Genomic DNA, 57,671 nt, shown 5'->3' on the forward strand with positions numbered 1-57,671 from the left:
GTTTGATGCAACGCTAGTGCATAATCGCAGTAATTTGAGCGTTCGGGCCGTTAATAGCGGGAAAAAACTGCATTTTTGCAGGATTGGTTGATTTGAAATGAATGAAAAATGCCACGCCATGCCGCCTTCGCCGAGCACGAACTTGAGCCGGGAAACTTCTCGAATATCCCCCTCGCACACCATGCAGTCGAGATAGGCCATAAACATCCGAGATAGGTCACGAACATTCGGTATAAGCCATAAACATCCGAGATAGGTCACGAACATTCGGTATAAGCCATAAACATCCGAGATAGGTCACGAACATTCGGTATAAGCCATAAACATCCGAGATAGGCCGCGAACATCCGAGATAGGCCGCGAACATTCGAGATAAGCCACGTACATCCGGGATAGCCCCTCTTTATTCCGTTACGCGCCGCCCGGCGGCTGGTGAGCGTGAGAAAAACGACGATTTCCGATTTGCTTATGCATACGGTTTTCACTTATCATCGAATTATAACCATATCGTTTTAATCAGATATTGACCATACAAGCGGCGAAAGGAGATTGATCGAAATGAGCGACAACGAGCGCAATACGGAATTGGACGCGGGCCTGGAGCTGGCGACATTCGCCGGCGGCTGCTTCTGGTGCATGGTTTCTCCGTTCGAAGAGATGCCCGGCATTAAAAAGGTCGTATCGGGCTACACCGGCGGACATAAGCCGAACCCGACCTATGAGGAGGTATGCTCGGGGACGACGGGCCATGCGGAAGCGGTGCAAATTACGTTTGACCCGAACGTGTTTCCCTACACGAAGCTGCTCGACATTTTCTGGCAGCAAATCGATCCGACCGATGCGGGCGGCCAGTTTCACGACCGCGGGGATTCGTACAGAACGGCGATTTTTTACCATAATGAGGAGCAACGGCTGGCGGCCGAGGCGTCCAAGCGGGAGCTTGAAGCAAGCGGCCGCTTCGATCGGCCGATCGTGACGGAAATCGTCCCTGCGGGGCCGTTCTATCCCGCCGAGGAATATCATCAGGATTACCATAAAAAGCAGCCGCTCCGCTACAAAATGTACAGAAAAGGCTCGGGACGCGACGCCTTCATCGCGAAGCACTGGAGCTTGCCGAAGGACGAGGCCGAGCTGAAGCGCCGGCTGACGCCGCTCCAGTACGAGGTGACCCAACGGGGAGCCACGGAGCCGCCGTTTCACAACGAGTTTTGGGATCATAAAGAAGAGGGACTGTATGTCGACATCGTCTCCGGCGAGCCGCTGTTCACCTCGCGCGACAAGTATGACTCGGGATGCGGCTGGCCGAGCTTTACAAAGCCGGTGGATCCGTCCAACGTGACGGAACATATCGATTTGAGCCACGGCATGATCCGGACCGAGGTGCGGAGCCGGAAAGGCAACTCGCATTTGGGTCACGTATTCGACGACGGACCGAAGCCGGGCGGCCTCCGCTACTGCATCAATTCGGCCGCTCTCCGGTTTATTCCGAAAGAAGATCTGGAGAAGGAAGGATACGGCGAATACCGGCACCTGTTCGATTGACGGGACGGCCCCGACGGGGCCGAAGCGGCGACGGGCTCATATTTTTCCTCCGCCTTGGGAATATTTAGTTCAGGCAATGTTTGCAGCCGACGGTTGCGAGCATTGACGCGTATTTTCCCAAAACGCATGTTATTCGAAGGGGGAAACTATGATTCTGAACGCCGAGCAACTCGAACAGCAGGCGCGTGAGCTGGCATTGACCCACAATCCGGACGGGGCGCGGCGGCAAGGCAAGGCATTATGGAAATCGTTTCATCGCGATATGGAGAGCTTGCGGAAGTATGCGGCGCTGCTGAAGCAAGAGGGAGCCGTCTGCTCCCAGCCGGCGGAGGAGTGGCTGCTTGATCATGCCGATTTTATGGAGGAACAGGCGTTGTCCGTCCGGCGCGGACTGGGCGGCATCGCCTCCGGCCGGCTGCCGATGCTGCGCGGATCGGACGAATGGCGGGCAACGGCGATATGCCGGGAATATCTGTCGCTTGTCGACGGCGCTTACGACGAAGATACGTTTGCCGCTTTTGTGAACGCCTATCAGGAAGCGGCGGTGCTGACGATCGCCGAGTGCTGGTCGTTCCCTGTGCTGCTGCGCGTGGCGCTGATCCGCCGGTATGCGGCCGTGATGCGGTCGGTGCGCGAACGCAGGAAGATGTGCGAGCAGGCGGATGCGATTCTCGAACCGCTGTTCCGGGAGCGGGAGAAGCCGGACGGAAGCGCGGTCAGGGATGCGCTGGAGAAGGCCGGCATTCCGATGCCGCTGTCCGGCGGGCTGATCGTATATCTGGCATCGCGGCTGAACGAATGGACGGACGACGCCGCCGCGGTGCGCGACTGGCTCGTCTGCAGTCTGGATAACGGCGCGGAAAGCCTGAACCGGCTTATCACCTACGAGCACCGGCTGCAAGCTTCCTACGAATTGGCGGCCGGCAATATCATCCGGAGCCTCAGGTCGCTCGCCAGGGGCGAATGGGAGTCCGTATTCGAACAAATATGCGTCGCCGAGCGGACGCTTCGCGAAGAGCGCGCGGGCACGTATGCGCTCATGACGGCGGAAAGCCGCCACACGCTGCGCACGCGGGTGGAACGGCTGGCGCAGCGGATGCGCGTGCCGGAGAACCTGGTCGCCGAGCGCGCGGTCATGCTCGCCGGGCGGCACGCAGACGATACCGAAGCGGGAGCTTCGGAGTCGGTCGACGGCAAGCCCGGACCGAACGCGCCGCTCCCGCCCCGCAGCGCCTATGTCGCCTACTATTTGCTCGACCCTGCCGGAATGGCCGAACTGCAGCGTTCGCTGCGCGAATGCGCCGATCCGCGCCGCATGCCCGAGACGTTCTTGCTGCCGCGCGGATCGGCGGCTTATTTTACGCTGCTGGCCGGACTGTTCGCCGCGGCGCTGACGCTTTTTGCAATCTGGTCGGATCGCGGCGCGGCTCTCGGCCCCGGCCTGCAGGCGCTGCTTCTGCTCGCGCTGATCATGCCGGCGGGGGAATGGGCGGTCACGATTGCGCACGGCCTCATTCGCCGCACGTTCCGCTCCCGTCCGCTGCTGCGCTACGATTACGCTTCCGGCGTCGCGCCCGACGCCGCGACGATCGTCGTCGTGCCTGTCATCTGGTCGCGGCCCGAAGAAGCGGACGAGCTGGCCGACCGGCTGGAGCTGCATTATTTGGCTAACCGCGATCCGAATATCTATTTCGCGCTGCTCGGCGATTTTGCCGATGCGGATGAAGAGCGGAAAAAGACGGACGAAGCCGTGCTGGCCCGCGCCCGCGAACGGATCGAGGCGCTGAACCGGACCTATTCGGACGGCGAAGGGGGACGGCAACCGTTCCTGCTTCTGCAGCGGCACCGGAAGTGGAACCCGTCGGAAAATGTCTGGATGGGCTGGGAACGAAAACGGGGCAAGCTGGTCGAGTTCGTCGAGCTGCTGCGCGGCGGCAAGGAGACGAGCTTCGGCGTCATTGTCGGAAACCGCGATATATTGTCCCGCATCCGCTACGTCATCACGCTGGATGCGGATACGCAGCTGCCGATCGGCTCCGCCCAGCGGATGATCGGCACGATTCATCTGCCTTACAACCGCCCGCGCCTGAACGCGGCGGGAACGCGCGTCGCGGAAGGATACGGCGTGCTGCAGCCGCGCATCGGAGTGAGCTACGCTTCGGTGCAGGAATCCCGGCTTACGCGGCTGTGGGCCGGAGAACCGGGCATCGACCCGTACGCGTTTGCGGTGTCCGATCCGTATCAGGATGCGCTCGGTCAAGGCATTTTTACCGGAAAAGGGATATTCGACGCGGAGATGTTCGCCCGCGTGCTGAGCGACCGCATTCCCGACAACCGCGTGCTCAGCCACGATCTGCTGGAAGGCGGCTTTCTGCGCGGCGGCTTGCTGGCCGATATCGAGCTGATCGACGGCCATCCCGCTTCGTTCCGGGCTCACCAGCGCCGGCTGCACCGGTGGGTGCGCGGCGATTGGCAGCTGCTCTGCTGGCTGATGCCGCGCGTATGCGACCGCCACGGCCGGCTCAGGCCGGTCGATCTGCCGGCGCTCACCCGCTGGCAAATGATCGACAATTTGCGCCGAAGCTTGCTGCAGCCGGCGTTGTATGCGCTGCTGCTGCTCGGCATGCTGCTGCCGCCGCCCGCCGGCGGCTCCGCCGTCGCCATCGCGCTGGCGACGATCGCGATGCCCGTCGTTCGCGCCATCGTGGCGCCGGCGCGGCTCGTTCGCCGTCCGGGTCTGCTGCTGCCGGCCGCCGGACAGGCGGCGGTGACGCTCGCCGCGCTTCCGCATCAGTCGGCGCTGCTGCTCGATGCGATCGGCCGGACGCTGTTCCGGCTGTTCGTATCGAAGCGCCGCCTGCTGGAATGGACCAGCTCGGCGGAGACGGAGCGGCGCAGCCGCAAGGAGAAGCTGCAGCTGTCCGGCTACCGGGCCGGCGTCGCATTGACCCTGCTGTTTGCCGCGGCAGCGGCATTCGCCCCTGTGCCCTGGCTGCGCTGGACGGGGCTTGCGATCGCCGTCATATGGCTGGCCGCTCCGCTTGTCGCCGGCTGGCTGAGCCGTTCCCCGGCTTCCGCGCCGGAAGCGTTGAAAGATTCCGACAAGGACGAGCTGCGCGCTGTGGCCGAGGAAATATGGAAGTATTACGAGGAATACGCCGGCGAGCGCGACCATTGGCTGCCGCCGGACAACGTGCAGATCGATCCTCCCACAGGGGCGGCGCACCGGACATCGCCGACCAATATCGGGCTGATGCTCGCCAGCACGCTGGCGGCCCGCGATTTCGGGTTTATCGGCACGCCGGAGCTGATCGAGCGGGTGGAGCGGACCGTCGGCACGATCGAGCGGATGGACAAGTGGTGCGGCCATCTGTACAACTGGTACGATACGACGACGCTGCGTCCGCTGCCGCCCGTTTATGTCTCGACGGTCGATTCGGGCAATTTCGTCGCTTATCTGATCGTTGTGAAGGAAGGCGTCACGGAATGGGCGGCCCGCGACAGCGAAGACGAATGGCGGGAAAGGGCGGAGCGGCTCGCGGCCCGGATCGAGCGTCTGATCTCGGATACGGATTTTCGCCCGCTTTACGACGAACGTACCCAACTGTTCGCGCTCGGCTATCATGCCGGGCTGAAGCAGCGGGAGACGATTCTGTACGACCTGCTCGCTTCCGAGGCGCGTCAGGCCAGCTTCCTGGCGATCGCGACGGGGCAGGTGCCGCCTTCCCACTGGTTCAAGCTGGGGCGGGCCATGACCCGGTCGGGCAAGCATCCGACGCTGATGTCATGGTCGGGGACGATGTTCGAATATTTGATGCCGGCCCTCGTCATGCGGACGTACCGCAATACGATATGGGACGCCACGTACCGGGGCGTCGTCCGGCGCCAGATCGATTACGCCCGCCAGCGCGGCGTCCCGTTCGGCATATCCGAATCCGGCTACTATGCGTTCGACTACCGGATGAATTACCAGTACCGGGCGTTCGGCGTGCCGGGGCTCGGCTTCCAGCGCGGGCTTGACGAAGAGCTTGTGGTCGCGCCGTATGCCACGATTATGGCGCTGCCGTACGCTCCGCGGGAGGCGTTGGCCGATTTGCGCCGCATGGCGGCGGCCGGCGCCCGCGGGAAGTACGGTTACTATGAGGCGATCGACTACACGGAGAAGCGGATGCCGGATCAACGCGACCGGATGGTCGTCCGCAGTTTTATGGCCCATCATCTGGGCATGAGCATGCTGACGCTCGGCAATTTGCTGCTTCCTTACAAGATGTACGACCGGTTTCATCGCGACAAGCGGGTGCAGGCGGCCGAGCTGCTTCTGCAGGAACGGGTGCCGGAGAAGCCGGCGATCGTATCCGACGCGTCCGCCCGTTTCAAGACGCGGCAGCCGGCAAACCGCGAGGAGGCGGGGATGCCGCTGCGCGAGTTCGACACGCCGCATACGCCGGTTCCGGAAGTATGCGTGCTGTCGAACGGCTCGTACACGACGGTCGTCACCAACCGGGGAGGCGGCTTCAGCCGGTACGACGGCATCGCGGTATCCCGCTGGCGGGAAGACCCTGCCGTCGATCCGCCGGGGCAATGCATGTACATCCGCGACGTGGAAAGCGGGGATGTATGGTCGCCTGCCTACGGTCCGTGCATGACGTCGTCCTCCGACCAGCGCGCGCAGTTTTCGCTGGAGCAGGCGCGGTTTCTGCGGCGGGACGGCGAAATCGCCACCGAGCTCGACATCTGCGTGTCGCCGGAGTCGGATGCGGAGCTAAGACGGCTGACCTTGACGAACGAAGGGGACCGGACGCGCATCCTCGAGGTGACGACCTATGTGGAGCTGGCGCTCGCGCCTCCGGCCGCGGACGATGCGCATATGGCGTTCAGCAAGCTGTTCGTGCAGACCGAATACGATGAAGCGGCCGGCTGCCTGCTCGCCGTCCGCCGGCCGCGCACCGAAGACGAGCAGCCGCGCTGGGCGGCGCATGCGCTGACCGCGGGCTGCGAGCCGCTCGGGCCGGTCGAATACGAGACGGACCGCTCCAGCTTCATCGGACGGGGCCATACGCTCGCCCGTCCGCAAGGACTCGCTTCTCGGCTGACGGAAACGGTCGGCGCCGTGCTCGATCCCGTCTTCGTCATGCGCAGGCGGGTGTCGGTCGGACCGGGCGAGCGCGTGTCCTTGTTCGCGGCGACCGGCGTGGCGGGCGAGCGCGGCGAAGCGGTGGAGATCGTGCGCGCGCTGTGCGGCGCGCAGCAGGCGGAACGGACGTTCCAGCTCGCCTGGACCCGCAGCCGCATCGATCTCAGACATCAGCGGCTGACCGCCGCCGAAGCGACGCAGTTCCAGACGCTGGCGGGCCGGCTGCTCTATCCGGCGCCGCTGCGCAAGGACCGGGCGAAGGCGATCGCGGCGAACGTCAAAAGCCAGACCGGCCTGTGGCCGCTCGGCATTTCCGGCGATCTGCCGATCGCGCTCGTGCGTATCCGGGACAGCGCCCATCTGTCGTTCGCCGCCAAAATGATCGCCGGTCACGGCTATTTGCGCCGTCTCGGTCTGCCGTTCGATCTGGTGCTGCTGAACGAATCGGACGACGGCTACCAGCAGGACATGCAGGAAGCGCTGCGGCGCGCCATCGAGCAGAGCGCCGACTATCCCCATCCGCAGCCCGGCGGGGTATACCTCGTCGCCGCTTCGCAAATCGCCGATGCCGAGAAGACGCTGCTGCTGGCCGTCGCCCGGGTGACGCTGCGCGCCGACGGGCCGAGCCTCGGCGCGCAGCTGCGGGTCAAGACCGCCGGCAACCGGCCGGCGGAGGCGGAGCAGCGGCCCGTGATGACCGCGGCGGGCTCCGCCCCGCCGCGCGAGGCGCCGGATGCGGCGGAAGATCCGGAGGACTGGGAGCTGTTCAACGGCTGGGGAGGATTCTCTCCCGACGGAAAGGAATACCGGATCGTGCTGCGCGGCGGCAAATATTTGCCCGCCCCGTGGTCGAACGTGCTGGCGAACCGTTCGTTCGGCTGCCTCGTGACGGAGCTTGGCACCGGGTATACGTGGTGGCGCAACAGCCGTGAGTTCAAGCTGACGCCATGGTCGAACGACCCGGTGCTCGACCCTCCGGGCGAGGCTTGTTATATCAAGGATGAGGAAACGGGCGACATCTGGTCGCCCGCGCCTTCCCCTACGCTGGAACCGGCCAATTGCACCGTCGCCCACGGGCGCGGGTATACGCGGTTCAGACGGCTCTGCCGCGGGCTCCGGCAGCAGATGACCGTCTTCGTGCCGCGGGAAGACGCCGTCAAAATCGTCGAACTGCAGCTGGAAAATGTAGCGGACAGCCCGCGCACGCTGTCGGTCGTCTATCGCTGCGACTGGGTGCTGGGCGTCCGCCGGCCGGACAGCGCGCCGCATATCGTGTCGGAATGGGATTCGACAGCGGAATGTTTGCTGGCCCGCAATACGTATCAGGATACGTTCCGGGATGCGGTCGCTTTCCTTCACGTGCACGATAAGGACGGCGCGGTCGCAGCGGACGAACCGGACGAAGCCGGCATGCGGGCGCAGGCGGACGACAGGCTGTCGTACACGGCGGACCGTGCGGAACTGTTCGGTCCCGGCGGGGCGCCGGAACGGCCGGCCGGCTTGGCCGGCGACCGGTTGTCGAATGCAACCGGTCCGCACGCCGACAGCTGCGGCGCGATCCGGCTGCGGCTTGAGCTCGCGCCGCGCAGCGTCCGCAAAGTGTATGTGCTGCTCGGAGCGGCGCCTTCGCGAGAAGAAGCGGTCCGCCTCGTCCGCGAATACGGCAGCGCGGAAGCTTGCGAGACGGCTTTCGCCGATATGCGCGATTATTGGGACGGCATTCTCGACCAAATCGTCGTGAAAACGCCGGACAAAGAGATGGATCTGCTGCTCGGCGGCTGGCTGCTGTACCAGACGCTGTCCTGCCGCATGTGGGCGAGAACCGGCTTTTACCAGGCGGGCGGCGCGTACGGCTTCCGCGACCAGTTGCAGGATTCGCTCGCGCTGCTGCATACGCGTCCCGACCTGACGCGCGCCCAAATATTGCTGCATGCGGCCCATCAATACGAGGAAGGCGATGTGCAGCATTGGTGGCACGACGAGACGGGACGGGGAATCCGGACCCGCTATTCTGACGATTTGCTGTGGCTGCCCTACGCCGTATCGCGGTACATCGCGCATACGGGGGACGAAAGCGTGCTGGACGAAATCGTCCCTTACCTGCACAGCCCGCCGCTTGAGGAGCATGAGCACGAACGGTACGAGGAGACGGTCCGTTCGCCGCAATCCGGCACCGTATACGAACATTGCTGGCGGGCGATCGAGCGGGCGTACCGGCTGGGGGAAAACGGCATGCCGCTAATGGGCATCGGCGACTGGAACGACGGCATGAATTCGATCGGCGACCTCGGCCGGGGCGAAAGCGTCTGGCTCGGCTGGTTTTTATGCGACGTGCTCGAACGGTTCGCGGCAATTTGCGAGCTGCGCGGCGAGGCGGCAAGGGCGCTGACCTGCCGGAACCGCCGGCAAGCCATCGCCGATGCGCTGAACGAACGCGCCTGGGACGGCGAATGGTACAGGCGCGCCCGGGCGGACGAAGGGCACTGGATCGGGTCGAACCGCAACGAAGAGGCGCGGATCGACGCCATCGCCCAGTCCTGGTCCGTCATCTCCGGCGCCGCCCCGCGCGATCGCGCGCTTAAGGCGATGCGGTCGTTCGATCGCGAGCTGGTCGACCGCGGCCTGGCCGTCGCCCGCCTGCTCACGCCGCCGTTCGACCGGACGGACCCGAACCCCGGGTATATTCAAGGCTACCCGCCCGGCATTCGGGAGAACGGCGCGCAATATACGCACGGCGTCATCTGGAGCGTCGTCGCCTGGTGCATGCTCGGCGACGGGAACAAGGCGGCGGAATTGTTCCATATGCTCAATCCGCTGGCTCACGCCCGCAGCCCCGGCGACGTGCGGACATACGCCGGCGAGCCTTACGTGATGGCGGCGGACGTCTATACGAGCGCGCCGCACGAAGGGCGGGCCGGATGGACGTGGTATACCGGCTCGTCGGGATGGATGTACCAGGCCGGCATCGAATGGATACTCGGACTGCGCCGCGAAGGCGGCAAGCTGATCGTCCGGCCCTGCATCCCGGACGATTGGCCGGGATATACCGCCATCTACCGCTTCGGGACGACGAATTACCGGATCGTCGTCCGCAATCTGGCCGGCGGCGCGCTTCCGCCGGACCCGGACGGCCGGGACGATGCGGCAGAGATGCCGGAGATGCCCGAGACTCCGGAGAGCGATGCGCACATCCGGCTTGAAGGAGATCCGGACACCGGCGTTTCGTTCGAGCTGTCCGACGACGGCCGCCAGCATGTCGTCACCGTCATGCTGCGGCCGCGTACCGCGCAGCCGGATGCCGGGCAGCCGTCTGCCGCCGCCGGCAAAGCTTTGCCGCATACGTAACAAGACAGCCCCTCCGCTATTCCTCAAAAAAATAGCGGAGGGGCTGTTTAGCGTAAATTTTGACCCTCGATCGGAAAAATGGAACCTTACTTTTCGCCGTTCCGGCAGATAGACTGTAAATACAACCGATTTTCGAAATCGCTTACAATACGCAAACGACAGACGGAGGATCATTCATGATGAACACCATACGGCCCGATCGGCCGCTTCCCCCGCCGATCCAGCCCGCGTCCCGCGGACTTCGCGCGCGGAGGCTGCTGCGCAGGCTGGCCGCCCAGCGCTACCTGCAGGCGATGGCGCTTCTCGGCGTCGCCTGGATGGTCGTCTTCAACTACATTCCGATGTACGGAATTGTAATCGCCTTCAAAGATTTCAGCATCATCCGGTCCGTCGCGGAAGCGCCGTGGGTCGGCCTGGAGCATTTCAAGGCGTTTCTGGAAGACGAAGAGCTGCCGAACGTCATTCGCAATACGCTCGGCATCAGCGTCATCAAGCTGGTCATCGGCTTTCCGCTGCCCATTCTGTTCGCGCTGTTCCTGAACGAGCTGCGGTCGCTCCGTTTCAAGAAGTCGATCCAGACGATCTCGTATTTGCCCCATTTTCTGTCCTGGGTCATTCTTGGCGGCATTTTGGCGACATGGCTTGCCGATGTCGGCATCGTCAACAAGCTGCTCCTGTCGCTCGGCCTCATATCGGAGCCGGTCAGCTATTTGGCCGAACCGTCCTATTTCTGGACGATCGTCATCGCCTCCGACATCTGGAAGGAGCTCGGCTGGTCGGCCATCATCTATCTGGCGGCGATCGCCGGCGTATCGCCCGAGCTGTACGAGGCGGCTACGATCGACGGCGCCGGACGATTCCAGAAGATGTGGTATGTCACGCTCCCGGGCATTAAAGGAACGGTGACGATTCTGTTCATTCTTGCGGTGAGCGGCGTGCTGAACTCCAACTTCGACCAGATTCTCGTCCTGCGCAATCCGCTCAACGAGAGCGCCAGCAACGTGATCGACATCTACGTCTACCAGACCGGATTGCTGAACGCCCGTTATTCGTATGCGACCGCGGTCGGACTGATCAAATCGGTCATTGCGCTGATGCTGCTGCTGGCCGCCAACACGGTCACGAAGAAGCTGAACCAGTCTTCACTATTCTAGTCAAAAGGTGGTTTCCTCAAGGTGCTGATGCTGAAACGCAAAACAGCCGGGGAAAGCGTCTTCGACGCCGTCAACATCCTCGGCATGCTGCTTATCTGTTTCCTTACGATCTACCCGATCTGGTATGTGCTTGTCAATTCCTTCAACGACGGGCAGGACGCGATGCGGGGAGGAATTTACTGGTGGCCGCGCGTGTTCAGTTTCGACAGCTACCGGGCGGTATTCGCAAGTCCCGGCATTATGACGGCGATGGGCGTAACGGTGGCCAAGACGGTCGTCGGGACGGCCGCCCACGTCTTCTTTACGGCGATGGTCGCCTATGCGGTATCGCGCAAGGAACTGATCGGCCGCAACCTGTACATGACCGTCGGCACGATCACGCTGTTTTTCGGCGGCGGTCTCATTCCGTACTATTTGCTCATTCGCGACCTGCACCTGCTCGACAGCTTTCTCGTTTACATCATACCGGCCATGTTCAGCTTCTTCCATCTTATCATCTTCCTGTCCTTTTTCCGCGATATACCCGAAGGGCTGGAAGAAGCCGCGCGCATCGACGGGGCCAACGACCTGTCGATCTTCTGCCGGATCATCATTCCGGTATCAATGCCCGTCGTCGCCACCATTGCGCTGTTTCACGGCGTATATCAGTGGAACGATTATTTCACGGGCATGATTTATATCAACAACCAGGATTTGCAGCCGATCCAGACCTTTCTGTACCGCGTCGTCGCGCAATCGAGCTCCAACCAGATGGTGGCGGCCATGCCCGGCGGCATATCCAAAAGCGTCACCTCCCAGTCCGTCAAGCTGGCGACGATGGTGGTAACCACCGCGCCGATCGTATTCGTTTATCCGTTCCTGCAAAAATATTTTGTCAGAGGGCTGATGATCGGTTCGATCAAGGGCTAGGGAGTTTCCATAACCTGAAACTTATAAATCGAAAAGGGGTAGGTATAGGATGGCAAACGACAGGGCGAAAAAACTTCTGGCGCTCGCGCTGATCTTCGGTCTCGTATTCGCATTGGCGGCTTGTTCGGGCGGCGGAAGCACGGCCGGGGAAGACCAGGGGACCGCCAAGAAGGAACCGGCCGGCGAAACGCCGAAAGAAGAAAGCCAGCCGCCCAATCCGGATGAGCCGGGCTGGAAGGCGGACACCTCGCCGATTACGTTCGACTGGTATTTGAACTTCTCCTGGTTTCCGAACAAATGGGGGGTGGATCCGACAAGCCAGTATGTAACCAAGAAAACCGGCGTCGATATCAATTTCATCGTCCCGGCCGGAAACGAGAACGAGAAATTGAATACGATGATCGCTTCGGGCAAGCTGCCGGATTTCATTACGCTGGGCTGGTACGAGGACGGCGTCCAGGCGATGATCGACGGCGGGCTGGTGCTGCCGCTTAACGAGCTGGCCGAGCAGTACGACCCGTATTTCTTCAAGGTGGCCGATCCGGCCAAGCTGTCCTGGTACACGAAGGATGACGGCAATGTGTACGCATATCCGAACGCCTCGTCTTCTCCGAAAGACTTCGAGAAATATTCCCGCGAATATACGTCCAACCAGACGTTCGTCGTCCGCAAGGACATGTACGAAGCGCTCGGCAAGCCGGACATGCGGACGCCCGAAGGCTTTCTGAATGCGCTCAAGGCGGCGAAGGAGAAGTTCCCGGACGTGAACGGACAGCCGCTTATTCCGATCGGCCTTCACGAATTCAGCGAGACCGGCAACTATTCGCTGGAAGGCTACCTGCAAAACTTCCTCGCCATTCCGATGGAGAAGGACGGGAAGCTCTACGATCGGGTGACCGATCCCGAATATATCCGGTGGTTGAAGACGTTCCGCAAGGCGGAAGAGGAAGGTCTGCTCGCCAAGGACATCTTCATCGACAAACGTCCGCAGATGGAAGAGAAAATCGCCCAGGGCCGCTATTTCGCGATGCTGTACCAGCGCAGCGACTTTGCCGCTCAGCAAAACGTGCTGTATGCGAACGATCCGAACTCCGTCTATATCGCGGTGGACGGTCCCGCGAACAGCAATATGGACCCGCCGACGCTGGCCGGACCGGGCATCTCCGGCTGGACGGTGACGCTGATCTCCAAGGACGTCAAGGACAAGGAGAGAGCGATCCGGTTTCTCACCTATCTGATCAGCGAGGAAGGAAACAAAGATTTGTACCTGGGCGAGAAGGGCGTCACGTACGATACGATCGACGGCAAGGACCAGTTCAAGCCGGAAGCGCTCGAATTGCTGAACAAGGACCGGTCGGCATTCGACAAGCAATACGGCGCGTCATACACCTTCTGGATGCTGATGGATACGAACATGAATTTGCAGTGGGCGCCGCCGAGCGTCGAGCCCGCCAAGCAGCTTGAGGATTGGACCAAAGGGAAAACGAAAAGCTTTTCCCAATTCGATCAGATCAATCCGACCGGCAATTCCGAAGAGGGCATCGCCAATACGAAGATCGGACAGCTATGGGGGAAAACGCTGCCGAAGCTGCTGCTCGCCAAAACGGACGAGGAATTCGACAAGCTGTTCGACGAATTTTTGAAAAAGCGCGAAGAAGCGGGCTATGAGAAGGTGCGCGCTTATCAGCAGCAAAAATACGAGGAAAATGTAAAACGGCTCGAAGAGTTTTTGAAATAAGCCGTTCGGACCGCCGGATGGCCGTCCGTCCCCGAAAACCCAAATTCGTTTGGGTTTTTCGGCTTTCTTCGTCAAAGTCAAAGGATGTGATGCGCGATATGTTCAGACGACCCGGCTCCGCCTTAGAACGCTGGCTCGTCCGAATCGGCCAGCTGTCGCTGCAGAAGCGGTTGTTCATCATTTATATTTTGATCATTTTGCTGCCTGGCGTGCTCATATCCGTTCCGGTGTTCAACCAGCTGTCGCACAAGTATTTGGAAGACGTGCGGAAAACGAATATAACCGCGCTCGAATTTGAAACGGTCAATATCGCCCGCAGCATCGAAACGATGGAACGGGCGGCGCAGCTGGCCGTCTCCGACAAAGATATTTTGTACTATCTGGAGCAGACGAGCGAACCGAACACAAGCGAATTGATCGATTTTAACCGGAACGCCGTAGCCAATCTTCTCCGGCTCCAGTACAACAATCCGAACGTCGAGCATATCCGGCTCTATGCGGAAAGCCCGTTCGTCATCGAAATATGGCCGGTGTTCATTCAGGCGTCGCGGATTCGCGGCGAGCCGTGGTATGAGAAGGTGCGGGAGCGAAACGGCAAGGAGCTGTGGACGTTCGACCGGCAGGACCGCGATCCGATACTGCGCAACGTGGACGCCGAAAAAGTGAACCGGCCGAAAATTTCGCTGCTGCGCGAAATCGAATACCCGATCGGCCGGGACGTCGGCATTATGCAGATCGACATGCTGCTTGCCAATTTTTTTCCGAACACGTTCCGGGACGCGCATGACGGGCAGTCGCAAATGTTCGTCGTGGACGGAGACGGCCGGTTTTATTATGACGTTTCGAGCCCGTTTCTGAACCGGACAGGGCTTTCGACGCAGCAACTGGCGAGCCGGCTCGAAAGCCGGGAGCCGGGCGTGCACAGCGTTACGTTTACGGCCGGCAACCGGCCGTTTCTGTGCGCGTATGTGTACAACGAACGGATCGGCGCCTATCTGATGCGCGTCGCGTCGCTGGAAAACGCGCTTGCCGCCGTCAACCAGACCCGAAACGGCATGCTGGCGGTCATTCTTGGCCTGTTCGCCGTCTTGTCGGCCGCAACTTATTTTTTGCTCTCCTACATTTTGAAAAAATTGCGCGTGCTTACCGAATCGATGAAAAAGGTCAGACAGGGCGATTTCAACTTCGATCTTTCGATTAAAGGCGGGGGAGAGGTGGGGGAGCTTGCCCATCATTTCCGAAAAATGCTGAAAAAAATCAACGAGCTGATCGCCGAAGCCGTCACGAAAAACGCCGCAACGAAGGAAGCGGAGCTGAAATCGCTGAAAAATCAGATCGATTCCCATTTTCTGTACAATACGCTGGAAAACATCAAGATGCTGGCCGAAATCGAAAATCAGCCGGCCATCTCCGACGCGCTGACTTCGCTCGGCGGCATGATGCGCTACAATTTGCAGTGGACGAGCGAATATGTGCCGCTGCGAGACGAGCTGAACCATATCGCCAATTACGCGGCCATTATGAACATTCGCTTTGCGGAAAAAATCGTCATCGTCAATGAGATACCGGATATGTATCTGGACCGCCAGCTTTTGAAAATGTCGCTGCAGCCGATTATCGAAAATGCGGTTCAGCACGGCGCCGCGCCGTCCCGGAAACGCGATCTGACGGTAACGCTGCGGGCGAGAACGGAAGGAGACGCGATGATCATCGAATTGACCGATGACGGCGCCGGCATGCCGGAGCAGAAGGTCGAGGCGCTCAACCGGATGTTCGCGGAGGACGATCCGGAGCGTTCCGCGTACTGCGGGCAACGAGCCGATCGTCCCGCGCGCGGCGGCATCGGCCTGCGCAACGTCAATCAGCGGATGAAGCTGTTTTACGGCAAAGCGTACGGTTTGCGGGCCGAAAGCAAAGAAGGGGAGTATACGCGCATCTGCATGAGCGTTCCATATATCGACTCGGGAGGCGAGCTATAGTGATGCGGACTTTGCTGATCGTGGATGACGAACCGAATATCCGATTCGGACTGAAGGCGATGATCGAGCGGGAACAACCCGGACGCTACGACTTCTGCTTCGCGTCCGACGGGGAAGAGGCGCTCGTTCATATGCGGAGCCGGACGATCGATCTGGTCATAACCGATATTCGCATGCCGGGAATGGACGGCCTCGCGCTGATCCGCGAAATCCGTTCGTACGCCTCCGCTCCCGAGGTGCTGATTCTGAGCGGCTACGACGATTTTCAATACGCGAAGGAAGCGATCCGTTACGGCGTCAAAGAATATTTGCTCAAGCCGATCGTGCGCGAAGAGTTGTTCAAGGCGCTGGAGCGGGCCGGCAGCGAGCTGGACCGGCAGCGGGAAGTGGCAGGCCGGCTGAACGCGCTCGACCGGGCCCGGGACGAGCTGCTGGCGGCGCAGCTCAATTATATATGGCTTCATCCGGACATCGGGGAGGAAGAAGTGGAGCGCCGCTGTGCCGATATCGGCTTAAGCGCGTTCGAGCCGCTCTATTATGTCGGCATCCTGCGCTGCCCGGCAGGAGAGCGCTGTCTGGCGGCGGCGCGCCGCTGCCTGGCCGCGGCCGTCAAGGAAAGCGGCGACGGCGCTGCGGCATCCGCGAGAACCCGGGCCGTCGCGGCGGAGGACAAGGACGGACAGCTCGTCTTCGTGACGAACGACGCGGCATTGCCGGACGTGCTGATGGCGCATCTTGCGGCGGAGCGGCACGATCGCAGCTGCATCGGCTTCAGCGCCGGACTTCGCCGGATCGGGGAATTGAAGCGCGGTTTCCAGCAGGCTTCCCGCGCGCTGAAATATCGGTTGCTGCTGTCCGGAGCGGCGGGGCGGGTAATCCGGTACGACAGCGTGAAGGAACAAGGCCGCGACTACGTCGTGCCCGTCGAGGCGATTCGCAAGCTGGCGAATATGCTGGGCACCGACCGCGACAGCGAAATGAAGGCGCTGCTTGCCGAACTGCTCGACGCGAACCGGCTGGCGCGGTACGACATCGCCCTGACCGAACGGATCAGCGCGGCGCTGAACGAGCATGTGTTCGATCAGGCATTCAACCGGTACGGGGAGGAATCGGTCGAAATTATCCGGATGTACAAGCAGGCGGGAGATTTGTGCCGATTCGAGACGATTCGGGATTATCACCGCTGCGTCGAAGATTTGCTGCTGCGGCTGAACGATTACATTCGCGGGCTGCGTTCGGTTTACGGCGAGCATCAGGAGCTTCGCAGGGCGGTCGAATATATTCACGACCATTACGATCGGGATCTGAATATGGCCACGGTCTCGAACCATGTCTCGCTAAGCTATACGTATTTCAGCCAGGCGTTCAAGGAATACACCGGCGAGAGCTTTGTCGTTTATTTGAAAAAAGTCCGCATCGGCAAGGCGAAGGAGCTGCTTGTCCGGACAGACGATAAAATTTACGAGATCGCCGCAAAGGTCGGCTTCGACAGCGTCAAGCAATTCAACCGCGTGTTTCGGGAACTGGAGGGCGTTTCGGCGCAGGAGTACCGGACCGTCCGGCGGGAGCTTCGGGAAAGCCGCCAGCATTCCCCGTTTCCGCGGGTCTGAACGGAGCCGTTCCATCGTGCCGGCGGAGAAAGTCGACGCATGCCCGGTCGACGGCGCCGCCTCCCCGGCCAAGCCAGATCAGATGCCCCCAGGCGTCCGCTTCCGCGAATTCGGCATGCGGAATATGCTCGCAGGCGTACCGGGCATTCCGGATGCCGACCGACATGTCCCACGGGCTGTGCACGATAAGCGCGGGAGCCCGCACCGCTTCCAGATCGGCCTTCCGCAGCTGCCCCGCCTGCTTCAGGTCGAGGGCGAATCCGCTGCCCGACCGCTGGCGATTGTTCATCCGGCGTACCGCTTCGATATCGAGCGGCCCCATCCGGCGCTCGATCTCCTTCAGCGGAAGCAGGCTGATGTTCCGCGCGATGAGCCGGAATCCGAAGCGCGGCCATATATTGCTGGCGAGCCGCAGCGCCAGCCAGGTGTAACGTTCGAGCCATGGCCCGAACAGGATTCTCGCCATCTTGTATTCCCGATGGTCCGGCGTCAGCCATTGGCCGGTTACCGCGCTTAGCAGGACGAGGCTGCGGACGCGCTCCGGATAAAGTCCGGCGAAGCGAATGCCGCTCGGCCCTCCGGCAGAGAAGGCGATGACGTGCACGGCGTCAGCGCCGAGATGGTCGAGCAGACCGGCATAGGCTTCGCAAGCCTCGTCAAGCGTGCGCCCGATCGCTTTGGACGAGCGCCCGTATCCCGGACGCGACGGCGTAATAAGCCGGTAGCCTGCCGCTATTAGCTCGCGGTAGCCGAATTCCTCGCGGCAATTGGAATGGCCCCCGTGCATCATCAGCACCGGCTTGCCTTCCCCGACAACGGAATATTCGAACGGCTCGCCTCTCCATGTCCACAGCCGAATGTCCCTGCGCATGCGCTCCTCCTCCTGTCTTCCTTATTTTTCCCAGGTCTTGCCCTCATCATCCCTTCGGAATGCCGCGGTACGCCGTAGGCGAGCAGCCCATCATCTTTTTGAACAGCCGGGAAAAATAATACGGATCGGACAAGCCGACAGCGCTGGCAATCTCCTTGACACTCCAGTCGGTCAAATCGAGCAGTTGACCGGCGCGCTGCATTTTCATCCGCAAAAAATATTCGACAGGGGGGCAGCCGGTTTCGCGGTTGAACAGGTAAATCAAATGCTGCTTCGACAAGCCGGTATGCCGCGCCAGATCCGAGAGCCGGAAGGAATCCGCCAAATGATCGGTCATGTACCGGATGGCCTGTTCCAGATAGCTCTGCGTCGGAAACCCGCCTGATCCGCGCGGAGCTCGTGCCGGAGTTGGGCGGCAAAATCGTCTCGCTGCTCTACAAGCCGGCTGGCAAGGAGTGGCTGGCGGATGCCGGCCGCCGGGAGCTGGCGCGCGTGCCGTACGGCAGCCCGTTTGCGAAGGCGGACATGAGCGGTTGGGACGAATGCTTTCCGACGATCGACGCGTGCGCCTATCCGGACCCGGAGCGGGACATCCGGCTGCCCGATCACGGCGAGCTGTGGTCCGTGCCGTGGACGTGGTCCGCCTCAGGCGACAGGCTGCGGATGACGGCGGAGGGCGCCGCCTGGCCCTATTCGTTCAGCCGGACGTTGATCTGGCTGGACGACGGCGCGCTGCGGCTGGATTATGAAGTGCGCAACCGGGCCGCCGAGCCGCTTCGCTTTCTGTGGGCCGCGCATCCGCAATTCGCGGTGACCGAACCGACGCGGATTGTCGTGCCGCAGGCGGACGGGCCGTGGCTGTGCGTATACGGCGACCGCCGGTACGAGGCGGGCAGGACGTACCGCTGGGACCCGGCGGAAGGGATCGTTGTGCGGCCCGAGACGACAGGGGAAGCCCGCAAGTTCTATTACGCCGGCAAGGCGGAGGGATGGTCGCGTCTGCAAGGGGAGCGGTCGGGGGCGTATGTCGTTTGTTCCGTCGATGCGGCGCAAGTGCCGTACTTGGGCGTCTGGATCGATGAAGGGGCGTTCAACGACCGGACCGTATGCGCGCTTGAGCCGGGGATCGGCTATTATGACCGGCTGGACCGGGCAGCGGAAGGGGGAACCGCGGGCACGGTCGAGCCCGGCGGCACAGCGGGCTGGCACCTGGACCTGACGTTCGGCCGGCGCTGACCGAAGCGGCCGCGCATCCCCGGGCACTGACCGAAGCGGCCGCACCCCTCGGCCCGGCGTTTCGCTTCCCATATCGTTTGCCATGCGGTGCGAATGGCGCGAGCGAATAAGGATCTGGAGGTTCGCAGTCATGCGCCCGGCGGGGGTAGCGCGAGCGAATAGCGAGTCGATCCTAGGCCCGACTAGTAGCGCCGCTCGTAATCGACGATGTTGCGCGCCGGCCGTCCTTCCCGCAAATACGTTTGCAGATTGTATAAGAACAGCTCGGTTATCCGCTCCTTGTAACGGTTCGTCAGGCCGGACGTATGCGGCGTTATGATGACATTGTCCATCTTCCATAGCGGATGGTCGGCCGGCAGCGGTTCGGGGTCGGTGACGTCGAGGCCGGCGCCGGCGATCGTCCCGTCCCGCAGCGCCTCGACGAGCGCGTCCGTATCGACGGTGGCACCGCGCCCGATATTGAGGAAGCGGGCCGTACGCTTCATGCTGCGGAAGGCGTCCGGGCCGAACAGCCCGCGCGTTTCGTCGGTCAGCGGCAGCGCGTTGACGACGTAGTCGCTTGCGGAAAGTACATCGTGCAGTCCGGTTAGATCGGTCATCGCGTCGAAGTCTGCGGCCGGCCTGCCCGAGCGGCGGACGCCGAGCGTGCGCATGCCGAACGCTTTGGCGATCCGGGCCAGCCGTCCGCCGATCGCTCCCGCTCCGACAATGCCGATCGTTTGCCCGTACAATTCGCCGAACGTCCCCGAGCTGTCCCATACGCCTTTCGCCTGATTGCGAATGGCGGTATGCACGTTCCGGGCGAAAGCAAGCATCATCGCAAAAGCCGTCTCGGTCATCTGGATCGGATGGATGCCGCTCGCATCGGTCAGAATGACCCCTTTGGCCGCCAGCGCGTCCAGCGGCAGCTTGTCGACGCCGGCCGACCACGTCTGCACCCACCGCAGCTTCGAATCGGGGCGCAAACCTTCCGTTTCCACCGCGGGACACCAGCCGCAGACGACTTCCGCGTCGCGAAACGATTCGGCGTCAAGCTCGGACGGTCTTCCGAACAGGATCGACCAGCCGGGAGCGGCCGCCCTGATTTTATCCTCTTGTTCCCGCGTCAGGCCGTGCATGCATATCATCTTCCGCATATCCCTCATCCTTCCGTGGCAGCTGTCGGCTGCGCGGCGCTCCGGTACAACGACGCCGCGCATCGTTCTATGGACCAGTATATCATCTCCGTCTCCCGAAAGGACACAAAATGGGACAACGCGCTTGCGCCTGTCGTCCCAGTAACGGTGCGCGGCCTTCATCATTCTCGATCCCGTCGTTCCGGTCGCAAACCGCGTATGTCGGGCAAACATATCGCAGTAGGCGACAACCCTTTGGCTTCCGGAAGTTCGGCAGTCCGAACGTGTCAACCCATATAAAAATCTAACCGAACAGTGATGGATCACCCATTTAAAAGTCTAACCCAAAGTGTAGTTTAAGGTGGTGGGGGGAACCCCTCACGGATGTGGATCATCTTTCTAACCAATCGAGTTATGAGACTGTTGATAAAGGGTTGGTCCGTCTTGTATCAACCTTTCCAGATGTTGATGTAGCAGTAAAGGATCGATGGTGTCCTTGGCGTTACGAATCTTATCCACAGTGGATTGATCTAAGGAGCCCGTTTCTATTAAGCGTTGGAGAGGCGTTCGGGCCACATCGTATTTTTTGCGGACTTTACCGTCTACCCGCGTCTTGGATACCACCTTGCGCATGGGCAGGAACAGATTGGCGTACTCGTCCAGGCAGGCGTGCACCGCATTGAGTCATTCTACGTCCTGAGGCGTGTCGTAGCGTTCGTATCCTACAACTTCGCGGACATACTGACGATTTTTCTGTTCGACGTGAGCGTTGTCATTCTTGCGGTAGGGGCGGCTTCGGGTAAAGGTAAACCCGCGATCTTTGCAATACCGGCGCAAGTGGTTATTCATGAATTCGCTGCCGTTGTCCGAGTGAATGCCCCATGGCTTCATGGGCCACGCATCGAGTATGTATTGAAGCGCTTGGAAAACGACTTGTTGGCCGCGGCCCAGAATGGCCCTTCGCCGACTGTAGCCGGTTACAATATCGACAACGGATAAGGTGTACGCAAATTGTCCGAGAGAGGATCCGCCATTGTGCTCGACCAGATCAATTTCCAAGGCGCCGGGGCGTTGCTCATCCCAGTCGTAGGTTTGCAAGGGGATTTCGGAACGCAGACGAGAGAAGGATTTGGATGAGCGAGTCGTCTTGCCTGCAGGCTTCTCGCTGAGCCATTTGGAAAGTCTGCGTCCCAAGGTGGTTCGGCTGATCTGGGATAATTGAGAGCGAATCAGTGGTGTCAAGGTTACGTAACCGTGCTTGGCGAGCTTGTCGGCAGTTTCCAGAAGGACAGGGTGCAACCGCTCGGCACAGGGATAATCTAACGCTCTCCAAACCGTCTGAATAACGGGAGCGGCCTCGAGATATTGCATCTTACGCTTTCGGGTACGATTGTTGCCACTGGGGCGTACAAGGCCGTTTAGAACCTGTAAAACGTACTTCCGGTTGTAGCCGACCACTTTGACAATTTCGTCAACAATAGACGATTTTTCGGCACGATTTTTTGCTTTCAAGTAACGGCTCTTCATCGCAGAAATATACTCCTTGCGACTTTGTAAAGACATGGTCACTCAACATCCCCTCGGTTATATATTGATGTGAGTGATCCGTATCCCTTTAAGTTAGATTATAACTGAGTTATTGCGGAAAGTGGATGCCGCGCTCGAAAAAAGGTACAATGACCTAAGCGAATGCTGCCTGGGCTGCGGCAGCGAAAGACGTCGCGAGAAACAAAAGGATGGAGGCTCGGAATGATGGAAGCGAGCGGCGAGGCGCGGGACAACGAGACAACCCGCGATTTGTTTGCATTTGTGACAGGCGGCGCGGAAGCGGATCTTGAACGGCTGAGGGGGAACGGGTTCCCGCTTAAAGATGAGGATCGGATCGAATTCGAGCTGTACGGCCTGCGCGTATTTACCGCCGATTATTTGCTTTATATGTACGCGGCTTCGCCGGAACATCGGGCTCGGGTGAGCGGACCGTTGTTCGAGGAATTGAAACGTTGGGCCGACGAGCGGTGGCCGGGAGAGGGGATCGAAGCGATCGCCCAGCGCCTTTCGCTCTATGCGCATGCGGCCAGACAGCATGACGGGCACGCCGATGTCGCCATTATGAACCGGTTCTGCCGGCTATGCGGGCACGAGGAAGAAGCGTTCATGTCCAAAGTGCCGGAAGTGTTCCTCGGTTATTTGCAGACGGTACAGGCGGCGCTGGAAAGGCCGATGTCCTGAACGGCGGCTTGCTCGTTCGCCTGTCATGTTACGGTTGTTGGTCGGACGTATGACCTCGCAGTTGTCGCAATTTGGCCGTCCGAAGGGGGGACGGTGGCCGACTTTTAACGAACCTGGGGCTTCGCTATTCGGTCAAAATCAGGCAGTTGCAGATTGTAATGGAAGCAGGAGCCCTTATTTGGGCCGATGAGCGTCGTTTTCCCGACTCTTGGAGGCAATAATGGCGTTCAAACAGGGTCGATGTACTGAGCGTGGTTGGTCGATCGCAGCCCTCCCGAATTATGAGCTGTGATTCAAAAAAATTCTACTTCGATGAATTAGATCAGAGGTATCGCCTGACATAAAATCAAGAGGATGGAAAAGCTATTCACTTGATGCAACATTTTTCTGCCTCTAGGCGTCAAATAGTTAGAATATTCGAACTTGGCTTGCTAAACAACCTTAGAAACAACCTTGGAAAAGCTTATCGAAAAAAGGTCACAAATAAAGAAAGTAACACCATTAAAATAATAGTGCCCATGAAAAAATATCCGAATATTCGTAATGGTCTTGGCATACTTTTTAAGTCAATTTTTTTCGGTGGTCCGCCACCTTCGATTTGCTGCATTGGAAGTAGGTTTTCGTCAACATAATTCTGTTGCTCATGCCTTTCTGTTTCTGGTTGAGATTCATGAATCTTATATTCATTTTCTTTCTTACCCATACTTATCAAACTCCTTTAATGGTGGTATTAATTATATTATACACAAAATATAAACAAATTACCAAAATAGTTCTATTGAACCATTTACGGTTTGAGATGTGATTAGTAAAATTGGATATAACAAAATTTGGAAAGGAAGGGTATTATGGCTAAGAGAAGTAGTTTTTTGGTTGTTCCGTTGCTGCTTTGTATGTTCTTAGTCTCCTCATTGCCTTCGAGTTCCTTTGCAGAGAGTTCTAAGGAAAGTGAGATCGGAATCCAAGCTGTCAGATACGAGGATACTGACATTATTTCCGTCTGGAGGGTCACACAACAAGGTCATATTTATTCCCCAGTAAGTGTTACTACACTGGTTACAATTAATGCTAATGGCGTAGGATCGAATTATGTTGCAACATACCGTGAGGTTTATAGTCAGACATTTGCGAATTATTGGACTATTTATCCGAATGCTCAATTTGGCCCGGTGGAATTAGTGCTTCGTGGTTCAAGTGTTCCTTTGCCGAATAGAGGCACATACATCCATGATCCGGATTATAGGGTTGTTGGATTATACAATAATACACAACAAACGTATCCCGGTGCAGCCGAAGCAGCACCAGGTCGCGGTGTGTCTGGTTTCTTCGCTGGTTCTGGTGGTTACCAAATCGATAACACAGCTCAAGTCGATTTTACGTGGTAAGGAGGAATTCAAATGAAATTTAAAAAGCACATTATGATTGCATCTGTTGTAATCGCTGGTGCTTTAACTTTTGGGGTTCTATCAACATCTGCAATTGATCCGTTCACCTCAACAACTGATGACATAAAAAAGGAACTTGAGGAGAATAAAGGAATTGAAAAGAAGGCTCTGGTTATGGTCGGAGAAACACCCATTACAACTATCGACTTAGCCAACTATAAGTCCTATAAAAAAGTTGACAATGTCAAATCGTCTGATGAGGAGCTTTTGAAAGAATTAGTAATTGAGGAGTTATTCCTCCAACTGGCAAAAGAAAAAAATGTTTACGCAACATTTGAACAAGGAATGGCGGAAGCAAAAAAGAATCGACAAATTCTTGAAAGCCAGTCTCAACAAGTACAGGATGTACAACAAAAATTTATTGAATTAACTGGACTGACTGAAGAACAATATTGGACAGATTTAGCGCCTAAAGAGTATCAAAAGCTAATCTCAATGCAAAATCTCGTTAAGAAATTAGTTGAAGTTGGCGAATTGAAGCAATCAGAAGACCCTAATGAATTTGGAAAAGAATTGAGGGAGTATAAGGAGAAGCTCTTCAAAGCTCAACTGAACAAGAAGGTTAAAGTTCTCGACAGTAGCTTTACCTTTTAATCAAGTTTCGGATTGAGATTTTTGTATATGTAAAGGCTGGCTTTCGAGAATTTCTCGATAGTCAGCCCTTTTGATTTAATTTAATGCGATACTGCTTAAAGTAAGATCTACCTGCTTACCATATCCCGGGCGGGTCTAATAACGCCGCGAGTAGTCGACGACGTTGTGAACCGGCCGGCCGTCGCTCAAATACGCTTCGAGGTTGCGGACGAACAGCTCGACGATGCGCTCCTTGTACCGGTTCGTCTGGCCCGCCGTATGGGGCGTAATGATGACGTTGTCCATGCTCCATAGCGGGGATGGCCTTCCGGCAGCGGCTCGGGATCGGTGACGTCGAGGCCGGCGCCGGCGATCGTCCCTTCCCTCAAGGCTTCGACGAGCGCATCCGTATCGACGGTCGGCTCGCGTCCGATATTGAGGAAGCGGGCGGTCCGCTTCATGCGCCGGAAGGCGCCCGCGCCGAAGAGCCGGCGGGTGTCTTCGGTCAGCGGCAGCACGTTGACGACGAAGTCGCTTTCGGCGAGAACGCGGTCCAGCCCGGCAAGATCGGTCATGTCGTCGAAGCCTTCGGCGGGCCGGCCCGAACGGCGGACCCCGAGCGTGCGCATGCCGAACGCCCGTGCGATCCGGGCGAGCTGTCCGCCGATCACTCCCGCGCCGACGATGCCGATCGTCTGTCCGTTCAGCTCGCCGTACGTTCCCGAAGCGTCCCACCCGCCCTTGGCCTGGTTGCGGATGGCGGTGTGAACGTTCCGGGCGAACGCCAGCATCATCGCGAAGGCGGTCTCCGTCATCTGGATCGGGTGGATCCTGCTCGCATCGGTCAGGACGACGCCTCTGGCTATCAGCGCGTCAAGCGGCAGCTTGTCTACGCCGGCCGACCAGGCCTGGACCCATTTCAGCTTCGAATCCGGCCGCAGCCCTTCCGTTTCCACCGCCGGACACCAGCCGCATATCACTTCGGCCTCGCGGAATAAGACGGGATCGAGCTCGGACGGCCGGCCGAACCGGATCGACCACCCCGGGGCAGCTTCCCTGATTTTGGCTTCCTGTTCCGGCGTCAAGCCGTGCATGCATATCATGTTCCGCATACGATCAACCTCCTGTTCTATCGCCATTGTACCAAAGTTCGGCCGTGCAAGTCCCTTGCGAATTGACGAGCCCTTTGCGGCTGTGCTACGCTGGAAACGGTTTAATGAACAATTTGTATCGGAAAGGGCGGGCAAGCGGTGAAAGGATTCGGAACGGGCATGGCAAAAGGCGCAATGCTGCTGGCAATGCTCTTTCTTCTTATATATCTGATTTTGCCTGGGGCGGCGGCGACGGCTCAGGAGGAAGGGACGGCGGACGAGGCGCAGGAGCAGGGGGCGGAGGGCGAAGCCGGGGAGACCGGCAGCGACGGGCCGCCATGGACGGAGCAAGCCGCGGGGCAGGCGGAACCGCCGGACATTTCGGCCGAATCGGCCGTCCTGATCGATGCGCGAAGCGGGGCGGTCCTTTACGCGAAAAATCCGGACGAGCCGCTTTATCCGGCCAGCATTACGAAAATTGTGACCGGCATTATCGCTTTGGAGGTTGCCGATCCCCAGGATATCGTCACCGTTTCGAAGGAGGCGCGGCACGAGGACGGCACCCGGGTATATTTGGCGGAAGGGGAGCAGCTGACGATGGAACGCCTTGTCTACGCCCTGATGCTCAATTCCGGCAACGATGCGGCCACCGCAATCGCCGAGCATATCGACGGGTCGAAGGAGGCGTTCGCCGAGCGGATGAACCGTTTCGTGAAGGAGACGGTCGGTACGAAAAACACCGTATTCAAAAATCCGCACGGGCTTCCCGATCCCGAGCAGCATACGACGGCTGCGGATATGGCACTTATCGCCCGGTACGCCATGCAGAACGAGTCGTTTCGGCGAATTGTCGGCACCCCAAGCATGCCCTGGAGCGGCGAGGAATGGGAATCCCGGCTCGTGAATCACAACAAGCTGCTCGGAACGTACGAAGGTGCGACAGGGGTCAAAAACGGCTATACGAACGACGCCGGTTTCACGCTTGTCGGCTCCGCGGCGCGCGGTGATATGGAACTGATCGGCGTCATCATGAAGGCGCCGAACGACAAGGCGCTGTACGACGATATGACCGCGATGCTCGACTACGGGTTCGCCAGCTTCGAGCCGATGCGCCTGTTCTCCGAGGGCGAGCAGTATCCCTATCTTGCGACCGGCGAAGATCCCCGTTTTCAGGCCGATGAAGACATATGGGCGGTCGTGCCGAAGGGAGAGACGCCCGAACTGTCGGTCGGCGAAGACGGCAGCATAACCGTGAAGACGTCCGGCGGCGAAGCGGTCGCAGGCAAGCTGAGACCGCTGGAAACCGCGGCAGCGGCCTCAGCCGCTCCGGAAGCGGGCGCCGCTGCCGGCGGAGCGGCGGACGAGCCGGCCCGTTCCGTCTGGAAGAACGGCTTCATGGTATTGTGGCTGCTGCTCAACGTATTTATCGCCTGGATTGCGAGACGCCTCTACGTCCGGGCGCGAACCCGCAAAATGGAATACGCCCAGAAATATTGGCGCAAATAAACGAATTCGAACACAATAGACCGCAAGTTAATTGCCGGATTTGCGGTTGTCGAGCCGCAGCTTGCGCTGCAGCCCGCCCAGCACGATATCGGTGGCGATCGCGAGCAGCGCCGCCGGGATCGCTCCGGCATAAATGCGCAGCGAATTCTGGTTGTTGATTCCCGCGTAGATTTCCCGTCCCAGGCCGTCTCCGCCGACGAGCGGCGCGATCGTGACGACACCGATGGCGATGACGGCGGCGATCCGCACGCCCGACATCAGATAGGTAAGGGAGAGCGGAAACCGGACCTGAAACAAAATTTGCAGCGGACTCATGCCGACGCCGCGTCCCGCTTCCACATAGCTCGCATCGATCTGCTGCAGTCCGACGCAAGTATTGCGCACAATCGGATTGAGCGAATAGAGAAATAGTCCGACGATAACCGTATCGGAGCCGAGCCCGAGCCAGAGCATGAGCAGCACGAGCATGGCGAGCGACGGCAGCACCTGCAAAATGTTCGTCGCCGTCAGCACGATTTTGGCCGCCGCGGGATAGTGCGCGCACAGCACGCCGAGCGGCACCCCGGCCAAAAAGGCGAGCCCTGTGCCGGTCAGCACCATGCCGACATGCTGCCAGAAGTATTCCCACAGCATGCCGGCATTGCGCCCCATATAATCGAGCAGATCCATGATCGTCAAATGATTCGCTTCCATTTCGGTTCCTCACCCCGCTTTTATTGCAGCAAGCCGTTTTTTTTCAAATAGGCGAGCGCGACTTCGCGTTCGCTTTTCTTTTCGATGTCCACTTCGTAGTTGAGGTCGATCATCGTCTGTTCGTCGATCGTTCCGGTCAGTTCGGATATCGCCTGCACGACTTCCGGATGCTTCTCGGCCAGATCGTTACGGATGACCGGGGAAGCGTCGTACGGCGGGAAAAATTGCTTGTCGTCCCGCAGCGTTGTCAGGCCGTAAGCCTTCAGTCGGGAATCGGTCGAATAGGCGAGCACGATGTCGACCTGCCGCTGCGCTACCGCCTGATAGACGAGGCTTTGCTCCATCGGATACGTATTGCCGAACTTTATGCCATAATATTTGGAAAATGCCGGGTAACCGTCGGCCTCGCGTTCCAGCCATGTCGTGTCGACGCCGAGTCTGAGGCTGCCGGCGTCCGGCTTCACGTCGGAGATGCTCTCGTAGCCGCGCTCCTCGGCGAGCGCGCCGCGGACGGTAAAGGCGTACGTATTTTCGAAGCCGAGCGGGTCGAGCCATTTGAAATCGAAATAGCGGTCAAACCCTTCCTTGGCTTGCCGCAACACTTCTTCCCGGTCTTTCGTTTCCTCGAACGGAAAGTGGTTGTTGAAGATTTCGCCCGTATAAAGTGTCGAAATTTGCAGATCGTTCCGTTTCATCGCCTGAATGACCACCGTGCTGGACGCCAGGTCCGGAATGACGCGCGCTTCCAGGCCGGTTCTGTCCTCGATCAGCGCCTTGTACATTTCGGCCAATATTTTCGCTTCGGTGTAGGTTTGGGCGCCGATGACGATTTGACCGGCGGTGCCGCATCCGGTCAGCGCGGCGAGCAGCAGCAGGACGGCCGCGATAAGTGCGAATCTCTTCCTCATGCGCGTTCTCCCTTACGTCGTGATCCGGCTCGTAGGCCGGTATTTTCGGATCAGCCGCCGCTCCATGAGCCCGAGCAGCGCATCGGCCGCAAGCGCCAACGCAATGGCGCCGAGGGCGCCGGTCACGATCAGTTCGGGCTTGTTGACGCCCATCCCGGAAACGATCAGCTGCCCGAGGCCGCCGGCGCCGATCAGGGTGGCAAGGGTCGCCCAGCTGATGATATAGACGGTCGTAATCCGGATGCCCGACATGATATAGGGCAGGGCCAGCGGCAGCTGTACGCTCATAATGCGTTGAAACGCGCTGAGGCCCATGCCCCGGGCCGATTCCAGCACATGGGGATCGACCGACAAAAAACCGTCGTACGTATTGCGCAGAATCGGCATGATGGCGTACAGCAGCAGAGCGACGACGGCGGGCTTCACCCCGATCCCCATCAGCGGGATGAGAATGGCGAGCAGAGCCAGCGACGGCAAGGTCTGAAACAGGTTGGCGACGAAGAACACGACGCTGTTTAGCCACGATATGCGATTGTAGACAAGGGCAATCCCTAGCGGAATCGCGACGAGACTGCCGAGCGCCACGGCCATAAACGAGATGGTCAAGTGCTCCTGCAGCGCCGTTGCGATGTCCGCCCATCGCTCGCGAAAGAAACCGGTCCATCCGTCCATCGTTACACCTCCCTTGCCGGGCTGGTCGCGGGCATCACATCGGCCAGATGGCGCACGACGCTGCCTCTCGTAATGAGCCCGACGAGCCGGTTGCGATCGTCTACGACGGCGAGATTGGACAGCTGGTGGCGATTGAGCAGTTCCACGGCGGCGGTCAGCGGCGAACCGGTTTTGACCGAATAAAGGACGGGCCGCATCACATCGGCTACCGTCTTGTTTTCCTCGCCGTATTGATCGAGCACCTGATAGATGGAAACGATCCCTTGGAGATGGTTGTCGCGGTCGACGATAAACAGCGAGTCGACTTTGCGCTGCTCCATCAGCCGGATCGCTTCGGCCAGTCCGCGGGTCGGGAAGGCGGTGACGGGCTTTCTGACCATGACCTCGTCGACCGTCGGGATTTCGTACAGGCTGTCCGGCATCAGCCGCTTCTCGCCGATGAAGGTCCGGACGAAGTCGTTCGCCGGATGGCGCAATATCGTTTCCGGCGTGCCGGTCTGCACGATTTGGCCTTCCTTCATCAGGACAATCGTGTCCGCGATTTTGAGCGCTTCGTCCATGTCGTGCGTAACGAAGACGATCGTTTTGCGAAGCTCCTGCTGCAGCCGGATCAATTCGTCCTGAAGCTGCTCCCGGCTGATCGGGTCCAGCGCGCTGAACGGTTCGTCCATCAGGATGATGTCCGGGTCGGCCGCAAGCGCCCGGATGACGCCGATCCGCTGCTGCTGCCCGCCGCTCAGTTCCGAAGGATACCGGTCCCGGTACGTTTCCGGGGGCAACCCGACAAGCCGCATCAGTTCGTCGATCCGCCGGTTGATTTTGTCGGCATCCCACTTTTTCAGCCGGGGGACGATGCCGACGTTTCTGCCGATGGTCATATGCGGGAACAAGCCGATGCTCTGGATGACATAGCCGATGTTCCGCCGCAGCTTGACCGGATCGATCTCGTTCACGTTCCGCCCGTTGATGAGCACTTCGCCGCTCGAAGGCGAAATGAGCCGGTTGATCAGCTTCATCGTCGTCGATTTGCCGCAGCCGCTCGGTCCGATCAGAACCGTAATTTCGCCTTTCTTCATCTCCAGGTTGATGTTCTTCAGAGCATGAAAACCGTCTTCGTAAACTTTGTTGACGTTGTTCATGACGATCACGATGGGCCCCCCTTTCTTCAATGTAGTTATATAAACGAAAGCAGTACGGTTGAAACGGTGCAGGAGATAAATAAGCTGACATAACGAAAGACGTTACTGTGCAGCCCGTACGGGCGACAAGTAACGCCTACCGGTTGTCAGTCAGACGATCAGTTAAAGTATGACCAGTTTTACCGAATTCATCCGCAAATGCGGCCGGTATGAGAAGCGGTCCCCTTTTCGCATAATGAATGAGGTAGAGCAAAAACGTAAGGAGGTCTGGATATGACGGCCGGGAGCGCACCCCTGCTGAACATTTACTTGCTGGCGGGCGTGAAAACGCCGGTTGCGTCGTTTGCGGAATGCTGCCGCAAGCTGGATGCGCTGTTTCGAGAAGAGGGAAGGGAGCCGCGTATTTTTGTGTTGATGCCTTACGGCGATTATACGAGACGTCTGCTTCGTCAATTGGCCGAAGTTTCGACCGATGTGCCGTACCGTTCCGTGCTTGGCCGGGTCGGCGGCAGGACGGCGGCCGATTTTATCCGGTCGACATACCGGTCCGGACCTTTGCTGCTGATCGGCCACAGCGGTGGCGGCGCGGCCGCCTATCAGGCCGCACGCATGCTTCCCGACGTAAGCCGGCGCGGCGATGTGCGGATCGTTCAGATCGGGTCGCCCAAGGTGCCGATCGATCCGTCGTTTCGTGACCGGGTCGGTTATTTTTACGCGATCGACGCGGATGGGCGAACCGCCGACCGGATCAGCCGCCTCGGAAGCTGGGGAGGCTGGAGAAGAGGCCGGTATGCCTTGCCCCGGTGGGATCGGATGAAATTCGCTCCGGGGCTTGTCGAGGGATTGCCGGTGATGGGCGGGCATGCGGACTACTTTCGTCACGAACCCGATTTTACGGACGCCGATTCGATATGCAATCTGGACAAGACGATACGGGTAATTCGTTCCTGGTTGAAAGATTGGGGGTGATCTTTTACACTGGGATTAGAGGCTGGCTGCGCCGCAAGCGGCAACGGCTCTGCCCGATGGGAGGGAGTAACCGGTGATCGACATCAGAAGATCGGACGCCAAATACAAGCGCGACGCAGGCTGGCTGAAGAGCAGCGCGAGCTTCTCTTTCGGCGAATACTATGATCCGAGCAACCGCTTTTTCGGTCCTTTGTGCGTGTTCAATGACGACAAGGTGGCGGGGAGACACGGCTTCGGCGCGCATCCGCATCGCGAGATGGAAATCGTGACGGTCGTGCTGAAGGGTCAGCTTAAACATTCGGACAGCGCCGGGCATACGGCTGTTACCGCGTTCGGCGGGGTGCAGCGGATGAGCGCCGGCACAGGCATCATTCATTCGGAGGTTAACCCGGGCGATGAAGAGACCGAGCTGCTGCAAATCTGGTTCGTGCCGGATACGAAGCGGCTCTCGCCCTCGTACGAGACGGCCCGTTTCGATCCCGCGGCGGCCCATAACCGGCTGCTGCCGATCGTATCGAACCGCCCGGCCGCGAACGTTGCGCATATCCATCAGGATTTGACGATGTATTACGCCGATTTGGATGCCGGCGCCTCCGTTTCCTGTACGCTTGCGCCGGGCCGCCTGGCGTTTCTCTTCATCATCGAAGGCGCGGTTTCGCTGAACGGCGAGCATGCGCTCGGAAGGCGCGACGAGGCCCGGATATCGGATACGGCGGAGCTTGAGCTGCGCTGCGGCGGCGCCGGCGGGGCGCAGCTTCTGCTGATCGACTTGCCGCCGTCGGCGAACCGGGAAGAACCGGCGGCACAACCGGCCCCGGCGGCCGGCCCCCGTTCGAAACTGCTCGTCAAGCTCGTTACCGGCCAACTGCTTATCGATACCGATGAGCGGAACTATCCGTTTTCGGTCGAGCCGTCGGGAGACGGCTGGCTCGTTACGATCGAAGGAATCCGGGATGCGGATGCGGCGCGTCTGGCCATCCATCTGAACGAGTTGAATCTGTTTTATTTCGAGTACGCGCAGGACGGCGGTTCGCTGCAAAAATACTGGTTGTACGATAAAGACGAACCGGGGTTTGTCTACGATCGCGACAATCGGCGCGCGTCTATCACGCTCGATTCCCGGGTGGCGTATTCGAACGATAAAGTATAGGCTCCTGGGAGGGGATTCGAGATGGCCAATACGCATGTTTACACCAGGCGGGAAGAAACGGCCAACGCGATCACGCACGGCATCGGGGCGGGGCTGAGCGTTGCCGCTCTCGTGCTGCTCATCGTGTTCGCGGCAACGAAAGGAACGGCGCTGCATGTCGTCAGCTTCACGATTTACGGATCGATGATGCTGCTGTTGTACCTGATGTCGACGCTCGTGCACAGCTTTCCGGAAGGGCGGGCGAAGCGAATATTCGAGGCGCTGGATCATTCCTGCATCTACTTGTTTATCGCGGGCACCTACACGCCGATTCTGTTCCATGTCGTTCAAGGGGCGCTCGGCTGGGCGTTGTTCGGCGTCGTCTGGGGGGCGGCCGCCGCTGGAGTCGTGTTCAAATCGATGTACGCCTCGAGGTTTCTGTATACGTCGACGCTGCTGTATATCGCGCTCGGCTGGCTTATCGTATTCGCCTGGAAGCCGCTGACCGTCCATCTGGCGCCGCAAGGATTGTCGCTGCTTATCGCCGGAGGCGTGCTCTACACGGTCGGCACCGTGTTCTATATGTGGCGAAGCTTCCCCTATCATCACGCTGTCTGGCATCTGTTTGTGCTCGGCGGTTCCGTTACGCATTTTTTCGCCATCCTGCTTTATGTATTGCCGGCTTGACTAGCAAGGCTCTCCCAGGCATCGAACGATGACTCCGGGAGAGCCTGTTTGGCATTCTTTGAAATGTTTCATTTACGCTTCGGTTTATAGGTTACGATTCTTTGCGTTTGGCGATCCATTTGCGGTAGAGCTTCAGGCTTTCGTCCAGGTAAGCCGTTTCCTCCTCGGTCAGTCGTTCGCGGATGTTCGGTTCCGCTTTGCCCGCCTGGGCCTGGTCGTACATTTCGCGTCCCAGCAAGTAATCGACAGAAACATTGAACAAATTGGCCATTTGAACTAACATTTGTAAATCCGGTTCGTTAATGTTATTCTCGTATTGGGAAATTGTGGATTTTGCGACGTTTAGTTTCGCTGCCAGCTGTTCTTGCGTCCAGCCTGATTTTTTGCGCAGCTTTCTCAGTTGTGCTCCGATCATGGCCAGTCCTTCTCTCTCGCATCCGTTGTTTTTCTATCATTTTAACCTGACGTGTTCGTTTAGGAGGAATGCCGGTCACGAATTTCACGATACATGTATTTTCCTTGTGAAAATACAAAATATACTGTAAAATAAGTTCATGAAACATGAACTGACGAAATGGAGAGTGATGGATAATGATGATTCCCTATAACAATCCGTGGTTTTTCTTCATTTTGCTTCCACTGCTTGCCGTCCTGCTGTTGGTCGTCGAGCTGAATTCGTGGAGGAAAGAGAAGAAGGAGCAGGAGAAGCCAGGGGAGGAACGCGAACATTCGGCCGATTAACGGCCGCGCATCCCCGTTCTTCGCGCGCCGCTCTGCACGCCGGGACACCAGCCCGGGGGATAGGCGCACAGTGCCGCGGCGAAGGCAGGATCGTCCTTCGCCAGATCGCTGAAATAATTGCCGAGCACGTGGTTGCCGGAGATGGTGCCGGTTTGGAACGAGCGTTTCACCTTGCCCCGTACATGCATATAATATGATTTTTGATTCGTGCGGGGACTGGAGTAAACGATCGGCGGGAGATGGGGGATCATATCGAATTCGTTCTGAATGCGGTAATGGCAGGCTATCGTTTTGTTGTACTTTTTGACAAACGCCGGATTCCCGACCCGGGGAGCGGCGAACGTATATACTTTCGGATTGCGGAACCCGGTATTCTCGGAGATGTCCAGCGCGGCGAGCGTGGCAAGCGCGCCGCCGAGACTGTGCCCGGTGATGAACAGCGGCTTGTTCGCGGGCAGCCGCGCAAGCCGGCCGAGCAGCGTTTCGCGGATTGACTTGTAGATATCGGTGAATCCGCGATGCGTCAATCCGGCTCCCTTGACCGGGAAATAGTCGGTCTGGTCGGCGATCAGATCGGACGCCCAGTCTTCGGCCGAGCCGGTTCCCCGGAACGCGGCAATGAAGGAGTTGTCCGATTCGATAATAAAACCGAACCGTTCCCTCGTTCCGGCGTAAGCCTTGCCGTCAAACGTGCCGACAGCCGAATACCCTTTGGGCACGAGAAACCATCCCTCGGGATGGTTGAACTGCGAGTAGGTTTGCCCGCATACCGCCGCAAGAAACAGAGCGCTTCGAATGTTCAAACCCGCTTTGCCCATCTTTTCGTCCCTCCGCAACCTCCGTCGTCACATTCACCATATTGTATGAAGGCAAAAGCCGAAGAGGAACTGCTGAAAATCGTTACAGTCCTGCGAATATGTTTTCATTTCAAGGGAAGGCCGGATGTAATACACTTTGGGATGTAAAACGATATTCGAAGGAAAGAAGGTGCCGTATTGGCCAGCAAATTCGTTTATGTCCCGCCGGCGAACGGCTATCCGGAGTGGAACAACAACCCGGATATTTTTCAATTGAACCGCCTTCCCGCCCATGCGGACACGATTTCCTACGAACATGTCCAGGATGCGCTGAAGGGCGATCCGTCGGCCTCCTCCCGGTATCAAAGCCTGAACGGAAACTGGAAATTCAGCTTTGCCGAAACGCCGGACAAGCGGATCGCCGATTTTTACCGCAAAGATTACGACGCTTCGGAATGGGCGGAAATTCCGGTTCCGTCGCATTGGCAATTTGAAGGCTATGATTACCCGCATTATACGAACATTCGCTACCCGTGGCAGGACAAGGAAAATATCCGGCCGCCGTTCGCTCCGACCGCCTACAATCCGGTAGGCTCGTATATCCGGACGTTTACGGTGCCGGAATCGTGGCAGGGCTCGCCGGTCTACATCAGCTTCCAAGGCGTCGAATCGGCCTTCTATGTCTGGGTGAACGGCGATTTTGTCGGCTACAGCGAGGATACGTTTACGCCGGCGGAATTCGATATTACGCCTTATTTGACGGCGGGCGACAATAAACTGGCGGTCGAGGTATACCGCTGGTGTGACGCCAGCTGGCTGGAGGACCAGGATTTTTGGCGGCTGAGCGGCATTTTTCGCGATGTCTATCTGTATTCGAAGCCGGCCGCCCATCTGTTTGACTATACCGTCCGCAGCGAGCTCGACAGAAGCCTGACGACCGCCAGACTCAAGATCGACGCCGTCGTCGGCAATTACGACGCGCTTCTCTCCGAGACGGTGACGGTCGAGGCGATGCTGTACGACGCGGACGGCCTGGCGGTGCTGAACGAGCCGCTGACGATGGCGGCCAGGCTCGCCGGACAAGCCGAGGTGCGCGTATCGGGCGAGACGGTCGTCCGGCAGCCGCTGCTGTGGAGCGCCGAGCAGCCGAATTTATACCGGCTTGCGCTGACGCTGAAGAGGGCGGACGGTACGCCGCTCGAAACGGTCGGCTGCCGGATCGGCTTCCGCCGTTTCGAGATCGAGGACGGCGTCATGAAGCTGAACGGCAAACGCATCGTGTTCAAGGGCGTCAACCGCCACGAATTCCAGTGCGACCGCGGCCGCGCGATCGACCGGGAGACGATGGTGACGGACATCAAGCTGATGAAGTCGCACAATATTAACGCGGTCCGCACGTCGCATTATCCGAACCGGAAGGAATGGTACGATCTGTGCGACGAGTACGGGCTTTACGTCATCGACGAGGTCAATCTGGAGACGCACGGGCTGTGGCGGTACGGCCAGCAGGAAGAGGAGGACACCCTCCCCGGAAGCAAGCCGGAATGGACGGCCAATGTGATCGACCGGTGCCGTTCGATGTACGAGCGCGACAAAAACCATCCGTCGATTCTGATCTGGTCGCTCGGCAACGAATCGTTCGGCGGGGAAAATTTTATCCGGATGCGGGATTTCTTCCGCGAAAGGGATTCGTCCCGGCTCGTCCACTACGAAGGAACGTTCCATCACCGGGCGTACGACGCGGCATCGGACATCGAAAGCGTCATGTACGTCCAGCCCGACCTTGTGGAGCGCTATGCGCTCGGACCGGCGAAGAAGCCGTACATCCTGTGCGAATACAGCCATGCGATGGGCAATTCCTGCGGCAATCTGGACAAATATACGCGCCTGTTCGACCGTTACGACGTCCTGCAGGGCGGCTTCATCTGGGATTGGGTCGACCAGTCGATTTTGACCCGGACGGCCGACGGCACCGCGTATCTGGCCTATGGCGGCGATTTTGGCGATACGCCCAATGACGGCAATTTTTGCGGCAACGGACTGCTGTTCGGGGACCGGACGGTAACGCCGAAGCTGGCCGAAGTCAAAAAATGCTACCAGAACGTCGACATCGTCCCGGCCGACTGGAGCCGCAGCGAATACCGCGTCACGAACAAGTTTCTGTTCACGAATCTGGATGCGTTCGATTGGGTATGGGAGCTGTCCCGGGACGGCGAGATCGTGGAGCGGCAGACGGGGTGCTTCGCGGTCGCGCCCGGCGAGAGCGCGCTCGTGCGGCTGCCGTTCGATACGGCGCCGTCGGCCGGAAACGAATATATCGTGACGATCAGCCTCCGCCTGAAGGAAGCGGCCGGATGGGCCGACAAAGGGCATATCGTCGCGTTCGAGCAATTCTGTCTGCCGACCGTCTCCGCGGCCGCGGCAGTCGCGATGGAGAGCGAAAAGAACGAAGATCCGCTTGCGGCGGAAGAGCGGGACGGACGGCTTATAGTGGCGGGCAGCGGCTTCGAAGCGGCATTCGATCCGGAGACCGGCGACTGGGTGTCGTACCGGCTCGGAGGACGGGAGCTTCTGTGCGAGGCGCCTCGCCCCAACTTCTGGCGGGCATGGACAGACAACGACCGCGGCAACCGTCTGCACGAGCGAAGCGCCGTCTGGCGGCAGGCGAGCGAAAGCGGCGAGCGGTCGCTTGCCTGCCGCCGGTTCGGCCAAGACGGGTCGATCTCGATCGTCCAGCAGTGGCTGCTGCCGACAGGCGTGCCGTCGCGTTTCGAAGTCCGCTATACGATCCGAAGCGGCGGGGAAGTCGAAGTGAAAGGGACGCTCTATCCCGGTTCGGCGGCATTGCCCGAAATACCGGTCGTCGGCATGCTGTTCGTGCTGGACGGCGGCCTGGACCGGCTGACCTGGTATGGCCGGGGACCGCACGAAAATTACTGGGACCGCAAGAGCGGCGCTCCGGTCGGCATCTACAGCGGTACGGTACGGGAGCAGTTCGTTCCTTACTTGAAGCCGCAGGAATGCGGCAACAAGACCGATGTCCGGTGGGCGGAGCTCCGCGGCGGCTCGGGAGCGGCGCTAAGGTTCGCAGGCGTTCCGCTGATCGAGTTCAGCGCGCTTCCCTATACGCCGGACGAGCTGGAAGCGGCCAGCCACGCCTATAAGCTGCCGGACTCGAACCGAACGGTCGTGCGTATCAGCGGCCGGCAGATGGGCGTCGGCGGCGACGACAGCTGGAGCGCCCGGACGCATCCGGAATATACGCTGTATGCAAGCCGGCCGCATACGGTCTCGTTTATCGTCAGCGGGCGGCATGCCGGCGCGTAAGCCGCGCCGCAGAGCCGAGGAGCGGGCGATGAAGCTCAAGTCCCCGAATTGGTGATGTTGCGGTATTGAATCGGCGTTACGCCTTCGTTTTTCTTGAATTTGCGAATAAAATTCGTCGAATCGACATAGCCGACCTCAAGCATGATATCTTTCAGCTTGAGGTCGGTTGTTTTCAGCAGCCGTTTCGCCTGGCGCATGCGCAGTCCGTCGATATAGCGCATCAGGGATTCACCGGTCTGGTCCTTGAAGAAGCGCGTGGCGTACGAAGGCGATATCCCGAACTGCTCGGCGATCGATTCCAGCGTGATCGAATGATCGGTATAATGGTCGTCGATATAGGCTTTCATCCGGTTCAGCAGCTCGATGTTTTTGCTTTCTTTCTGCCCCGCGATGAAGCGGCATACGTTGCGGCAAATGTCCGTCACGAGCCGCTCGAGCTCCTCGATCGTTTCGAAATGGGGGACGAACAGCCGCTCCAGCGCTTCGCTCATCGCCTCGTCAAGCTCGATATCGAGCTCGATCAGCGTTTTCGCGATATTGTTGACGATATCGAAACAGATGTACTCGGCCGCCCCGATCGGCATATTGTTCTCCGGGATGTGCCCGAACGCTTGCCGCACCGTCTCCTCGACCGCCTGGCCGTCGCCCTGCCGGATCGCCCGGACGAGCCGTTCCACCGTTTCCACCGGATACCACCGGTCTTTGCGGTTCGCCTGCTCGATGTCGCGAAAGAAAATAACCTGATTCCCGCCCTTGACGAGACGGTAGCGCGCGGCATGGCTCGCTTCGATGAACGACCGCGAGACGGCCGTGAAGTCGCTGCAGATGCTGCCGATGCCGGTTGTCACCGTAAACCGGAAATATTGATGGAAAATTTGCTTCGCCTCCATGGCCAGCTCGCGCAGCACTTCCTCATCGTCGAACCCTTCGTTCAAGTTGATCAGAAACACGATGCTGCGCCCGTCGACCAGCTCGACGCCGAAGCCGTGGCCGGCTTCCACGGACAGCTCCTCCAGCACTTTGACCAGGCTGTATTTCAGCAAATTTTGCATCGAATCCGAATTGTCCTGGCGAAATTTGTCATAATCGTCGATCAGAAACAGCAGGACGGCAAAGTAGGGGCGGTCAAGACGCAAATTGGAGAAATGGAGCATATCTTCCCATTCCTCCCGCGTTTTGAACTTGCCTTTGATCAGCGAAAGCAGCACCTGCTCCCGCAAGGCGTTCGCCTGGCTGTGCAGCCGGTGAATCAGCCCTTCTTTCTCCTTGGCCATCTGCACGACGGCGGTGGAAATATAATCGAGTTCGTCCGTTCCGCGCGCGTCCGGCAGGCCGTCGGCCTGATGCTGGCTGGAGACGATGCCCGCCAGCTTCTGCAGCGGCTTGTAATTGCGGATGGAGAAGGCTACCGCGAGGATGACGCCCAGGACGAAAACGACGGAGAAGGTGAAGTTGAACAGCAGCCGGGATTCGTCCACCTTGCGCATAATCTGGTCGGTCGGCATCAACGCGACGTAGCTGTAGCCGTATTTGGCCGAGATATGGCGGATCGCCGTATATTTGCGCCCGTCGAGCGAAACGTTGGCCATGCTCCAATCGCCGTCCATTGCCCGGAGCTGCTCCGGCACGGAATCGCTCCCGACGCCGGCATCGCCCTGGGCATATTCGTACAGCACTTCGTTATCCCCGTTCAGCAAGTACAGCATGCCGTTGTATTCCCCGAGCACATTCGCCGCCAGACTGTGAAACGCGCTCTCGTCGATCAGAAACATGGCGACGCCGTACGGGGAGTCCGAGCCCGAAGGCAGCGGGGAGAGATAGACGGCATACCGCTCGTCCACGACCCGGTTGTACCGGACCGTCTCGACCGGCCGCATGACCGGCGCGGTAAGCGACGCGCTGAGCCGGATAAAATCGTCCTTGCTCCAGCTTTCGAAGCGGAAGATGTCTTCAAAAAACAGATCGATGCCATACGTCCCGCTTGTCGCGTACAATTGCTCGGGCGTGCGCGCGTGAAAACGAATGACGATATCGTGAATGAACATATTGGTCGACAAGTATTGCTTCAATTCCTCAATCGCTTTGTATGGGCCGTACCCGTTCGCTGTCGCCATATAAGGAGTCAATTGCGCGTTTCGAGAAATTTGCAATGCCATTTGGTCCATTTCCAGAATGCGCTGGTCAAGCGTCTCGCGGAATTGATCGAGCGAAGCGATGGTGGCTCGTTCGACTTCATCGCGAAGCGTGTCCAAAAAATTGTTATAGACGACAACGCTCATGATCAACAGCAGAATAATCGTCAGCAAAATGTAGGAGAACAAATAGTTGTAAAATCGCTGACTTTTGATCATGGGTTAACAGGCCCCCTATTCTGCGATGTTTGGCAATCTGCGATGATGGCTTTCGCGCCAGCGGCCGGAAGGGCGCCTATGCCCCCCGGCCGCTCCGGTGTTTCCCGTCAACCTTGTTTAAAGCGCTCATAAGCGTTTTGGTAGATTTCCAGGTATCGTTTTAGCCCCATTTGGTCCAGCGTTTTCAAATATTGATCCCATTCGTCGAACGAAGCGCTGCCGGATACGAATTTCGCCTGCATTTCGGTGACAAAGCTGTTGATGTCCGCCCCGAGCGTGGCCATGTCGTCGTTCTCTTCCTCGGTGAAGCTGAAGGTCGGCCATATTTCTTCAGGGAAAAACGGTTTGAACCGCTCCGCGGCCGCGACCGATTCCGGCTGGCTTTCCGCGCCCTTGAAAAACCGCTGCTGAACGATGTTCGGATAACCGCCGCCCGGCCATACGACATATTTGATAAGCGCCTGCTCGAACGTGAGACCGTTCGGATTGTTCGTAATTTCTTCGGTATATTCGTATTCGCCCTTGTCGTTCACGACATACGATTTCCCTTCGAATCCCATAAAGAACATTTTGCTGCCTTCTTCGCCGTACAAATGGTCGATCCAGCGCACGGTCGCCTCCGGTTCCGGATTGCGGTCGGTAATGACGAAGGCGCCGGGCGAGGCGAGCGGCGAGCCGACGGCCGACCAGATTTGGTCGCCGTAAGGACCTTTCAGCGCCGTCGCGCCGATATAGTCCGTCTGGTTCATCAGCGTATAAGGGCTCGTCGTAATGGTCGCGCCGTATACGCCTTCGGCGCCGGTCGCATAGAACTGGTTCGCCTGAACGGTGAAAATATCCGAGGCGATCAGTCCTTCTTCATATAGCTTTCGGATGTACTGCAGCATTTCCTTGTATTTCGGATCGGCAGGAATGAAGCGGACATTTCCGCTTTCCGGATCGAGGTCGACGTTTGCGTTCCGGACGCCCCGGTTGCCAAGCCCCCATGCGCCTCGCAAATAGTTGATAAGCGGCGCGATGCCGACGCTTTGATACGGAATTTCGTCCTGCTGGCCGTTGCCGTTCGCGTCGTTCTCCTTGAACGCTTTCAGTATTTCGTAAAACTCGTCCGTCGTCTCCGGCTCCTTCAGGCCGAGATTGTCGAGCCAGCTTTTTTTGATCCACATTTTGGAGCCGGCGAGCACGGACGTAAATTCGGGATCGTAAATGGTCGGGAACGAGTATATATTGCCGTCGGGCATCGTCAGCCCGCTCTTCACTTCGGGATATTTCTCCAGGATCGCCTTCAGATTCGGGGCATGCTGTTCGATCAGGTCGTTCAGCTTGATGAATACGCCCTGCCGGCCGTATTTCAGCAGGTCGGCCGTCGGAATGGAAGCGGTGAAGAACGCGTCCGGATAGTCGCCGCCGGCGAGCATAATGTTGCGCTTCTCCGCCAGGTTGTCCGTCGGGATCATCTCCCATTCGATTTTGACGTTGGTCATCTTCTCGTACTCCTGCCAGAGCATCGTCTGACTCCAGTCCGGCGCCGTCGTCGGCGCTTTGCCGGCCACCATTTTGAGGGTAATCGGTTCGTTCACGATCGGCAGGCCCGTCGCGTTCAGATTGCCGGACGGCTCTTCGCCCGTCTGCGGCCCGGAAGACGACTCGCCGGAGCATCCCGCGATCAGCGACATCGACAGAACGGCGGCGACGGACATGCGGGCTAACGTTTTTAGCTTTTTCAAGAAAACTCCCCCCAGGAATCCATTATATCGTGATCAGCCTTTGATGGCTCCGATAACCATACCTTTGACAAAGTACCGCTGCAGGAACGGATACAGCAGGAGGACGGGCAGATTGGCGATAATGACGACCGAATATTTGATCGACTCGGCTTCCATGATCGTTCTGGCCAGCGATTCCTCGCTTGTCTGGATCATGTCCTGCATATTGCTCTGGATCAAAATCTCGCGCAGAATGAGCTGCAGCGGATATTTGGCCCGTTCGGTCAAATAGATCAGGGCGCTGAAGTACGAGTTCCAGTGCGCGACGCTGTAGAAGAGCGTCATGACGGCCAGTATCGGCAGCGAGAGGGGCAGCACGATCTTCAGCAAAATGCGGATATTGCCGCAGCCGTCCATCTGCGCCGATTCCTGCACTTCATGGGGAATGCTCTGCTGGAAAAACGTGCGCATAATAATGATGTTCCAGATGGCGACCGCGTTCGGAATAATAAGCGCCCACATCGTGTTGATCATGCCGAGGCTTTTGACGACCAGGTAAGTCGGAATAAGCCCGCCGCTGAAAAACATCGTAAAGACGAACAGCGCCGTGATAACGTTGCGCCCGTTGAAATCTTTGCGCGACAGCGGGTAGGCGGCCAGAATCGTCATGACGACGTTGACGGCGGTGCCGACGGCCGTATAGATGATCGTGTTCAGGTATCCCCCCAATATTTCTTTGTTCGCAAACACTTTCTCGTAACCGGTAAACGTCAGGTCCTTCGGCCAAAGCCACACTTCGCCGCCCACGACCGCCGACGGATCGCTGATCGACGCGATCGCGACGAAAAAAAGCGGATACAGCACGATGACAAGGACGAGCGCCAGCAGCAGATGGTTGATGAAATCGAAAATCCGGTCTCCCGTTGATGGCTTTACCATAGGCTGGTCTGCCCCACCTTTCTGGCGATAAAGTTGACGGTGACGAGCAGGATGAAGTTGACGACGGAATTGAACAGTCCGATCGCCGCGGAGAAGCTGTACTGCGCGCCGACGATCCCGCTGCGGTACACGTAGGTGGCGATGACGTCCGAGCTTTCCCGGTTCAGGTCGTTCTGCATCAAAAACACTTTCTCGAAGCCGACCGCCATGACGGAGCCGACATTCATAATAAGCAGAATAATGATCGTCGGCATGATGCCCGGCAGGTTGATATGCCAGATACGCTTGAGCCGGGAAGCGCCGTCCACTTTCGCCGCCTCGTGCAGCTGCGGGTCGATGCCTGTCAGCGCCGCCAAATAAATAATGGAGCTCCAGCCCATCTGCTGCCATACGCCCGAAAAGACGTACAGCGTCTTGAACCACGCCGGCTCGGTCAGGAATGAGACCGGTTCGCCGCCGAACATGCGAATGAGCATATTAATGAAGCCGGATTGCGGATCGAGAAAGATGAACAGCATGCCTACCAGGACGACCGTAGACAAAAAATGGGGCGCGTAAGTGACCGTCTGCACCGTTTTGCGGAAATATTTGCTGCGGACTTCATTGATCATCAGCGCGAGCAAGATCGGAATCGGAAAGCCGACGATCAGCTCGTACAGGCCGATTTCAAGCGTGTTGAGAATGAGCCGCTCGAAGTAATAACTGTTGAAAAATCGCTCGAAATGCTTGAAGCCGACCCATGGGCTATCCGTAATGCCTTTTGACGCAATGAAGTTTTTGAACGCGATCTGGACCCCGTACATCGGAACGTAGTGAAACATAATGTAGTAGACGATGACCGGAACGATCAGCACGTACAAATCCCAATTTTTCCGCATCGACTTCAAAGGACCGATTCACCTCTTTCTTGCAGGAATGATTTCGGCGGGACAGCCACGGCTTGAGGATAATGTAAAAGAAGAGGCGATCCTTGTACATCTGCAGTTTTTTTGCAATCGGCGAATTTTTACATTTTTACATCGGCAAGTTTATCGGCTAAAATGAAAACGCTTACTATTTTGGGCGGGCCAAGGGGGACTGGCGATGAAACGAACTGGCATGTCGAGTGTTTTTCGGAAGTATCTGCTTTCGTACGTCATCATTCTGATGATTCCGGTAGCGGCCGGCATGATTTCGTACCGGGTGTCGCTTGATGTGGCCCGGAACGGTTCCATGGAGACGAGCCGCATGCTGCTGGACCAGACAAGACGGATACTGGACCAGCGCATGGCCGAAGTGGAAGGCTTTACGCGCCAGCTCGCCATCCATCAGGATCTGAACCGGCTTATGGGCGAACGGGTTGCGGCCGATGCCGGCAGCACCTATCTGTTGTGGAAGACGTCGCGCGACATTGCCCGGTTCGCGCAGACGAACGATTTTCTCGAGGACTTCTTCGTCTATCTTCGCAATTACGATGCGATTCTTTCGGCAGGCGCGGTATACTATCGCCCTTCCCATTACTACGAGCTGTATCACTACGCGAATATGCCCTACGAGCGGTGGATCGCCGAAATATTGGAGCAAAGCCACCAGCGCACCGTCATCCCGCTGCAGCCGTTCGTCGGCGCCCGCAAGGAAATGTCCGTTATCAGCTTTGTGCAGTCGCTGCCGCTGAACAGCTTCAACCATCCGCCCGGCACCGCCGTCGTCATTATCGACCAGAAAAAAATATCCCGGCTGCTGGAGAACATATCCCGCGAGTATGGCGGATGGGCGTATGTCGTCGATCGCGACGGCCGCACGCTGGCCGCTTCGGGCATCGGGGAAGAAGATATCGGGAAGCTGACGCAAAATAGCGGGCGTACGGACGGCCCGGATGCCCGCTATTTGCGGGACGGCACTTTGCTCATGACCGTTCGCTCCTCCTACAACGGCTGGACATATGCGGCGGGCGTTCCGCAGCGGGCGATCATGGAAGAGGCGAACGTGATCAAGAAGATGACCTGGACGGTTACGGCCGTGACGGTGGCGGCGGGCCTGGCGCTTTGCTTGCTGCTCGCTTACCGCCATACCGCGCCGATCCTCCGGCTCATCAGCATCTTCCGGGATCACAGCGCCTTGCCGCCGGAGCGTCCGGTCAACGACTATGATTTTTTGCACGGCAACATTGCCAAGCTGATATCGAGCAACCGGTCGCTGCAGGAGGAACTGAAGCATCAGCTGCCGATGCTGCGTGACGCTTTCACGAAGCGGCTTTTGCGGGGTGAATTCAACGCCAGAGGAGAGCTTGAGGCGGCCGCCGCGCAATCGGGCATTCCGCTTCCGGGACGGTGCGGCTATGTCGGTCTTCTTCATCTGAACGGCTACGCCGGCATGGATAGCACCGACATCTTCGACGAGCTTCATGCGGCCAGAGTGCTGCTTCGGCAGCGGATGGAGACGGGGGCAGCGGGCGGCGCCGCGGGCGGCGTTCCCGGGAACGGCCTGCTCGCTACCGATATCGACACCGACAAAATCGCGTTCGTCCTGCTTATGGCCGACGAACCCGACGAGCGGACGGAACGCGAGGTGGAACGCTGGCTGGCCGGCATCGTCGGTTTTGCGGCGGAATACCGGATCGCCTCGGCCGCGGCGATGGGCGGCGCCTTCCGCACGCTCGCCGACGTCGCCCGCTCGTTCGGCGAAGCGAGGCAGACGCTCGAGCACGCCGCCTGGGCGGGCGGAGCGGGCATCTGGTGGTATCGCCGGCTCGCCCAGCAGACCGATTCGTACTATTATCCGGTCGATGCGGAACTGCGGCTTATGAATGCGGTCAAGGCCGGGGAAGCCAAAGAAGCGCAGCGGCTCGCGGCGGAATTGATGGAACGCAATCTTGCGGAACGCGATCTGTCCGTCGAAATGTCGCAGCAGCTCGTCGCCGAGCTGAAAGGGACGCTGTTCAAGCTGCTCGCCCAGGAAGCGTTCCGGAACGCGGAGGAAGCGGAGGAGCTTAGGCGCCGCATCGTCCGCATCCAGCTGTCGGACGGATTGGATACGGTCCGCATCCAGCTGTTCGACGCCATCGAAAGCTGCTGCGAGCTGGTGACGAACCGGCGGCTGCAGCGCGATTCCAGGACGATTGCCGACATCCGGCGCTTTCTTGAAGAGCGGTATGCGGATGCGGACCTGACGCTCTACCGCATCGCCGAGCATGTCGGCAGGCCCGAAAAATACATTTCGCAGCTGTTCAAGGAGCGCACCGGCGAAAATCTGTCCGATTGCCTGGAACGGATCCGGCTGGACAAGGCCGCCGAACTGCTGCTCCAATCCGATCTGACGATCGAAGAGATCGCCTTCAGCGTCGGCTACAACAGCGCCCATTCGTTCAGACGCGCCTTCAAGCGGCTGCGGGGCCTCTCGCCAAGCGCCTACCGAAGCGCTTCGGAGTAGGCTTCTGGAAAAAAAAGCCGATATTCAGTTTTCAGTCGCATATCGGTGTTTCGGGAAAGCGGCATACAGTCTGCAGATTGCAGCTCGGTGTTTCCGGTAGCGGCATACAGTCTGCAGATTGCAGCTCGGTGTTTCCGGTAAGCGGCATACAGTCTGCAGATTGCAGATCGGTGTTTCGGGTAAGCGGCATACAGTCTGCAGTTGCAGATCGGTGTTTTCGGTAAGCGGCATACAGTCTGCAAATTGCAGATCGGTGTTTCCGGTAAGTAGCTTCATGGCCTGCGGAACGTCCCTCGGATCGAATGCCGCGAGACTGTTCGTCTTCGAATAGTTGGTCTTCGAATAGTTGGGTCTTCGAATAGTTGGTCTTCGAATGGCGGCCTCAACGATTACTCTCGCTCGATCTTGTTGGCGGAAACGCCTGGGCTGAACGATACGGCTTGACTAATCCTGCAAAAATACAAGAATTTGGCCCCGAATTCGTTCATTTTCGGGAAAATCCTGCAATTCTACAGTATTTCAAAGCTTCCGCATACTCGAATGCGGGATTTGACCACGAAAAGATGTATTTTCGCAAGAATTTTACTCTGATGGTTGAAAATGGCTCGAAAATACTGCACAATTGCAATTTTGCCCACATCCCCAGCCTGCTGTGGATATGCCGTTTCTGCTTGCAGTAGGTACGCTGTTTCTGCTTGCAGTGGGTACGCTGTTTCTGCTTGCAGTGGGTACGCTGTTTCTGCTTGCAGTGGGTGCGTTGTTTTTGCTTGTAGTGGATACGCCGTTTCTGCCTGCTGCGGGTACGCCGTTTCTGCTTGCAGTGGGCATGCCGTTTCTACCTGTAGCGGGGGTCCGCTGTACTGCCTGCAATGGATATGTCGTTTCTGTTGTAGCGGCTACGCTATCCAGTCGGCCTTGAATATGTCTTTTTTACTTGGCGCGGACGAAGGCGTTGCGATTCGTGTACCCCGACGGAACCATTGTACGGTCGCGGCAGAAGGCATTGTACGGTTGGTTCCGCAATTGTACCTTTACGCCGGTGAGCGGCCGGCGCTACAATTCAATCCACGGAAAGCGCTGTCAATCCCGGGAGCCCGACTTTCCGAACATGCTCGACACCACAGTCGAAACTCGACATCGCAACCGAGACTGATCCGAAATCGCATCCGAAAGGAGGGGGGACTTCTGAAAGCGGTAACGGTCGCCCGCCGAAGCGTGCGCCGCCACTGGCAGCTCTATCTGATCGTTGTGCCGCCCATTCTGTATTTTCTCATTTTCAAGTACGTGCCGATGCTGAACGCCGTCATTGCTTTCAAGGACTACAGCGTGGTAAAGGGCATATGGAGCAGTCCGTGGGCCGGGTTCAAACATTTCGAGCTGTTCTTCGGAAACCCGGTGTTCTGGACGCTCATCAAAAATACGCTGTTCATCAGCATCTATCATCTGGCGGTCGGTTTTCCGATTCCGATCATTTTGGCGCTCGCGCTGAACGAAATTCGTTCCGGCTTCTTCAAACGCGCCGTACAGCTGGTGACGTATGCGCCGTATTTCATTTCGACCGTCGTTATGGTCTCGATGATTATGCTGCTGCTGGCGCCGCGGCTCGGCATCGTCAATCAGGCGCTGCAGTCGCTCGGGCTTGGTGCGATCAATTTTCTCGGCGAACCGGGCCTGTTCCGCTCGGTCTACGTCTGGTCGGACGTGTGGCAAAATACCGGTTATTCCGCCGTTATCTATCTTGCCGCACTGGCCGGCATCGACCCGTCGCTCTACGAAGCGGCGAAAGTCGACGGCGCATCGAGATGGCAAAAAATCGTCCACGTCGACATTCCCGGCCTGCTGCCCGCCGCCGTCATTATTCTCATTCTGAGCGTCGGTAACATCATGGCGGTCGGATTCGAGAAAATTTACCTGCTGCAAAATCCGCTCAATCTGAGCACATCCGAAATTATTGCGACTTATGTGTACAAAATCGGCCTGCTCAACGCCAATTTCAGCTTTGCAACCGCCGTCGGACTGTTCAATTCGCTCGTCAATCTCGTTTTGCTGCTGCTTGTCAACGCCTTCGCGCGCCGAGTGTCCGGCAACAGCCTGTGGTAATCCCATTCCCCTTGCGAAAGAGGTGATCGTCATGGCAACGAGTCGTCGGCGCATCCGGGAATCGCCGGGCGACAGGCTGTTTCTCATCGGCGTCTACACGCTGCTGATCGCCGTGCTCGCCGCCGTTCTGTACCCGCTGCTGTTCATCGTCAGCTCGTCGCTGAGCAGTCCGCTCGCCGTATCGTCGGGCAGGGTGTGGCTGTTTCCCGTCGACTTATCGCTGGCGGGATACCGGGCGGTATTCGGCAATTCCCAGGTGCTGACGGGCTATGCCAACTCGCTGTTTTACGCCGTCTTCGGCACGCTCATCAGCGTCACGATGACGGTGGCGCTCGCGTATCCGCTGTCGCGAAGAACGTTTTTCGGACGGAACCTCGTCATGGTCTTCATTACGTTCACGATGCTGTTCTCCGGCGGACTGATACCGACCTATCTGGTCGTCAAGGAACTCGGCATGATCGACACGCGCTGGGCGCTGCTCATTCCGCAGGCGGTCGCCGTCTGGCAGGTCATCATCGCCCGGACGTTCTTCCAGACGTCCATCCCGGAAGAGCTGGCGGAGGCGAGCGAAATCGACGGCTGCAGCGATTTGCGGTTCATGTGGAGCGTCGTGCTGCCGCTCTCCAAGCCGATTGTGGCGGTGCTCGTGCTCATGTATGCCGTCGGCCAATGGAACGCCTATTTCGATGCGCTCATTTATCTGAAATCGCAGTCGCTTCAACCGCTGCAGCTGGTGCTGCGCAACATCCTGATTCTCAACACGTCGACCGGCAATATGGAAGCGTCGGAAATGGTGCAGCGGCAGCAGCTCGCCGATCTGATGAAATATTCGCTGATCGTCGTGGCAAGCTTGCCGGTGCTGGTCATCTACCCGTTCGTGCAGCGCTACTTCGTCCAAGGGATGCTCATCGGTTCCGTAAAAGGATGATGGCCGGCGGAAGATGAAGTTTCGGCTCTGGCGAACGGGGCCGGATAATACCGAATCATGCTGAATAATGCCGAACAATGCCGAATAAAAAGGAGGGTCCACGAATGAAAGGGAAGATGGCGAGCTGGATGGCGGCTTTGCTCATTGCGGCGCTCGCGCTGACGGCGTGTTCGCCGGACAAAGGCGGGTCGCGGGAGCCGTCGGAGCCGGCGGCCGGGGAGGGCGGAGCTCCGGTTAATATTCGCATTTTCGCCCAACAGGACGCGACGACCGACTATGAGTCGAACTCGTTCACCAAGCTGGTGGAGGAGAAATTCAACATCCGCTTTCAATGGGAGACGGTTCCGTATGACGGGGCGGCCGAGAAGCGCCAGATTGCGCTGGCCAGCGGCGACTATCCGGACCTGTTCATGCTGATTCCGTGGGTCGACAAGTTTTCCCAGACGGATCTGATCCGTTTCTCGCAGCAAGGCGTGATCGTGCCGCTTAACGATCTGATCGAGCAGCATGCGCCCAATATCAAGGCGGCGCTCGACAATTTTCCGTACTACCGGGCGATGAACACGGCGCCCGACGGCAACATCTACGGCTTGACCCAGCTGATCGAATGCTTCCATTGCTCCTATCCGAACAAAATGTGGATCAATACGACATGGCTGGAAAAACTGGGGCTCGACATGCCGAATACGCTCGACGAATTCAAAGAGGTGCTGACCGCCTTCAAGACGCGCGACCCGAACGGAAACGGAAAGCCCGACGAAGTGCCGCTCAGCGGCTCGATCGAGGAATACGGCGTGCATATCATTCCTTTCATCATGAACGGCTTCATTTATAACGACGACAGGACGTATTTGACGGTCAAGGACGGCAAAGTGGATATCGCCGCGAACAAGGAGGAATGGAAGCAGGGACTTGCGTTCGTGAAATCGATGTTCGATGCCGGGCTGATCGATCCGGGCGCTTTCACCCAGAACGCCGAAGCGTTCAAAAAAATCGGCGACAACGAAAGCGCGCAAATTCTCGGCGCCGGCGCGGCGATGCATCCCGCCATATTCGTGACGACCGGCACCGATTCGAAATACGGGGCCGACTACAATCCGCTGCCGCCGCTTCAGGGACCGAACGCATCGTATGCCACTTACAACTATCCGAGCGATCCCGGCGCGACGTTCGTGCTGACGAACAAGGCGAGCGAGGAAGCGAAGGTGGCCGCCATCAAAATGCTCGATTACATGTTTACGGAAGAGGGGCAAATTCGCGCCCATTTCGGCGAAGAGGGCGTCGACTGGCGGCGGCCGCAGGAGGGAGATGTGGCGAACGAGGAATCGGCCGAACCGATACTGGCCGCCATTCCGGGCAAAGAGGGAGATCCGCCGCGCAACTCGGCATGGGGCTCGATGGCGCAATATTTTCAGCCGAAGGAATTTCGGGACGGATGGGTGCAGGAGAAGGACATTTACTCGTCGCAAGGCTATGAACGCCGTCTTCAGGAAGCGACGAATCTGTATGAAGGGAAGGAGCCCGAGGAAGTGTTCCCGCACTGGGCGATCTGGATCGATCCGGCCGTCGCGGACGAAACGGCGATGATGAAGACGAACATCAAGGATTACATCGATCAGAACGCCTTGCAATTCGTCACCGGCTCCAAAGATCTGGACAAAGACTGGGACGCATACGTCAAAGGACTGGACAATCTGAATCTGAAGCGCTATCTGGAGATTATGCAGGCAGCATATGACGCGACCAAGCAAGGAGAGTAAGCGATGAACCTTGAGGCGTACAACGTCGTGTGGGAGACGCCGAGCCGCCATTCCGGCGAAAGCATGCCGGCGGGCGGCCACGACGTCGGACTGAACGTCTGGGTCGAGCAGGGCGACATCTGCTTCTATATCGACCGGAGCGGAAGCTTCGACGAGAACAATCAGATGCTGAAGCTCGGCAGGGTCCGTCTGCGGCTCGATCCGAACCCCTTCACAGGTGGGGTGTCGTTTCGCCAGGAGCTGAAGCTGCGGGAAGGCTTCATCGAGATCGCCGGCTCGCTGGCGGACGGCACGGCCGCGACGGTCGCGGTCCGGGTCGACGCGCTGCGGCCGGTCGTCCGCCTGAATGTCGAGGCGAATCGTCCGGTTCGAGTCCTGCTCGCGTACGAAAGCTGGCGGTTCCGGGAACGCGAAGTGCCCCATCCCCGCCGCATGTGCGCGACGAGTATGGTGGGCTACCCCGGCGCGATGATGACGTATCCGGACAGCGTGCAATTTGACGGGGAAGGCGTGCTTTTCTTCCACCGCAACCGGGACGAGGCGCTCGTCTTCGACAAGCTTGTGGAGCTGCAAGGATTAGGGGATCATCGGGAGCGGCTGTGGAATCCGCAATACCGCTATACGTTCGGCGGCCTGATGCGCGGCGACGGCATGCGGCCGGCGGGCACGGAGGAAGGCGTCTATCTGAAAACGCCGTTCAAGGCATGGAAGCTGGCGAGCGACGAAGCGCGGGAGCGGCATCGCGCCGTCATCGCCCTGCACAGCGAACAGGCGGACAGCCTGGAAGCGTGGCGCGGCAAGCTTGACGAGCGGCTGGCGGAGGCGGAGGAGAGCGCGGAGCGGGCCGAGGAGGAGTCGCGGCAATGGTGGCGCGCCTTCTGGGAGCGCAGCCGGATCGTCATCGATCCGGATCGGCGGCTCGCCGACGAGCGGCCGTGGCAGGTAGGGCGCAACTACAATCTGTTCCGCTATATGCTCGGCTGCAACGCTCGAGGCGAATATCCGACCAAATTCAACGGCGGCCTGTTCACGAGCGATCCCGTCCATGTTCTGCGCGATCCGGCCTGGGAAGAGGAGACGGCCGACTTCCGCCGCTGGGGAGGCGGCGCCTTTACGGCGCAAAATCAGCGGCTCGTGTATTGGCCGATGCTCGCGAGCGGCGATTGGGACATGATGAAGCCGCAGTTCGAGTTTTACCGGCGGGCGCTCGGCAACGCCGAGCTTCGCACCCGGGTGTACTGGGGGCACGGCGGCTGCTCCTTCACGGAGCAGGTGGAAAATTTCGGGCTGACGATCGGCTGGAACTGGGGATGGCCGGACAGCCCGGACCTGGTGCATCGCCGGACGCCGTTCCACGATCCGACGGAGCCGATATCGCCGTGGATCAAGTATCATTATGTGAATCAACTGGAATTCGCGTTCATGATTTTGCAGTACCGGAAGTTCAGCGGCGGCGACATCCGCCCCTATTTGCCGCTGATCGAAAGCGCGGTCCGCTTTTTTGACGAGCATTACCAGCTTATGTACAGCCGCGAAGCGGTGAAGCGGCTCGACGAGGACGGCAAGCTCGTCATCTTCCCGTCGACCGCCGGCGAAACCTACAAGCTGGCGATGAATCCGGCCGACGTCGTCTCCGCTCTGGATGCGACCGTCCGCGCCGTTCTGGAGCTGCCGGACGATCTGCTGGACGGCGGGCGCCGGACCTACTTCGGCGAGCTGCTGGACCGTATCCCGCCGCTGTCGTTTCGCGAGCGGGAAGGCCGGCGCACAATCGCGCCCGCGAAGCGGTGGCAAGGGATCATCAACGTCGAGCTGCCGCAGCTGTATCCCGTCTTCCCTTACGGGCAGTACGGCATCGGGCGCGACGACCTGCAGGTCGCGATCGACACCTGGCGGTACGGCAGCGACATCCCGGAGCAAAAAAATCATATCAGCTGGCATCAGGACGGCATCTTCTGCGCCCGGCTCGGGTTGACCGAAGAAGCGGCCGACATGGCGATCCGCAAGCTGGCTGACGGCGAATGCCGGTTCCCCGCCTTCTGGGGGCCGGGGCACGATTGGCTGCCGGACCACAACTGGGGCGGCACCGGGATGATCGGCTTGCAGGAGATGCTGCTGCAATCGGCGGGGGAGGCGATTTATTTGCTCCCCGCCTGGCCGATGGAATGGGACGTCGACTTTCGGCTGCATGCGCCGGGGCGGACGGTCGTGGAAGGCAGGGTGCGCGGCGGCAGGCTGGAATGGTGGGATATTGCGCCGGAGCGCCGCCGCAAAGACGTCGTCGTCATGGCGCAAACGTCCGGCGGCTGACCGGCATGGCGGAAGGCCGCCCGCAGTCGCGATAGTTTCCTGATGTTGTCCCGATGCATTCCGATGCTTTTCCGGGGACTTCCGATGACTTCCAATGACTTCTTGGTGACTGTTCGACGCTTTTCCGATGCTTTTTCGATACGGCCGTACGAGTTTACAGCTCGGCGAGCAGATCCCCGGCGATGAGCGAAGCCGGGGATCTGCGCTTTGCCGCCGCCCGGTCGCCGGCGGCGCCGTGCCGGTACACCCCGAGCGCCGCCGCCGCGGTCGCGGGGTACCCTTGGGCGAGCAGCCCGGCGATGACGCCGGCGAGCACATCCCCTGTGCCGCCCGTAGCCATGCCCGGGTTGCCGGTGGGGTTCACGTAGACGTCGCCGAACGGATCGGCGACGACGGTGCGCGCGCCCTTCAGCACGAGCGTTACGCCGTGCCGCAGGGCGTATTCGCGCGCGACGCCGATGCGGTCGCGCTGAATGTCGCGCGCCGGCAGGCCGGTCAGGCGCGCCAGCTCGCCCGGATGCGGCGTGAATACGGTCGCGTCCGGGCGCTTCGGCCAGGCGGCGAAATCGCCCGCCTCGGCCAGATGGTTCAGCGCGTCGGCATCGACGACGAGCGGCAGTTCCGGCGGCAGCGCCTCCCACAGGCGGCGCAGCCAGCCGCGGCCGTCGACGCCGCTGCCGGGGACGCGCCCGAGGCCGGGGCCGACGACGAGCGCGTCGCGCCTAGCGGCCATCGCGGCCACCTCCAGCGGGTCGGCGGCCAGCCAGTCGCCGCGGCCGCCGTCGGCGACGGGGGCGAGCATCAGCTCGGGCTGCGCGCCGATCAGCGACTCGGCCAGCAGTTCGGGGACGGCCCAGGTGACGAGTCCGGCCCCGGAACGGAGCGCCGCCGTCGCGCAGAGCAGCCCGGCGCCGCTCATCGCGCGCGTCCCGGCGGCGACCAGCACATGGCCGTACGTCCCTTTGTGCCCGTCGGGCTGCCGCGGCGTATCCGGATCGGCGTCCAGCACGTTCCGGAGCGTCTCCGGCGTGAGCAGCCAAGTGCTGACGCCGAGCTCCGCCGCAAGACCGACAGGAATGCCGATCGGCGCGACGAGCACCGTCCCGGCGGCCTCCGCGCCGGGATACTGGACAAGACCGCGCTTCGGCAGCCCGAACGTCACGGTCAGCGTCGCCCGGATGCACGGATCGGCCGTCTGGCCCGTGTCCGGATCGAGGCCGCTCGGCAGATCGGCGGCGACGATCGGCAGCCCGCTCGCGTTCGCCTCGCGAATGAGCGCGGCGTACGGCTCGCGCGGCGTTCCGCCCGTTCCGGTGCCGAGCAGCGCGTCGACGATGCCGCCCATGGCCGACCAGTCGACGGCGCCGGGGGCATAGACGCCGGCCGGCAGCTGCAGCCGTTCGGCGATGTCGCGCTGCCGCGCCGCTTCTCCGCGCAGCTCCTCCGGGGGCGTCGCGTAAATGATGCGCACCGGCACGCCCCGCAGCGCCAGATGCCGGGCGGCGATCAGGCCGTCGCCGCCGTTATGCCCTTTGCCGACCAGCACCGCCCACGGCTTGCCGCCGCCCCATCCGGCCTCACCAGCATCCGGTTCCTTGGAGCCTTCCAGCAGAATGGCGTCCATGTCGTGCCAGCCGGTCCGTCTGACGAGACGGACGACGGCATCGGCCAGCGCCCTCCCTGCGTTTTCCATAAGCGCTATTTCCGGGATGCCGATCGCATCGATCGTATGGCGGTCGATCCGCCGCATTTCTTCCGCCGTTACCAATTCCATACGATATCCCTCCTCGCCGCTTCCGGATCGTTCCGTTGCCGCAGCAGTCGTTATCAGTCGTTATGAAACTATGGTTCGCTTCCGGCCCGCCCGATTCCTTCCGCCAGCGGCAATTTGGAGAAAAGGAAGGAGGCGGGGCCGTCCGGTGCGAATAAGAAAGATAGCAAGACGCATTAGACAAAGGAGGGATCGGCGGATGACAATCAGGGTTGGCATCATTGGAACCGGATGGTTCGGCATGAAACACGCAGAGCTGCTAGCCGGCATGGAAGGCGTGCGGGTGGCGGCGTTTTGCGGGACAAGCCGGGAGAAGGCGGAGAGGGCGGCGCAGCGGTTCGCAGGAGCGGCCGCGTATGCGGATGTGCGCGAGATGCTGGATGGCTGCAAGCTGGATGCGGCTTATATATGCGTGCCGCCGTTCGCGCACGGGGATATGGAGAAAGAGCTGGCCGAACGCGGCATTCCGTTTCTCGTCGAGAAGCCGCTCGGCGTAGACGAAGAGACGCCGACCGCCATAGCGGATTTGGTCGAGCGCCGGGGACTCATCACCTCGGTCGGTTACCATTTTCGCTACATGGATACGGTACAATCCGCGAAGCGTTGGCTGGAAGGCCGCACCGTCGGCATGGCGGTCGGCGGCTGGATGGGCTCGATGCCCGGTGTAGCCTGGTGGCGCAAAACCGAAACGTCGGGAGGCCAATTCGTCGAGCAGACGACGCATATCGTCGATCTGCTGCGCTACATGCTGGGCGAGGTGACCGAAGTTTTCGCCGCTTACGCGCGAAGGGCGAATACGCCGGACGCGACGGTGGCGGATGTCGGAACGGTGACGTTGAAGCTGGCGAGCGGCGCGGTGGCGAGCATCAGCAACACTTGCCTCATTCCGTCCGGCGGACGGGCGGAACTGCATCTGTACACCGACGGCGGCGTGGCGGAGATCGGTCCGCAATCGCTACGGCTGCTGCTTCCGGATCAGACAGTCGAAACGACGGGCCGCCGGGATCCGTATCGCGCCGAGAATGAAGCGTTCATCGAAGCGGTGCGAACCGGCGATGCGTCCGGCATTCGCTCGACGTATCGCGACGCGTGGATGACCCACCGGGTGACGGTTGCGGCGAACCGTTCTGCGGCATCCGGCCTTCCCGTTCGTTTGTAAATTTCGTACCGCGGATTCGTTGATTCAGGGCGAAGCGGCAGGGGTAACTACTTACTAGCGCAGCTTGATGCGGCGAGCACCGCATCGCGGAAATGATCATATCGCGGATATGATCGTAAAGCCCCGAAGGAGGATTGGTATGCTGCTCGAAATTGCCGTTTTGATTATCGCCTTGTCGGTCGCCGTGCTGACAGCCGCTTTCGTACAAACGCTGCGCCAAGCCCGGACATCGCTGGAAAGGGCGAGCGAAGCGCTGCGGGAAGTGCAGGATGCGGTTCGGATATGGAAGGACGATGTGGAGAAGCTGGTTTCCAGCCTAAGCGGGTTGACCGAACGGGCTGGCCGGCAATTGGATGCGGTCGACCCGCTAATGTCATCCTTCCGCAATGTGGGCGAGACATTGCGGGAAATTACGGCTGCGGCGCATGAAGTTTCCGCCGGCTGGGCATCCCTGCTGAAGACGAAGGCCGACAAGGCCGCCGCGCGCATGGAGGCGAAGGCCGCGCCAGGGGAACGGTCGGGCATTGCCGGCGGCGGAGCGTCCCGAAGCGATCCGGCTTCCGCGATGCCCGGTTCCCCCGGTCTTGGGACGGACCGCCATGCGCTGCGGAATCGTCAGGCCGCGCCGCCTCCGGGATGGCTAGACTGGCTCGATGTGGCCGTCCAAACCGTCCGCCTGCTTCGCCGTTAAGGAGATGAA

Annotated in this window: 41 protein-coding genes and 1 pseudogene; 24 read left to right on the top strand and 18 right to left on the bottom strand. The window is 59.3% G+C overall.

What is annotated here, in order from left to right:
* A partial coding sequence (locus ABEV74_RS11465; RefSeq protein WP_430146147.1) for a hypothetical protein occupies window positions 1-201 on the bottom strand: 201 nt, incomplete at its 3' end.
* 357 nt (window positions 202-558) lie between these two features.
* Between ABEV74_RS11465 and msrA the strand changes: the two genes are divergently transcribed.
* The 7 genes from msrA (at window position 559) to ABEV74_RS11500 (ending at window position 17,411) form a co-directional block, all read left to right on the top strand.
* Window positions 559-1,542, top strand: coding sequence for a peptide-methionine (S)-S-oxide reductase MsrA (msrA, locus tag ABEV74_RS11470; protein ID WP_062491020.1), 984 nt, complete (start codon window positions 559-561; stop codon window positions 1,540-1,542).
* A 148-nt stretch (window positions 1,543-1,690) separates the two neighbouring features.
* Window positions 1,691-10,021 (top strand): glycoside hydrolase family 94 protein, encoded by an 8,331-nt coding sequence (locus tag ABEV74_RS11475; protein WP_430146149.1) that lies wholly within the window; start codon window positions 1,691-1,693, stop codon window positions 10,019-10,021.
* A 176-nt stretch (window positions 10,022-10,197) separates the two neighbouring features.
* Window positions 10,198-11,175 carry an ABC transporter permease gene (locus ABEV74_RS11480; RefSeq protein WP_430146151.1) on the top strand — a complete coding sequence of 326 codons (978 nt, stop codon included), beginning with the start codon at window positions 10,198-10,200 and terminating at the stop codon, window positions 11,173-11,175.
* 27 nt (window positions 11,176-11,202) lie between these two features.
* The gene (locus ABEV74_RS11485; RefSeq protein ID WP_430146224.1) at window positions 11,203-12,084 is read left to right on the top strand and encodes a carbohydrate ABC transporter permease; all 882 of its coding nucleotides are present in this window, start codon (window positions 11,203-11,205) and stop codon (window positions 12,082-12,084) included.
* 49 nt (window positions 12,085-12,133) lie between these two features.
* Window positions 12,134-13,822, top strand: coding sequence for a type 2 periplasmic-binding domain-containing protein (locus tag ABEV74_RS11490; protein ID WP_430146153.1), 1,689 nt, complete (start codon window positions 12,134-12,136; stop codon window positions 13,820-13,822).
* Window positions 13,823-13,920: 98 nt separating this feature from the next.
* Window positions 13,921-15,801 carry a cache domain-containing sensor histidine kinase gene (locus tag ABEV74_RS11495; protein WP_430146154.1) on the top strand — a complete coding sequence of 627 codons (1,881 nt, stop codon included), beginning with the start codon at window positions 13,921-13,923 and terminating at the stop codon, window positions 15,799-15,801.
* Window positions 15,802-15,803: 2 nt separating this feature from the next.
* Window positions 15,804-17,411, top strand: a complete 1,608-nt coding sequence (locus ABEV74_RS11500; RefSeq protein WP_430146226.1) for a response regulator — start codon at window positions 15,804-15,806, stop codon at window positions 17,409-17,411.
* Here the strand turns inward: ABEV74_RS11500 and ABEV74_RS11505 are convergent.
* Together ABEV74_RS11505 and ABEV74_RS11510 are read right to left on the bottom strand one after the other, a co-directional pair.
* Entirely contained in the window at window positions 17,305-18,282 is a 978-nt protein-coding gene (locus tag ABEV74_RS11505) for an alpha/beta fold hydrolase (RefSeq protein ID WP_430146155.1), read from the bottom strand. The genes ABEV74_RS11500 and ABEV74_RS11505 overlap by 107 nt on opposite strands.
* A gap of 46 nt (window positions 18,283-18,328) precedes the next feature.
* Window positions 18,329-18,619, bottom strand: a complete 291-nt coding sequence (locus ABEV74_RS11510) for a helix-turn-helix domain-containing protein (protein ID WP_430146156.1) — start codon at window positions 18,617-18,619, stop codon at window positions 18,329-18,331.
* A gap of 71 nt (window positions 18,620-18,690) precedes the next feature.
* Between ABEV74_RS11510 and ABEV74_RS11515 the strand changes: the two genes are divergently transcribed.
* A complete protein-coding gene (locus ABEV74_RS11515) occupies window positions 18,691-19,518 on the top strand; it encodes a hypothetical protein (RefSeq protein WP_430146158.1) in 828 nt (275 codons plus the stop codon).
* Window positions 19,519-19,700: 182 nt separating this feature from the next.
* Here the strand turns inward: ABEV74_RS11515 and ABEV74_RS11520 are convergent, their stop codons facing one another.
* Entirely contained in the window at window positions 19,701-20,654 is a 954-nt protein-coding gene (locus tag ABEV74_RS11520) for a D-2-hydroxyacid dehydrogenase (protein WP_430146159.1), read from the bottom strand.
* Window positions 20,655-21,317: 663 nt separating this feature from the next.
* On the bottom strand, window positions 21,318-22,160 hold the full coding sequence (locus ABEV74_RS11525) for a DDE-type integrase/transposase/recombinase (protein ID WP_430146161.1): 843 nt from the start codon (window positions 22,158-22,160) through the stop codon (window positions 21,318-21,320).
* Window positions 22,161-22,382: 222 nt separating this feature from the next.
* On the opposite strand from ABEV74_RS11525, the gene ABEV74_RS11530 reads away from it, so the two are divergent.
* Window positions 22,383-22,862, top strand: a complete 480-nt coding sequence (locus ABEV74_RS11530) for a hypothetical protein (RefSeq protein WP_430146162.1) — start codon at window positions 22,383-22,385, stop codon at window positions 22,860-22,862.
* A gap of 463 nt (window positions 22,863-23,325) precedes the next feature.
* Here the strand turns inward: ABEV74_RS11530 and ABEV74_RS11535 are convergent, their stop codons facing one another.
* Window positions 23,326-23,565, bottom strand: a complete 240-nt coding sequence (locus tag ABEV74_RS11535) for a hypothetical protein (protein WP_430146164.1) — start codon at window positions 23,563-23,565, stop codon at window positions 23,326-23,328.
* Window positions 23,566-23,710: 145 nt separating this feature from the next.
* Between ABEV74_RS11535 and ABEV74_RS11540 the strand changes: the two genes are divergently transcribed.
* Together ABEV74_RS11540 and ABEV74_RS11545 are read left to right on the top strand one after the other, a co-directional pair.
* Complete coding sequence (locus ABEV74_RS11540; protein WP_430146166.1) at window positions 23,711-24,247, top strand: hypothetical protein; 537 nt, start codon at window positions 23,711-23,713, stop codon at window positions 24,245-24,247.
* A gap of 12 nt (window positions 24,248-24,259) precedes the next feature.
* On the top strand, window positions 24,260-24,901 hold the full coding sequence (locus tag ABEV74_RS11545) for a hypothetical protein (RefSeq protein ID WP_430146167.1): 642 nt from the start codon (window positions 24,260-24,262) through the stop codon (window positions 24,899-24,901).
* A gap of 185 nt (window positions 24,902-25,086) precedes the next feature.
* Here ABEV74_RS11545 and ABEV74_RS11550 read toward each other — a convergent pair whose 3' ends face one another.
* The gene (locus ABEV74_RS11550; RefSeq protein ID WP_430146169.1) at window positions 25,087-25,992 is read right to left on the bottom strand and encodes a D-2-hydroxyacid dehydrogenase; all 906 of its coding nucleotides are present in this window, start codon (window positions 25,990-25,992) and stop codon (window positions 25,087-25,089) included.
* A 159-nt stretch (window positions 25,993-26,151) separates the two neighbouring features.
* Here ABEV74_RS11550 and ABEV74_RS11555 point away from each other — a divergent pair, with 159 nt between their 5' ends.
* Window positions 26,152-27,477 carry a D-alanyl-D-alanine carboxypeptidase family protein gene (locus tag ABEV74_RS11555; RefSeq protein WP_430146171.1) on the top strand — a complete coding sequence of 442 codons (1,326 nt, stop codon included), beginning with the start codon at window positions 26,152-26,154 and terminating at the stop codon, window positions 27,475-27,477.
* A 27-nt stretch (window positions 27,478-27,504) separates the two neighbouring features.
* Here the strand turns inward: ABEV74_RS11555 and ABEV74_RS11560 are convergent, their stop codons facing one another.
* The 4 genes from ABEV74_RS11560 to ABEV74_RS11575 are packed head-to-tail and all read right to left on the bottom strand — an operon-like array spanning window position 27,505 to window position 30,898.
* Window positions 27,505-28,170 (bottom strand): ABC transporter permease, encoded by a 666-nt coding sequence (locus ABEV74_RS11560; protein WP_213530233.1) that lies wholly within the window; start codon window positions 28,168-28,170, stop codon window positions 27,505-27,507.
* Window positions 28,171-28,190: 20 nt separating this feature from the next.
* A complete protein-coding gene (locus tag ABEV74_RS11565; RefSeq protein ID WP_430146173.1) occupies window positions 28,191-29,078 on the bottom strand; it encodes a glycine betaine ABC transporter substrate-binding protein in 888 nt (295 codons plus the stop codon).
* A gap of 12 nt (window positions 29,079-29,090) precedes the next feature.
* Window positions 29,091-29,750, bottom strand: coding sequence for an ABC transporter permease (locus ABEV74_RS11570; protein WP_430146175.1), 660 nt, complete (start codon window positions 29,748-29,750; stop codon window positions 29,091-29,093).
* A 2-nt stretch (window positions 29,751-29,752) separates the two neighbouring features.
* Window positions 29,753-30,898: an ABC transporter ATP-binding protein gene (locus tag ABEV74_RS11575; protein WP_430146177.1), complete on the bottom strand. Its 1,146-nt coding sequence runs from the start codon at window positions 30,896-30,898 to the stop codon at window positions 29,753-29,755.
* A 264-nt stretch (window positions 30,899-31,162) separates the two neighbouring features.
* On the opposite strand from ABEV74_RS11575, the gene ABEV74_RS11580 reads away from it, so the two are divergent.
* The 3 genes and pseudogenes from ABEV74_RS11580 (at window position 31,163) to trhA (ending at window position 33,674) form a co-directional block, all read left to right on the top strand.
* A complete protein-coding gene (locus ABEV74_RS11580) occupies window positions 31,163-31,858 on the top strand; it encodes a hypothetical protein (protein WP_430146179.1) in 696 nt (231 codons plus the stop codon).
* 73 nt (window positions 31,859-31,931) lie between these two features.
* Window positions 31,932-32,633, top strand: a pseudogene (locus tag ABEV74_RS11585) (pirin family protein); the annotation flags it as partial.
* 396 nt (window positions 32,634-33,029) lie between these two features.
* The gene (trhA, locus tag ABEV74_RS11590) at window positions 33,030-33,674 is read left to right on the top strand and encodes a PAQR family membrane homeostasis protein TrhA (protein WP_430146181.1); all 645 of its coding nucleotides are present in this window, start codon (window positions 33,030-33,032) and stop codon (window positions 33,672-33,674) included.
* A 91-nt stretch (window positions 33,675-33,765) separates the two neighbouring features.
* Here the strand turns inward: trhA and ABEV74_RS11595 are convergent, their stop codons facing one another.
* Window positions 33,766-34,089, bottom strand: a complete 324-nt coding sequence (locus tag ABEV74_RS11595; RefSeq protein WP_062491061.1) for a helix-turn-helix domain-containing protein — start codon at window positions 34,087-34,089, stop codon at window positions 33,766-33,768.
* A gap of 176 nt (window positions 34,090-34,265) precedes the next feature.
* On the opposite strand from ABEV74_RS11595, the gene ABEV74_RS11600 reads away from it, so the two are divergent.
* Window positions 34,266-34,415: a hypothetical protein gene (locus ABEV74_RS11600; RefSeq protein ID WP_160327763.1), complete on the top strand. Its 150-nt coding sequence runs from the start codon at window positions 34,266-34,268 to the stop codon at window positions 34,413-34,415.
* On the opposite strand, the gene ABEV74_RS11605 is transcribed toward ABEV74_RS11600, so the two are convergent.
* Entirely contained in the window at window positions 34,412-35,233 is an 822-nt protein-coding gene (locus tag ABEV74_RS11605) for a lipase family protein (protein ID WP_430146184.1), read from the bottom strand. The two genes, ABEV74_RS11600 and ABEV74_RS11605, sit on opposite strands and share 4 nt — an antisense overlap.
* Before the next feature lie 177 nt (window positions 35,234-35,410).
* Between ABEV74_RS11605 and lacZ the strand changes: the two genes are divergently transcribed.
* Window positions 35,411-38,539, top strand: coding sequence for a beta-galactosidase, LacZ type (lacZ, locus tag ABEV74_RS11610; protein ID WP_430146185.1), 3,129 nt, complete (start codon window positions 35,411-35,413; stop codon window positions 38,537-38,539).
* 35 nt (window positions 38,540-38,574) lie between these two features.
* On the opposite strand, the gene ABEV74_RS11615 is transcribed toward lacZ, so the two are convergent.
* The 4 genes from ABEV74_RS11615 to ABEV74_RS11630 form a co-directional block, all read right to left on the bottom strand.
* Window positions 38,575-40,890, bottom strand: coding sequence for a helix-turn-helix domain-containing protein (locus ABEV74_RS11615; protein ID WP_430146187.1), 2,316 nt, complete (start codon window positions 40,888-40,890; stop codon window positions 38,575-38,577).
* 107 nt (window positions 40,891-40,997) lie between these two features.
* Window positions 40,998-42,617 carry an extracellular solute-binding protein gene (locus ABEV74_RS11620; RefSeq protein ID WP_430146188.1) on the bottom strand — a complete coding sequence of 540 codons (1,620 nt, stop codon included), beginning with the start codon at window positions 42,615-42,617 and terminating at the stop codon, window positions 40,998-41,000.
* Window positions 42,618-42,650: 33 nt separating this feature from the next.
* Window positions 42,651-43,535: a carbohydrate ABC transporter permease gene (locus tag ABEV74_RS11625; RefSeq protein WP_062491069.1), complete on the bottom strand. Its 885-nt coding sequence runs from the start codon at window positions 43,533-43,535 to the stop codon at window positions 42,651-42,653.
* Window positions 43,529-44,413, bottom strand: a complete 885-nt coding sequence (locus tag ABEV74_RS11630) for an ABC transporter permease (protein ID WP_082655522.1) — start codon at window positions 44,411-44,413, stop codon at window positions 43,529-43,531. The genes ABEV74_RS11625 and ABEV74_RS11630 overlap by 7 nt, the downstream gene beginning before the upstream one ends.
* Window positions 44,414-44,618: 205 nt before the next feature.
* Between ABEV74_RS11630 and ABEV74_RS11635 the strand changes: the two genes are divergently transcribed.
* From ABEV74_RS11635 to ABEV74_RS11655, 5 genes are all read left to right on the top strand, one after another.
* The gene (locus tag ABEV74_RS11635) at window positions 44,619-46,943 is read left to right on the top strand and encodes a helix-turn-helix domain-containing protein (RefSeq protein ID WP_430146189.1); all 2,325 of its coding nucleotides are present in this window, start codon (window positions 44,619-44,621) and stop codon (window positions 46,941-46,943) included.
* 1,290 nt (window positions 46,944-48,233) lie between these two features.
* Window positions 48,234-49,043: an ABC transporter permease gene (locus ABEV74_RS11640; protein WP_430146229.1), complete on the top strand. Its 810-nt coding sequence runs from the start codon at window positions 48,234-48,236 to the stop codon at window positions 49,041-49,043.
* A 31-nt stretch (window positions 49,044-49,074) separates the two neighbouring features.
* A complete protein-coding gene (locus ABEV74_RS11645) occupies window positions 49,075-49,971 on the top strand; it encodes a carbohydrate ABC transporter permease (RefSeq protein ID WP_213529385.1) in 897 nt (298 codons plus the stop codon).
* A gap of 104 nt (window positions 49,972-50,075) precedes the next feature.
* A complete protein-coding gene (locus ABEV74_RS11650) occupies window positions 50,076-51,731 on the top strand; it encodes an ABC transporter substrate-binding protein (protein WP_430146191.1) in 1,656 nt (551 codons plus the stop codon).
* 3 nt (window positions 51,732-51,734) lie between these two features.
* Window positions 51,735-54,041, top strand: coding sequence for a DUF5703 domain-containing protein (locus tag ABEV74_RS11655; protein WP_430146193.1), 2,307 nt, complete (start codon window positions 51,735-51,737; stop codon window positions 54,039-54,041).
* Window positions 54,042-54,195: 154 nt separating this feature from the next.
* On the opposite strand, the gene ABEV74_RS11660 is transcribed toward ABEV74_RS11655, so the two are convergent.
* On the bottom strand, window positions 54,196-55,815 hold the full coding sequence (locus tag ABEV74_RS11660) for an NAD(P)H-hydrate dehydratase (protein ID WP_430146194.1): 1,620 nt from the start codon (window positions 55,813-55,815) through the stop codon (window positions 54,196-54,198).
* Between the two features lie 196 nt (window positions 55,816-56,011).
* Between ABEV74_RS11660 and ABEV74_RS11665 the strand changes: the two genes are divergently transcribed.
* Together ABEV74_RS11665 and ABEV74_RS11670 are read left to right on the top strand one after the other, a co-directional pair.
* Window positions 56,012-56,971: a Gfo/Idh/MocA family protein gene (locus ABEV74_RS11665; RefSeq protein WP_062491084.1), complete on the top strand. Its 960-nt coding sequence runs from the start codon at window positions 56,012-56,014 to the stop codon at window positions 56,969-56,971.
* Window positions 56,972-57,110: 139 nt separating this feature from the next.
* Window positions 57,111-57,662: a DUF948 domain-containing protein gene (locus ABEV74_RS11670; protein WP_062491086.1), complete on the top strand. Its 552-nt coding sequence runs from the start codon at window positions 57,111-57,113 to the stop codon at window positions 57,660-57,662.
* Window positions 57,663-57,671: the final 9 nt, after the last annotated feature.

Source organism: Paenibacillus cisolokensis, from assembly GCF_050481165.1.
In the GTDB taxonomy this organism is placed as follows: Bacteria; Bacillota; Bacilli; order Paenibacillales; family Paenibacillaceae; genus Paenibacillus_AH; species Paenibacillus_AH cisolokensis.

Coding starts and splice junctions, on each gene's coding strand:
- ABEV74_RS11480 (WP_430146151.1), top strand. CDS start 10,198: ATGATGAACACCATACGGCCCGATCGGCCGCTTCCCCCGCCGATCCAG.
- ABEV74_RS11540 (WP_430146166.1), top strand. CDS start 23,711: ATGGCTAAGAGAAGTAGTTTTTTGGTTGTTCCGTTGCTGCTTTGTATG.
- ABEV74_RS11495 (WP_430146154.1), top strand. CDS start 13,921: ATGTTCAGACGACCCGGCTCCGCCTTAGAACGCTGGCTCGTCCGAATC.
- ABEV74_RS11510 (WP_430146156.1), bottom strand. CDS start 18,619: ATGACCGATCATTTGGCGGATTCCTTCCGGCTCTCGGATCTGGCGCGG.
- ABEV74_RS11490 (WP_430146153.1), top strand. CDS start 12,134: ATGGCAAACGACAGGGCGAAAAAACTTCTGGCGCTCGCGCTGATCTTC.
- ABEV74_RS11520 (WP_430146159.1), bottom strand. CDS start 20,654: ATGCGGAAGATGATATGCATGCACGGCCTGACGCGGGAACAAGAGGAT.
- ABEV74_RS11485 (WP_430146224.1), top strand. CDS start 11,203: ATGCTGAAACGCAAAACAGCCGGGGAAAGCGTCTTCGACGCCGTCAAC.
- ABEV74_RS11615 (WP_430146187.1), bottom strand. CDS start 40,890: ATGATCAAAAGTCAGCGATTTTACAACTATTTGTTCTCCTACATTTTG.
- ABEV74_RS11595 (WP_062491061.1), bottom strand. CDS start 34,089: ATGATCGGAGCACAACTGAGAAAGCTGCGCAAAAAATCAGGCTGGACG.
- ABEV74_RS11475 (WP_430146149.1), top strand. CDS start 1,691: ATGATTCTGAACGCCGAGCAACTCGAACAGCAGGCGCGTGAGCTGGCA.
- ABEV74_RS11550 (WP_430146169.1), bottom strand. CDS start 25,992: ATGCGGAACATGATATGCATGCACGGCTTGACGCCGGAACAGGAAGCC.
- ABEV74_RS11560 (WP_213530233.1), bottom strand. CDS start 28,170: ATGGAAGCGAATCATTTGACGATCATGGATCTGCTCGATTATATGGGG.
- ABEV74_RS11600 (WP_160327763.1), top strand. CDS start 34,266: ATGATGATTCCCTATAACAATCCGTGGTTTTTCTTCATTTTGCTTCCA.
- ABEV74_RS11530 (WP_430146162.1), top strand. CDS start 22,383: ATGATGGAAGCGAGCGGCGAGGCGCGGGACAACGAGACAACCCGCGAT.
- ABEV74_RS11630 (WP_082655522.1), bottom strand. CDS start 44,413: ATGCGGAAAAATTGGGATTTGTACGTGCTGATCGTTCCGGTCATCGTC.
- ABEV74_RS11670 (WP_062491086.1), top strand. CDS start 57,111: ATGCTGCTCGAAATTGCCGTTTTGATTATCGCCTTGTCGGTCGCCGTG.
- ABEV74_RS11500 (WP_430146226.1), top strand. CDS start 15,804: ATGCGGACTTTGCTGATCGTGGATGACGAACCGAATATCCGATTCGGA.
- ABEV74_RS11650 (WP_430146191.1), top strand. CDS start 50,076: ATGAAAGGGAAGATGGCGAGCTGGATGGCGGCTTTGCTCATTGCGGCG.
- ABEV74_RS11570 (WP_430146175.1), bottom strand. CDS start 29,750: ATGGACGGATGGACCGGTTTCTTTCGCGAGCGATGGGCGGACATCGCA.
- ABEV74_RS11555 (WP_430146171.1), top strand. CDS start 26,152: ATGGCAAAAGGCGCAATGCTGCTGGCAATGCTCTTTCTTCTTATATAT.
- ABEV74_RS11625 (WP_062491069.1), bottom strand. CDS start 43,535: ATGGTAAAGCCATCAACGGGAGACCGGATTTTCGATTTCATCAACCAT.
- ABEV74_RS11545 (WP_430146167.1), top strand. CDS start 24,260: ATGAAATTTAAAAAGCACATTATGATTGCATCTGTTGTAATCGCTGGT.
- ABEV74_RS11525 (WP_430146161.1), bottom strand. CDS start 22,160: ATGAAGAGCCGTTACTTGAAAGCAAAAAATCGTGCCGAAAAATCGTCT.
- msrA (WP_062491020.1), top strand. CDS start 559: ATGAGCGACAACGAGCGCAATACGGAATTGGACGCGGGCCTGGAGCTG.
- ABEV74_RS11645 (WP_213529385.1), top strand. CDS start 49,075: ATGGCAACGAGTCGTCGGCGCATCCGGGAATCGCCGGGCGACAGGCTG.
- ABEV74_RS11580 (WP_430146179.1), top strand. CDS start 31,163: ATGACGGCCGGGAGCGCACCCCTGCTGAACATTTACTTGCTGGCGGGC.
- ABEV74_RS11635 (WP_430146189.1), top strand. CDS start 44,619: ATGAAACGAACTGGCATGTCGAGTGTTTTTCGGAAGTATCTGCTTTCG.
- ABEV74_RS11665 (WP_062491084.1), top strand. CDS start 56,012: ATGACAATCAGGGTTGGCATCATTGGAACCGGATGGTTCGGCATGAAA.
- ABEV74_RS11640 (WP_430146229.1), top strand. CDS start 48,234: ATGCTGAACGCCGTCATTGCTTTCAAGGACTACAGCGTGGTAAAGGGC.
- trhA (WP_430146181.1), top strand. CDS start 33,030: ATGGCCAATACGCATGTTTACACCAGGCGGGAAGAAACGGCCAACGCG.
- ABEV74_RS11505 (WP_430146155.1), bottom strand. CDS start 18,282: ATGCGCAGGGACATTCGGCTGTGGACATGGAGAGGCGAGCCGTTCGAA.
- ABEV74_RS11660 (WP_430146194.1), bottom strand. CDS start 55,815: ATGGAATTGGTAACGGCGGAAGAAATGCGGCGGATCGACCGCCATACG.
- ABEV74_RS11655 (WP_430146193.1), top strand. CDS start 51,735: ATGAACCTTGAGGCGTACAACGTCGTGTGGGAGACGCCGAGCCGCCAT.
- ABEV74_RS11535 (WP_430146164.1), bottom strand. CDS start 23,565: ATGGGTAAGAAAGAAAATGAATATAAGATTCATGAATCTCAACCAGAA.
- ABEV74_RS11605 (WP_430146184.1), bottom strand. CDS start 35,233: ATGGGCAAAGCGGGTTTGAACATTCGAAGCGCTCTGTTTCTTGCGGCG.
- ABEV74_RS11565 (WP_430146173.1), bottom strand. CDS start 29,078: ATGAGGAAGAGATTCGCACTTATCGCGGCCGTCCTGCTGCTGCTCGCC.